Source organism: Streptomyces sp. APSN-46.1, from assembly GCF_022815725.1.
In the GTDB taxonomy this organism is placed as follows: domain Bacteria; phylum Actinomycetota; class Actinomycetes; order Streptomycetales; family Streptomycetaceae; genus Streptomyces.
This window is the reverse complement of record NZ_JALGRF010000013.1, coordinates 1-57,671: the sequence shown is the minus strand read 5'-3', so window position 1 is coordinate 57,671 and position 57,671 is coordinate 1. Positions and strand designations below refer to the sequence as shown.

Sequence of the window (57,671 nt, the reverse complement as noted above, 5' to 3'; positions counted from 1 at the left end):
CCGTCTTCTGGCCCTCGATGCGCACCGGGTTGACGGAATTGACCAGCGCCACCGGGTAGTTGTCGGACAGCGCGCGGGCGAGGTCGAGGCAGTCGTCGAAGTTGCCGTCCACCTGAAGGATCTTGGCACCGTGGATGAGCGCCTGGCCCATCTTGCCGAGCGCGATCTTGCCGCGGGGCACGAGCACGGCGGAGACCATCCCGGCACGCACCGCGTAAGCGGCGGCGGAGGCCGAGGTGTTGCCCGTGGAGGCGCAGATGACGGCCTTGGCGCCGTCCTCCTTGGCCTTGGTGATGGCCATGGTCATGCCGCGGTCCTTGAAGGACCCGGTGGGGTTCGCGCCTTCGACCTTGAGGTGGACCTCGCAGCCGGTGCGCTCGGAGAGCACCTGCGCGGGAACGAGGGGAGTGCCGCCCTCACGGAGCGTGACCACGGGAGTGGTGTCCGTCACCGGCAGGCGGTCCCGGTACTCCTCGATGATGCCGCGCCACTGGTGGGTGCGATTGCTGCTCATGGGCCCTTACTCCCCTTCAACACGCATGATGCTGGCGACACCGCGGACGGTGTCCAGCTTCCGCAGCGCCTCGACGGTCCCGGAGAGGGCGGCGTCGGGTGCGCGGTGAGTGACGACGACGAGGGAGGCCTCGCCGTCCTTTCCCTGCTGGCGGACGGTGTCGATCGAGACACCGTGCTCCGCGAAGGTGGTCGCCACCTGGGCGAGGACGCCCGGCTTGTCCGCCACATCGAGGCTGATGTGGTAGCGGGTGACGACATCCCCCATGGGGCTGACCGGCAGCTGGGTGTACGCCGACTCGCCCGGCCCCGTTGCCTCGGCGAGCTTGTTGCGGCAGACGGCGACGAGGTCGCCCAGGACCGCCGAGGCGGTCGGAGAACCGCCCGCGCCGGGCCCGTAGAACATGAGCCGCCCGGCGGCCTCCGCCTCGACGAACACGGCGTTGTACGCCTCGCGGACGGAGGCGAGCGGGTGCGCGAGCGGAATCATCGCGGGATGCACGCGCGCCGTCACCGACTGCCCGTCGGCGGCGCGCTCCAGGATCGCGAGGAGCTTGATGGTGCAGCCCATCCGCTTCGCGGAGGCGAAGTCCGCGGCGCTGACCTCGGTCATGCCCTCGCGGTACACGTCGTCGAGGCGGACCCGGGTGTGGAAGGCGATGCCGGCCAGGATCGCGGCCTTGGCGGCGGCGTCGTAGCCCTCGACATCGGCGGTCGGGTCGGCCTCGGCGTACCCGAGGGCGGTGGCCTCGTCGAGCGCCTCCTGGTAGCCGGCGCCGGTCGAGTCCATCTTGTCGAGGATGAAGTTCGTCGTGCCGTTGACGATGCCCATCACCCGGTTGATCTTGTCGCCCGCGAGGGACTCGCGCATCGGGCGGACCAGCGGGATGGCGCCGGCGACGGCGGCCTCGTAGTACAGGTCCAGCCCGTTCGCGTCGGCGGCGGCGTGCAGCGCGGCGCCGTCCTGGGCGAGCAGCGCCTTGTTCGCCGAGACGACGGAGATGCCGTTCTCGAACGCGGTGGTGATCAGGGTGCGGGCCGGCTCGATGCCGCCGATGACCTCGATGGCGATGTCGATGTCGCCGCGTTTGAGGAGGGCGGTCGCATCGGTGGTGATGAGCGCGGGGTCGATGCCCTCGCGCACCTTGGAGGGACGGCGCACGGCCACGCCGGCGAGCTCGACGGGCGCGCCGATCCTGGCCGTCAGGTCGTCGGCGTGCGTCGTCATGATGCGCGCCACCTCGGAGCCGACCACTCCACAGCCCAGCAGCGCCACCTTCAGCGGACGCGTACGCATCATTCGACCTACGCCTTTCGATCTTCCATCGCTCCCGGTGCACGGGTTGCGCACCAGGTGTAACCCAGTCTCACTCAATGGACGGCGCTTTCCACCCTCGGTCCATTGAGTGAGACACCTATTTTGGGGGTCTGGGGGGTTCCCCCAGAAATATGCACATCATCCCAGGTCGAGACGCAGGAGATCTTCCTCCGTCTCGCGCCGGACGATCACCCGCCCCCGCCCCTCGCGCACGGCGACGACGGGCGGGCGGAGCGCGTGGTTGTAGTTGCTGGCCATCGAGCGGCAGTACGCGCCGGTGGCGGGCACCGCCAGGAGGTCCCCGGGCGCCAGGTCCGCGGGGAGGAACGCGTCCTTCACGACGATGTCGCCGCTCTCGCAGTGCTTGCCGACGACGCGGACGAGCATGGGCTCGGCGTCGGAGGTGCGGGAGACGAGGGTGACCCCGTACTCGGCGTCGTAGAGGGCCGTACGGATGTTGTCGGACATGCCGCCATCAACGCTGACGTACGTACGGAGGCCTGCGAGCGGCTTGATCGTCCCGACCTCGTACAGGGTGAAGGCGGTCGGCCCGACGATGGCCCGGCCGGGCTCGACGGAGATCCGCGGCGCGCGCAGGCCGGCCGACTCGCACTCCCGCGCGACGATCTCGTGCAGGGACTTGGCGATCTCGTGGGGCTCGCGCGGGTCGTCGGCGGAGGTGTAGGCGATGCCGAGGCCGCCGCCGAGGTCGATCTCGGGCAGCTCGACGCCGTGCTCGTCGCGGACGGCGGCCAGCAGCCCGACGACCCGCTTCGCGGAGACCTCGAAGCCGGCCATGTCGAAGATCTGCGAGCCGATGTGGGAGTGGACGCCGAGCAGCTCCAGGCTGTCGTGCCCGAGGGCACGGCGTACGGCCTCCGCCGCGGAGCCGTCCGCCACGGCGATCCCGAACTTCTGGTCCTCGTGCGCCGTGGCGATGAACTCGTGGGTGTGCGCCTCGACGCCCACCGTCACGCGGATCTGGACGGGCTGGCGTACGCCCAGCTCGCGGGCGATGTGCGCGACGCGGGCGATCTCCTGGAAGGAGTCCAGGACGATGCGGCCGACCCCGGCCTCGATGGCCCGGCGGATCTCGCTCTCCGACTTGTTGTTGCCGTGGAAGGCGATCCGCTCGGCGGGCATCTCGGCGGCGAGCGCCGTCGTGAGCTCCCCGCCGGAACAGACGTCGAGATTCAGCCCTTCTTCCTTGAGCCACTTCACGATGGCCTTGGAGAGGAAGGCCTTCCCGGCGTAGAAGACGTCGGCATCCGGTCCGAAGGCGTGCGCCCAGGCCCGGCAGCGCGCCCGGAAGTCCTCTTCGTCGAGGAAGTAGGCGGGCGTCCCGAACTCCTCGGCGAGCCGGGTGACCTCCACGCCGCCGACGCTCACGACACCGTCGGCGTTGCGGCTGACGGTCCGGGCCCAGACCTTCTCGTCGAGCGCGTTCAGGTCGGCGGGCGGCGGGGCGTAGTGCCCCTCGGGCAGGACATCGGCGTGGCGGGGCCCGGCGGGGTGCGCGGAACGGCTCATCGGAATCTCTCTTCGCAGATCACAGGCAGTCAGGAGCGTCTATGCCGAGGAGGGCCAGGCCGCCGGCCAGCACCGTGCCGGCGGCTTCGGCGAGAGCCAGCCGGCAGCGGTGGGCGGCCGAGGGTTTCTCGTCGCCCTGGGGCAGGACGCGGTACTGGAAGTCGAGCAGCGCGTCGGCCAGCTCGACGAGATGCCTGACGAGCCGCTCGGGCGCACGGTGGTGCGCGGCGGCTTCGAGTACGAGGGGGTGGTCGGCGAGGGCGCGCAGCAGCTCGGGCGCATCGGACACGTCCCCGGCGGCGGGCCCGAACCCGAGCTGGTCGGCGTTCCTCAGCAGCGCCCGGCTCCGCGCGTGGGCGTACCGCACCCGGAAGAACTCGCTGGCCTCGCCCTGCACCAGCAGCACGTCGGAGAACACGGGGGTCTCCCGGGCGGGGACGGCGAGCATCCCCCACCGCGCGGCGTGGGCCCCGTACCGCGCGACGACATCGGAGTCCCGCTTGGCGAGGGGGGCGACGGGCAGGGCGTCGGGCAGGTCGCGCTCGCTGCCGCCCTGGGCGCGCACGAGCCGCAGGACGCTCTGGCGTACGACCCGCTCACGCAGCCCGAGGCCGGTTCCGGCGTCGGCGTCTATATGGATAGCCCCTCCCCGCACGTCCCGGATCACGATGTCCCAGACGATCGCCTCCCGGACGAGGGAGGGGGCGGAAGGCGGCGGCAGCACGAAGTTGAGGAACCCGGCCCCGGTGACCTCGACGTGCTCGATCCCCGGCTCCGCGCCGAGCCGACGGGCCAGCACGGCCGCGACATCGGCGGGCGCCCGCCGCACCGTCTTGGCGACCTGAAAGGCGACGGGGGTGGCGTAATCGCCCACTCCCCCGGGCCTGGTCCGGTCGACGACCACCCGCTCGGGAACGGCCGCCTCCGCCGGCAGCTCTCCGTCCTCGACGGCGCAGCGCACGGCGCGCACGACGGAACGGGAGAGGTCAGCGGGGGTCACGGGACCAGCCTAGGGGAGAAGCCCCGCTGTCACGCCAAGGGTTTCGCCATGTGAACAGCGTCGTGAACAGCCACGCCACTCACGACGGCGGAGTCACCCTCTCCCCCTCCCGGCGGGAGCCCCTTTCCGCTCCCTCCGGTCCCTGCGCTCGACCAGCCGCCTGACCACGCGCACCAGCTCGGCGGGTTCGAAGGGCTTGGCGAGAAACGCATCCACCCCGGCCGCGATCCCGGCCTCCACCTCGTGCTGCGTACAGGCGCTGACGATGGCGAGCGGCAGATGCCGCGTCCGCGGATCGGCCCGCAACCGCGCGGCCGCCCCGAACCCGTCGAGCCGGGGCATGACCACATCAAGGGTGATCACATCCGGACACACGTGGTGCACGACGTCCAGGCACTCGGCACCATCGTTCGCGGTCACGACCTCGAAGCCCTCCAGCTCGAGATTGACCTTGATCAGCTGCCGGATGACCTTGTTGTCGTCGACAACAAGCACCCGGCCCGAGACGCCTGGCACAACTCGAGAGTAGGTCCGCCTAAGCCCCCGCGTCCGGGTTTTTGCCACTTCCACCCCCTCCGGGCGACCCACCCCCACTGCCCCGCAAAACCGGTTCCTGATCACCCCACGGAAGCTGGTAGTGTTCAACCCGTCGCAGCAACACCAGCGACGCGCCCCCGTAGCTCAGGGGATAGAGCAACGGCCTCCGGAGCCGTGTGCGCAGGTTCGAATCCTGCCGGGGGCACTTCGCAAGAAGTGCCTAAGACCCTCCAACCAGTGTTTACGCTGCTTGGAGGGTCTCTTTGCGTTCCGCATCAGGCACACCCGTGCAGATCAGATTTGGGGGGAACCAAACACTGTGGATGACCGGCTCCGCGACTTCGCACAGGCATCACCGAACTTCGGACTCCTCTACCGGCATCACCCCTTGCTCGCTCTGTACGGGGCATCGGCCGAGGCGACGGTGTTCACCCACCCCAACTCGTCCCTGGTTCAGTCGGGTCAGTTCGGTGAGGTCCTGGCTGAAGAGCTGGTCACCCGGATCGGTCTGCGGGTCGAGGGGGACCGCCAGATCGACCGGCTCGCTGCCCTGACCCGCGCCGGCGTCCTGGTTCCCGAGATCCGTAACGACTTCGACCAGCTGCGCCGCGACCGCAACAAGGCGGCTCACAGCCATCTCTTCGACACCTCGCGCGCCCTCGCGGCCGTACGCATCAGCTACAAGCTCGGCCTCTGGTTCCACGACGCCATCGAGGGCCGTCGTACGGTCGCCGAGTTCGTACCGCCCACCGACCCGGGTGAGACGGCACAGGTCACCGATCCGGCCGAGCTGGCCGAGCTGCGCGAAGCCCTGGCGGGCCACCGCGATGCCCTGACCCAGGCCCGGATCCGGCTCACCGAGTCGAGCAGCGCCCTGGAGGCCGAGCGCAAGGCGCGGGCCGAGGCCGAGCGTCTCATCGCCAGCGCCGATGCCAACAAGGCGGCCGTGCTGGCCGCCCGTGTCGACGAGCTCACCGCCCAGATCGAGGAACTGCGCGGCGCACAGCGGGAGAAGTACGAGACCGCCCGCCTCCAGCCGCGACAGGTCGACATCAAGCGCCGCGAGGCGATCATCCATCGCGCGCAGCGCCCCGCCCCTCTCAACGAGGTCCAGGCCCGCGAAGCCATCGACGCGATGCTGCGCGCTTCGGGGTGGACGATCCAGGACCGCGACCAGATCAATCCCGGCGAGGACCGAGGTGTGGCAGTCCGCGAGTTCACCCTCGCCACCGGCCGCGCCGACTATGTGCTGTACATCGACGGCCGCATCGTGGGTGTCATCGAGGCCAAGCGCGAGGGCGATCACCTGTCCAGCGCGGTCGAGCAGAACGACCGGTACGCGGCCGGTGTCCTCAAGGAAAACCGCCTCGCCGTGTGGCGCGAGGCCGAGCCCTTCGCCTTCCGGTACGCGACGACCGGCACCGAGACGTACTTCATCAACCGGCTCGACCCCGACGCCCGCTCCCGTGAGGTCTTCTCCTTCCACCGCCCGGAGACGGTCGCGGGCTGGATGCGGCGCGGCGACGAGAACCGGGCCGCGCCGACGTTCCGGGCCGCCCTGCGCCGACTGCCCGTGCTGGAGCCGAACGGCCTGCGGCTGGCCCAGCTCGACGCGATCACCGGCCTGGAGAAGTCCCTCAGCGAGGACCGCGCGCGGGCGCTGATCCAGATGGCGACGGGCGCGGGCAAGACCTTCACAGCCGTAGCCCAGACGTACCGGCTGCTCAAGCACGCGAAGGCGCGCCGTGTCCTGTTCCTTGTCGACCGCAACAACCTGGGCCGACAGGCGTACGACGAGTTCCGGAAGTTCACGACGCCGGACGACGGCCGTAAGTTCTCCGACATCTACAACGTCGACCGGCTCGGCGCGGCCGGTCTCCAGGACACCTCGTCGGTGACGATCTGCACGATCCAGAAGATGTACTCCCTGCTGCGCGGGGAGGCTCTCGCCGACGACGACCAGGCGGAGGAGGCGTCGGATGACACGGCGTACGAGGACACGTACGCAACCGACCGGCCGATCGAGGTCTCGTACAACCCGGCGGTGCCTATCGAGTCCTTCGACCTGATCATCGTGGACGAGTGCCACCGCTCGATCTACGGGCTGTGGCGGGGCGTACTGGAGTACTTCGACGCCCATCTGGTGGGTCTCACCGCCACGCCCACGCTCCAGACCCTCGGCTTCTTCGGCCGCAACCTGGTCTCGGAATACACCTACCCGCAGGCCGTGGCCGACGGCGTGAACGTCGACTTCGACGTCGTGCGCGTCAAGACCGACCTGCGCGAGAACGGCGGCGCGACGATCGAGTCGGGCACGACCGTCAAGGTCAAGGACCGCAAGACCCGGCAGCAGCGCTACCAGGAGCTGGACGACGACTTCACGTACACGACCGGGCAGATCGGCCGGTCGGTTGTGACGGTGGACGAGATCCGGGCGGTACTGACCCTCTACCGGGACAACTGGCAGCGCTGGTTTCCCGGCCGGAAGGACCTGCCGAAGACCCTGATCTTCGCGGTGGGCGAGGACCACGCCGAGGACGTCCTGGCGCAGGTGAAGGAGATCTTCGGGCGGGGCGACGACTTCGCGAAGAAGATCACGTACAAGAGCCGTCAGGCCGGCGAGGACCCGAACGAGCTGATCCGCTCGATGCGGACCTCGCCGCGGCTGCGGGTGGCCGTCACGGTCGACATGATCGCGACGGGGACGGACATCAAGGCCCTGGAGTGCGTGATCTTCCTTCGGGAGGTGCGCAGTGCCGTGCTCTTCGAGCAGATGAAGGGGCGTGGCGCGCGGACCATCGACGCGACGGAGCTCCAGGAGGTCACCCCGGACTCCGACTCCACGGTCCGCAAGGACCGCTTCGTGCTGGTGGACGCGGTCGGCGTGACGGACTCCCCGCTGGTGGACGCGAAGCCGCTGGTGCCGGCGGGCCCGAAGCAGGTCTCGCTGGCGAAGCTGCTGGACAAGGCGGGCACGAAGTCCATCAGCGCGCAGGAAGCGGAGACCCTCGCAGGCCGACTTGCCCGACTCAACCAGCAGCTGACGTCGGACGAGCGGGAACAGCTGACGCAGGCGGCCGGCGGAGTCACCCTCTCGGAGATCGCAGGCGCCATCGTCAAGGCGGTGGACCCGGACCGGCAGGAGCGGGCACGGGAGGAAGGCGGCCCGAAGGCAGCCCGCGCGCTGATCGAGAACGCGATCGCACCGCTGACGGAGCGGCCGGAGCTGCGACGGCACATCATCGAGATCCGCCGGGACAAGGACTACGTCTTCGACGAGTTCACGGCGGTCAAGGTGACTGATGTGAACGAGGTCCCGCGAGAGGTACGGGCCCGCGAGGAGGTCGGCCGGTGGAGCCGCCTGCTGAAGGAGGAGGCCGACCGCATCGCGGCGATCAGCATCGCCCTGACGAGCCCGCGGTCGGTCTCGCCAGGCGAGGCGTACGCCGCCCTGCGCGAGCTGGCCACGGAGATCCACCGCCCCCACTACGCGTGGACCCCCAAGATGCTCTGGACGTACTACGAGGACCTTGGCGCGGCGGTCCACTCCCCCGGCCGCGAGGCCGGCGTCCCGGACCTGATCTCGCTGATCCGGTACGAGCTGGGAGTGGACGAGGAGCTACGGCCGTACCGTGAGACGGTGGAGGAGCGCTTCGAGGCGTGGCTGCTGAAGCAGCACCAGGCGGGGGCGGAGTTTTCGGGGGCCCAGATGTGGTGGCTACGGTCGATACGGGATGTCGTTGCGAGTGATGTGGGCATCAGCCCGGCCGAATTCAACGCCGAACCCTTCAAGGGCGAAGGCGGCGGCCGCGGCTTCCAGCACGCGTTCCCGGGGCGGGATGTGCGGGCGTTGTTGAGTGAGTTGAATCGAGAGCTGGCGTGAGCAAGTCGAGTGGTATGAAGTTGCCGACTGGCTGGATCCGAACCAGCCTGGCAAACGTCGGGGACGTGGTATCAGGAGCAACCCCGAAGACAAGCGTCACGGAATACTGGGACGGCGACATCCCATGGATCACGCCTGACGATCTGTCCAAGAACCCTGCCAAGAGGACTCGGGCAGGGCGTCGGTCCCTCACCCAGGTGGGCTACGACTCCTGCTCGACACGCATGGTTGAGCGGGGGTCGGTCCTGTTTAGCTCACGCGCCCCTATTGGCTATGTGACCATCGCGGACAACGCCCTATGCACCAATCAGGGGTTCAAAACGGTTGTCCCCACATCCGCAGTCTCCTCCGACTACCTCTATTGGTATCTCCAGTACAAGACATCCGATATCACCGCAGAGGCAAGCGGAACCACCTTCAAGGAGATCTCGGGCAGGAAGTTCGCGGAGACCGAACTCCTGCTCCCCCCGGTCGCAGAGCAGCACCGCATCGTCGATGCCCTCGAAGACCACCTCTCCCGCCTCGACGCGGCCTGCGCGGCATTGCAGCGCTCGCTTAGCCGGACAAGTTCCCTACGGCAGGCAGCTATCAGTCGAATCCTCCGGGGGGAGCGAGTCCCGCTGCGCCTTGATGAGGGAACAGCGGAAGACCTCAACCCGCAGACGCGACTCCCGCGCCAAGACCACCCCTGGAATATTCCAGACGGATGGATCTGGACCACAATTGGCGGATTGTTCTCCGTTCGTGTCGGCACCACCCCCAGCCGCAAGAACCCTGATCTCTGGTCGGGCTGCATCCCTTGGGTGTCAAGCGGCGAGGTCAACTTCAGGAGAATCGCGAACACTCGGGAGCACATCACCGAAGAGGCGGTCGGAAACAAAAGGACTCGCCTACACCCTGCGGGCACAGTGATGATCGCCATGATCGGGGAGGGAAAAACAAGAGGGCAGGTTGCAATCCTTGATATCGAGGCGACCCATAACCAAAATTGCGCCTCGATCCGAGTATCGGAAACGCAAATTCTCCCCGAGTACATCTATCTCGTGCTTGAGCAGCGGTACTTGGAGTCACGCCGAGCAAGCTCCGGTGGAAACCAGCCAGCGTTGAACAAAGCGAAGGTCGAGGCCATTCCCGTGCCGCTACCGCCCCTCGCGACACAACGACGGATCGTCGCTGAGGCCGATGAGTTCGGTGAGGTAATCAAGCATCTTCGTGCGGAACTTGAGACTACGCTGAAAAGGGCAGCCAACTTGCGACAGTCAGTGCTCTCCCATGCTTTCAGCGGCAAGCTCGCCGCCCAGGACCGAGCCGACGAGCCCGCCTCCGCGTTGCTTGAGCGGATCAGGGCCGAGCGCGAGGCTCAAGGCGGCGGGAAGGCTAAGCGGGCCACCCGGCGGCCTCGTAAGCAGGCGGTCAACGTAGCAGCACCGCCACCCCCCACGACCACAACCCCCGTCCCCACCACCGCCGTTCAGCAGGAGCTTCCGCTGTGACCCCCGCAACCCCCGCCCAGGCACACGCCCAGACCAACACCCTGGTCGCCAAGCTCTGGAACTACTGCAACGTCCTCCGGGACAACGGCCTGTCCACCATCGAGTACGTCGAGCAGCTCTCGTACCTGCTCTTCCTCAAGATGGCCGACGAGATCGCCTCCGACCCCTTCACCGAGCACGAGGCCCGAACCGTCGTACCGTCCGAGTACGACTGGCAGTCCCTCGTCTCTAAGAAGGGCATCGAGCTCGAAGTCCACTACCGCAACGTCCTGGCCGAACTCGCCAAGAACCCCGGCACCACCCTCGGCACGATCTTCGCCAAGGCCCAGAACCGCATCACCGAGCCCGCCCTCCTCGAAAAGCTGGTCGTCGACCTCATCGGCAAGGAGGACTGGACGATCCAGGGCACCGACCTCAAGGGCGATGCCTACGAGGGTCTCCTCGCCAAGGGCGCCGAAGACACCAAGACCGGTGCCGGCCAGTACTTCACCCCCCGCGCGCTCATCGACGCCATGGTCGACGTCGTGCAGCCGCGCCCCGAGGACACCATCACCGACCCCGCCTGCGGCACCGCCGGCTTCCTGATCGCCGCGCACTCCCACATCCGCAAGCACCACATGCAGAACCTCTCCCGTGAGGAGCGGCTCGCGCTCGGCGACGGCAAGATCTGGGGCAACGAACTGGTGACCGGCACCGCCCGGCTCGCCGCCATGAACATGCTGCTGCACGGCATCGGTGACGCCGACGGGGATACTCTCATCACCGACGGCGACGCTCTCGCCGACAAGCCCGAGCGCCACGCCTCCCTCGTCCTCGCCAACCCGCCCTTCGGCAAGAAGTCAGCGATCACCGTCATCGGTACCGACGGCAAGGCCGACAAGGAGGACATCTCCTACGAGCGGGAGGACTTCCGCGCCACCACCACCAACAAGCAGCTCAACTTCCTCCAGCACATCATGTCGCTGATGGAGATGAACGGTCGTGCGGCCGTCGTCCTCCCCGACAACGTCCTCTTCGAGGGCGGCGCGGGCGAGAAGGTGCGCCGCCGCCTGCTCGAAGAGTTCGACCTGCACACCATCCTGCGGCTGCCTACCGGCATCTTCTACGCGGGCGGGGTAAAGGCGAATGTCCTCTTCTTCGAGAAGAAGCCGCCCCGTACCGGAGGCGCGCACAACACCTCCAAGGTCTGGGTCTACGACTTCCGCACCGGCAAGCACTTCACTCTCAAGCAGCACCCGCTGACCCGTGCCGCCCTGGAGGAGTTCGTCGAGGCCTACCTCCCGGACAAGGCGCGCAGCGAGCGCGTCGAGACCGAGCGGTTCAAGTGCTTCGACTACGACGAGCTGATCGCCCGAGACAAGGTCAACCTCGACATCACGTGGATGAAGGACCCGGCCCTCGATGACGCCGACAGCCTCCTTCCGCCCGAGGTGATCGCCCAGGAGATCGTGGAGGATCTGCAGGCGGCTCTCAGCGAGTTCGCCGCCATCGCGGAGGCCTTGGGTGGTGAGATCTCGGCCGATACGGACGAGATCCAGCCAGGCGAGGCAGACTGATCGTCAATCGGATTGACCTGCCCCCGTTCTCGCCGGAACTCTTGATCCCGATCAACCAGCGAGACGGGGGCACCCCATGGCAGTTCCATATCCGCAGACCCGCGAGTTCCAGGCGTTCCGGACCAACATCGAGTACGCCCGGAAGATGGTCGTGGCCGGCCAGAGTCTGGCCGCTTTCCAGTCCCCCGTGTTCGACATCGGCGACTTCTACCGCGCCGCGTGGGTGCAGGCCGTCAGCGCCATCGACCACTGGTTCCACGAGGAGCTGTTCCGCAGGGTGGCGGAGCTCGCGGCACAGGACAGCCCCGACATGCCGTACCAGCTGCGTCAGTTCGAGCTGCCGCTGGTGAAGATCGAGGAGGTCCAGCGGGGAACGACGACGCTGGCGGACGCCGTCCTTGAGGGCGTGAAGGCCAAGTGGGGCAGCGCGTCCCTCCAGAACCCCCGCAAGATCAGCGAGGCGCTGAAACTGGTGACGGAGGAGAACCTCTGGGCCAAGGCCGCGGTCCAGCTCAACGAGTGGAACCACGGCCGAACAGGGATGACCGAGCAGACCCTGAAGAAGCAGTACATCTCCATCACCGAGCGTCGTAACAAGATCGCGCACTACTCGGACCTCGTGGACGGGTCCTTGAAGCAGCGCAGGCCCATTTCCGACGCCGACGTCACCGACGCGATCGACTGGGTCGAGCGGATCGCGCTCGCGATCGCCAAGGTCCTGGGCTGAGCCCACCCCTTCCGAGGGCTACGGCAGCCCCCGCACGGCCAGCGGCTCAGCGGCGGGCACACGAAGGGGCGGTCCTCCGTCCAGGCCGAGGAGTACCGCCAGGCCGCCCGTTGCGTGCCGGACGGTCGACACGCTGCGCACCGCGCGCCAGGCACCCCAGGCCCGGACCTCCTGCCCCGGCCGGACCGCGATCGCCGCGAGTTCCCTCGTGCGGGGTGCGGGCAGGAGGTCCGGGGCCTTCAGCTCGCACCAGACGGTCTTCCCGATGCCGCCGGCGCGCGGGCTGACGCCCCAGCGGTGGCTCAGCGCCTCCACGAGCCACAGCCCCCGGCCTTCTGTCTCGTCCGCCTCGGGGTGACGGACCTCCGGTCGGCCGGACCCGGCGTCGCTCACCTCCAGGCGGAGCAGGCCGTCGGCTGAGGAGTATGCGATCCGTACGCCGACCTGACGGTCACTGGGCACGCGTACGCGCAGGGCGTTGGTGACCAGCTCGGACAGGACCAGCGCGGCCGTGCCCAGAAGCTCCTCCCCTGCACCCCAGTCCGCGAGTACGGCATGCGCTGCCGCCCGGGCTCTTCCGACACTGCGGGGCCGACGGGACAAGCGGAACGAGACGTCGTAGTACGTGGTCACGGCAGCCCCTAGGAGTCGATAGCCGTCGGGCAGGTCCCTTTGCGTGCCGAGACATCTGCCCCGGCAGGCATGAGCCTGCCGCCTCCGACTCCCTTCGTGCAATATTGAATGCCGCAGAAATGCCACATTCACTCATTCGATGATGGTGCAGCGCCAACCTGGTGCATCTGGTAGGGAGTTGTCATGCCGAACGTGAAGCCTTCCACTGTGCTCGGTCGCCAGCTCGGCGACGAACTCCGGCGCCTACGCGAGGCTGCCGGCCTCACCACGGCGGCAGCGGCCAGGGCCATCGACTGCACCGGCGGCAAGATCAGCCGGATCGAGCACGGTCACGTCCCTGTCCGGACGCCGGATCTCGATGCCCTCGTGGAGGCGTACGGCGTCTCGGACCCGGAGACCCGGGAGCGGCTGGGCGCCCTTGCCCGGAGGGCCAACCGACGCCGCCGTGAGGGCTGGTGGCATGAGTACAGCTCCGTACTCGGTGACACCTACCGCGACTACATCGAGATGGAAGACATCTGCGACAGCATCAGGACCTTCCAGGCGCAACTCGTACCTGGCCTCCTCCAGACAGCGGAGTACGGTCGCGCGATCACCGTCGCCTCACGCGCATGGCGCACCGGCGAGGAGATTGAGCAGTTCGTCCAGGTGCGGCTCGCTCGCCAGGAACGACTCAAGGGCGACGGCAAGCTCGAACTCTGGGCGATCCTCGCAGAGGGTGTGCTCCGTCAGCAGGTGGGTGGTCCCACAGTCATGTGTGATCAGCTTGAGCACCTTGCGGACATGGCCGAGCAGTCGAACGTCACCGTCCAGGTGCTGCCATTCTCGCGCGGGGCCCACTCAGGTATGTTCGGCCCGTACCTACTGATGAGCTTTCCGCAGGTGTCGGCACAGGACCTCGTCCTGACAGAGACGCCGACAGGCAACATCTGGACGGAAGGGGAATCCGAGGTCGCCCAGTACCGGGCGCTCTTCGACGATGCCCGAACGGCCGCGTTGCCGCCGACGGAATCACTCGGGCTGATCCGCCGCATCGCCAAGGAGCACAGACCATGAACCAGGACCACTCCGCGCCGGATCTCAGCCGCGCAACGTGGCGGGTCAGCAGCTACAGCGGCGGGCAGGGCGAGTGCGTCGAAGTCGCCGACAACATCCCCGGTGTCGTCCCGGTCCGGGACAGCAAGCAGCCGGCCGGGCCTGTGGTCGGGTTCGGGGCGCAGGCCTGGCAGAGGTTCGTCTCCCAACTGGGCTGATCCGGGCCGATCTCGGCGGGAAGTGATCTACCGGGCGGGGCGCACGAGCCGCCTATTCTGGGCGCGACCTGCCCGTCCGGCCCTCGGAGTCCCGCCTCATGCCCACCCGCCAGGCCCGCACCACGCCCCGTACGCGCCGGTCCATGGAAATTCTGGCCGAGCAGTCCGACGAGCTGCACCACGCTGAGCTGTGGAAGCGGGTCAAGGGCGAGCTTCCGCCGGCTCCCGAGGACGCCGAGACGTACGACAACGGGCAGGAGAAGGGCGAGAACGCCTGGCGTTGGCAGACCTCCGACCTCGTCATGGCGGGCTGGCTGCGCAAGAACAACGGGCTGTGGCGGATCACGAACCTGGGGCGGGAGGCTCTGCGCGAGTACCCGGAGCCGGACGTCTTCTACGACACCGCCCGGGCCACGCTCACCTACTGGAACCGCAACAAGCACGGCTTCGAGTACGCGATCCGCCTGGTCGGCGCGATTCCCTCCGGGCGGTGGCTGGCTTTGGACGACCTGGCCGCGGCCACAGGACTCGGCCGCGACGCGCTCAGCCGGTGGCTCTGGGGGGTTCGCCCGGCCGGCGCACACCGGGTGCTGGACTCCGACGGCCGCCCCGCTCCCGAGGTGCAGGCCGACGCGCCCGAGACCAAGGTTGCGCTGAGTGCCGTAGCCGAGGAGCAGGGACGTCCGGTCGGCGCGGCGGCCGGAGAGCATCTCCGTATCGGCGTGGACGGGCTCCAGCCCTACCTCGTCTCCGAGGACGCCCGCGGGCCGCACTCCGCCAGCGCCTGGCTGGTGCGGGGCTCCAGCACCCAGGGCAGGACCCTCGTGTCCCAGTGGTTGTCGGAGGGTTTCTGCTCGCTGCCCGCCTCCCGGCTCGACTCGGTGACCACTCCCATCACACGGGAGGAACTGCGACTGCGGGTCGAGGACCGCTACGCCCACCTCTCGTACAACAAGCGCGGGGAACTCGCAGCCGAGTTCGACCTCTTCCTGAACCGGATGCACACGGACGATCTCGTGTGCGCCACCAGCGGCGGGACGTTCTTCCTCGGACGGATCACCAGTGGGCCGGAGTGGGTGCCAAGCCTGGACGACCGCTCCAATCTGCGCCGCGCGGTCGAGTGGAGCGGCATGGAGATCGCCTTCGAGGAGCTGCCGGAGGAACTGCGCGGCCGCTTGTCGAGCCAGCACGATGTCGTGGACCTGACCGGAGCGATCGACCTGCTCAGGGAACTCTCCGGCGCGCGCCGCACTCCCGGGGTCCCCGAGGACGAGTCCGCCCTGATCCCTTTGGCCGCGGGCGCGGAAACGGCCCGCCCGGGCACCGAACTCCGAGTGCCGGCGCCCGAGCTGGCCAGCAAGCTGCTGGTCGGCGAGGACTGGCTGGGCGAGGTGCGCGATCTCCTCCAGGACCGGAAGCAGTTGATCTTCTACGGGCCGCCCGGCACGGGCAAGACCTACTTGGCGCAGCACATCGCCGAGCACCTCGCCGGTGATCCGCGCGCGGTCAAGCTGGTGCAGTTCCATCCCTCGTACGCCTACGAGGACTTCTTCGAGGGCTTCCGACCCGCCGTGCAGGAGGGCAGCGGCGCCGGCGCGCTGAGCTTCGCGCTGCGGCCGGGCCCGTTCAGGCAGCTCGTCGATCTCGCGGACGAGGATCCGGACACCCCGTACTTCCTGATCATCGACGAGATCAACCGGGCCAATCTCGCCAAGGTGTTCGGTGAGCTGTACTTCGTCCTGGAGTACCGCGACCGCACGGTCAGCCTCCAGTACTCGGGGGAGTTCCGGCTGCCGCAGAACGTCTTCGTCATCGGCACCATGAACACCGCCGACCGTTCGATCGCGCTCGTCGATGCGGCCATGCGTCGACGCTTCGCGTTCCTCTCCCTGCATCCCGACGACGAGCCCACCCGCGACCTGCTCTCCCGCTGGGTCGAGGAGAAGGAGGCGGCAGGGGTGATCAGTCCGAACGAGGACGTCCCCGCGCTGCATCGCGAACTCAACCGGCGGATCGAGGACAAGGACTTCAAGATCGGCCCGTCGTATCTGATGCGACCCTCGGCCTACGACGAGGGTGGCCTGGAGCGGGTGTGGAAGACGGCGATCCTGCCCCTGCTCGAAGAACACCACTACGGAGACGACCGCGTGGACGTCCGGGCCAGGTACGGGCTCCCGGCCCTCCGGCGGGCGGTCCTGGATGACACCTGGGTCGCCTGATGAGCGCCGAAGCCGTACTCCGGATCGACCTAGTGGAGCACGGTGCTTGGCAGCCCGTCCGTCTTGAGCCCGACGCGGGCCGCGCCCTGGCCGCATCCGGAGTCGTCGACGCCCGCCCCGATCCGGCCCGCCCTGGAGCCGGGGACCACTGGCAGGTGCGCGGACTGGGCAAGGTCGGCGCCGTCCGGCTGGGCGGGGTGGAGGTGCACATCGCTCCCAAGCTCCCCGTCCGGCGGCTGTTCTTCCTCCTCGGCTACGCGGCGGACCCGGCGAAGCACTGGCAGGACGACCCCGAGGGCGTGGAGGTCGGCGACCAGCGGGAGCTGCTCCCCGCGCTGGCCTCCGCCTTCGTACGCCAGGCCGAACGCGCCCTGCGCCAGGGGCTGCTGCAGGGCTACCGCACCACCGACAGCGCGCTGACCGTCGTACGGGGACGGATCCGCGAGGGCGAGCAGATACGGCGCCGCTTCGGTGTGCCCCTGCCCGTGGAGGTCACGTACGACGAGTACACGACGGACATCGCCGAGAACCAGCTGCTGCTCGCGGCGACCGCCCGGCTGCTCCGGCTTCCCGGCGTGCCCCGGACGGTCCGCCTCGGACTGTCCCGGCTGCGCACCCGGCTGGCGGACGTCTCCCCCTTGCCGCCCGGGCACCGGTTGCCGGTGTGGCGCCCTTCCCGGCTGAACAGCCGCTACCAGTCCGCGCTGCGGCTGGCCGAGCTGATCCTGACGGACTTCTCGGCCGAGCGCCATGGCACGGGCACCCAGCTGGACGGCTTCGTCCTCGACTTGGCGTCGGTCTTCGAGGACTTCGTCTGTACCGCACTGTCCCGGGCTCTGCTCCCGTACGGGGGCCACTCGGTCTCCCAGGCTCGCCACCACCTGGACGAGGCTGACGAGGTACTGATGAAGCCCGATCTCGTCTGGTACGACGTAGCGGGGCGGCCCCTGGGGGTCGCGGACGCCAAGTACAAGGCGGAGAAGCGGGACGGGTTTCCCGGCTCGGATCTCTACCAGATGCTGGCCTACTGCACCGTGCTCGGGCTCTCCCACGGCCATCTCGTCTACGCCAAGGGCAACGAACCGCGGCAGCAACACGTCGTCCGCGGGGCGGGTACGGTGCTGATCCAGCACGCACTCGACCTGGACCAAGACCCTGACTCCTTGCTTCGAGCCACGTCCGTGGTCGCCGCGGCCATCGTCGGCTGTAGGCGGGCCTGCCGGAAGCGTTCCGCGCACAGCGCCTCCGTGTACGCCGCTTCGCCGAGCGGCCCGTCTGCCAAGGCCAAGGGCAGGGCGAAGCCGCGCGCCGTGTGGCGCTCGGCGTACGGGCGCGCGGCGAACCAATCGCGCACCGCCCGGGCGACGGCCGCATCCACCCCGTCGGCGCGCAGCAGGTTCCCGTACAGCCGCGGCCAGGTGACGCGCCGGGGGCTGGTCGTCGCCTGGACGAAGCCCTCGGCCAGCTCGTGCACCCGGGCCACCAACAGTTTCGCGTGCCGCTTGGGGTTGAGGCGTCCGGCCTCGTGGGTGTGGTCGGCCAGCGCGATCAGCGCGGCCACGAAGCCCGGCAACTCGTCCGCGGCCGCGCTCACGTACAGCGGAAGCAGGGTGGGCAGCAGTTACTCGGCCAGCTCCTCGGTGGGTTCCGGCAAGCCGGTCCGGCGGCGGGTCCGGCTCAGCGCGGGCAGCCGAGGACGGCGTCGGCCGCCCGCGCGTCCAGCGGGGCGCCGCGCTCTTCGGCCCGGGCGAGAAACGAGTCCAGATCGAGGAGAAGCGGCGTGGCGGCGTTCATCCCGGCAGCCTCGCGGCGCGCACTGCGCCCCTGTTCCCGTCGGCGAAACTCGGGACGCTCGTCCGCTCATCGCCGCCGCACATCTGACCGAACCAGCCACAGGTTGGGGCGTCGGTCTGCGGGATTCACCGGCCACCACGGTGTGCGCCTGCGTTTCCGGCCGCCGGCCCGATCCGCGAGCACAGCACGTGCAGCCGACAGGGAGCATAAAAGGTAGGATGGATAGCATGAGCGAGCCTACCGGCAAGTATTCGATCACCATGCCGCGCGACATCGCAGAGGCGGCCCGCGCCCGCAGCGGCCCCTCCGGCTTCTCTGCTTATGTCGCCGCCGCCGTCGCCCGCCAGATCGAACGCGACAACCTCAACGAGATCATCCAGGTCGCAGAAGCCGAACACGGGCCCATCGCCGACGAAGAGCTCCAGGCCCTGCGTGACCAGCTCCACCAAGCCCGGCATCAGCAGAATCGCAGCGGGGCGGACGCGGCGTGACGCGCTCCCCCAGCATCCCCGGCGGCACCCTCGTCCTCGACAGCGAGGGGCTGGCCAAGGCCGTCCTGCGCGACCGCACCGTCACCGCCTGGCTCACACTCGCCCGGGCCGATGACCTGCGGGTCATCACGTCTGCGGCCACCCTCGTGGAAGTGGTGCACCGCAGAATCAACCGCCCGGCCCTGGAGTGGACCCTCTCCCGCCTCGTCGTCGAACCGGTCACCGAGCCGATCGCCCGCCACGCCGCGGCTTTGCTCGCCGACGCCGGCCTTCACGGCCACAAGTACGCCATCGACGCCATGCTCAGCGCTACCGCCCTCGCCTCACCCGGCCCCGTCACCGTGCTCACGTCCGACCCTGAAGACCTCACCGCACTATGCGGCGGTCAGGTCACCGTCATCAAGATCTGACACTTCGCATTCCGGTACATCCGGCATATTTCCAAGTCGTGGGGCATGCGTGGTCAGCCGTTATGAGGGCGCTGCGGGAGGTGGGTGGTGAACCAGTCGCGGGCCAGGGAGGAGACCTCGGTCAGGGCGCCCGGTTCCTCGAAGAGGTGGGTGGCGCCCTCGACGATCTCCAGGCTGGATTCGCAGCGCAGTTGGGCCTGGGCCTCGCGGTTGAGGGTGACGACCAGGGTGTCGTCGCCGCCGACGATGAGCAGCGTGGGGGCGCGGACGGCGGCGAGGTGGGGGCCGGCCAGGTCGGGGCGGCCGCCGCGGGAGACGACCGCGAAGACGTCCGCGTCGGGGGCGGCCGCGGCGGTGAGGGCGGCCGCGGCGCCGGTGCTCGCGCCGAAGTAGCCGATCGGGGCGGACGTTCGGGTGCGGAGCCAGGTGGTGGCGTGGGTCAGGCGGTCGGCCAGCGTGTCGATGTCGAACACCTTCGCCCGGCTCGACTCCTCGGCCGGGGTGAGCAGGTCGAAGAGGAGGGTGCCCAGGCCGGCCCGGTTCAGGGCGGACGCCACCGAGCGGTTGCGGGGGCTGTGGCGGCTGCTGCCCGAGCCGTGGGCGAACATCACCACCGCCTGTGCGTCCGGGGGGAGGGTGAGGTCTCCGGAGAGGGAGAGGCCCGGTGCGGTGACCACGACCTCCTCCGCCACCGGATCGGAGCGGGCCGCCTGGGACAGGAGGGACACGACTTCCTCGTCCGAGGTCTGGGAGAAGTCCTCGTACCACTGGCCGACCGCGGAGAACCCGCGCGGCGTGGAGAGGCAGACCACCTCGTCGGTCACGCCGGCGAGCAGCTCGACCGCGTCCGGCGGGGCGACGGGGACGGCCATCACCACGCGGGCCGCGCCCTGCGCCCGTACGACCTCGCACGCGGCGGCCGCCGTGGCGCCGGTCGCGATGCCGTCGTCCACCACGATCGCCGTCCGCCCCGTGAGGTCCTGGCGCGGGCGGTCGGCGCGGAACCGGCGCGCCAGCCGTTCGAGGTCGGCCTCCGCCGCGTGCTCCACGGATGCGATGTCCTCCGGACTGAGGCGGCCGCGCTGGACGATCTCCTCGCTGATCACCCGTACGCCGCCCTCGCCGAGGGCGCCGAAGGCCAGCTCGCGCTGGTACGGGACGCCGAGTTTGCGGACGACGATCACGTCGAGGGGGGCGCCGAGCGCCTGGGCCACGTGGAAGGCCACCGGGACTCCGCCGCGGGGCAGGCCCAGGACCACGGGGTGCTCGTCCCCGTACTTCTCCAGCGCCACGGCGAGTCGTCGCCCGGCGTCGTCACGATCGGTGAACAGCATTTTGGTTCACCCCACATCACTGCCGCCCTACTTCGACGCAACCCCATGGGCCGGGGTCCCGCAACTCGGGGCGGGACCCCGGCCCGACGGGTCCGGTGGTCCGTACGAGGGAGGACGGTTCCGGTGGTCCGTACGAGGGAGGTGGTGCGGGGTCTGTGGGTTTTGGGGGGTGGAGCGGGACGGAGGGCGTGCGTAGGTTGGCGGTGAGGCCATGTCGCGCCGTTGACCAGGCGCTTTGTGGCGGGCTCTGACGACGAGGATGGGGCATCGCGATGCGGGAGCTGGCGGAGACGGCGCGGCAGTGGGCGGCCGAGGGGCGCGGCGGGTTCTTGGCCCGGCCTGTGACCGAGCAGGGGTTCGGGCCGCGGGACCCGGCCGGGGCGGTGTTGATCGATCCGCGCGGGGAGTGTGTCCGCGCGCTGTACCGGGGCGTGTTCGACGCGGAACTCGTCGCCGAGGCGGGGGCGATGGCCGCCGGGGAGACCGCGCGGGTGTGTGAGGTATCGGTCGGGGCGGGCGAGGCGGCGGAAGCCCGGCTGACCTGCGGAGGGCAGGCGGAGATCCTGCTCCAGCCGCTGGAGTCGGTCCCGGCCGCGTGGTGGGAACTGCTCGCCGAGGGCGTCGGGGTGGCGCTGGTGACCCGGCTGAACGAGCGGGCCGACCGGGCCGTGAGCGAGGTGGTACGGGCCACCGACGAGCCCGGTTCGGACGCCGAGCGGCGGGCGGGCGAGCTGCTGGCCACCCGGCGGCCCGGGCGGGACGCGCTGTACGGCGGGTCGGGGCTGGTGCTCGTGGAGGCGTACCCGTCGGCGCCGTACGTGGTGATCGGCGGGGGCGGCGAGCTCGCGGAGGTCATCGCCCGTCAGGCCGGGCTGCTGGGGTGGGAGGCGGTCGTCGTGGAGGAGACGGCGCGGGCCGAGAAGGTGCTTGCGGCGCGGCGGGACGCCGCGTGCCTGGCGATGCTCAGTCACGATCCGGAGTTCGACGTGCCGACGCTGCGCGCCGCGCTCGCGCTCGGGATTCCGTACGTCGGCGCGCTCGGCTCCCGGCGGACCACGGCGCGGCGCCGGGAGGGGCTGCTCGCGGAAGGGGTGACCGAGGCGCGGCTGGCGACCGTGCGGGGCCCGATCGGTCTGGACCTCGGGGCCCGGACGCCCGCGGAGACGGCCCTGGCGATCTGCGCCGAGATCCTGGCGGTGCTCGGGGGGCGGGACGCGCGCGGCGTACGTGATTCCGACGGGCCGCTGCGGGGGTAGCTCCGGTTAAGTTCCGGGTTAGCACCGGTTAGTGCCGGGGTCCTGGGACCGCCAGGATCTCGGCGCCATGCATATCAGTGGATATTTGTGCTTTCCGAGTGAAATCTACGAAGTGCGGGAAAATGGTGTGTATGGACATGATCCTGACCACCATCGCGCTGGACGAGACCCTGACCGACATCGCGTGGTTCTTCCTCGTCGGAGTCGTCGTGGTCGGTTTCCTGCTCGGCGCCTTCAAGCTGGGCCAGCGGGTGAGGGCGAAGGAGCCCCCACCCCCGACCGCCGAGAGTCAGCCGCACCTCCCCGACGGCGGGGCGGTCCACGAGGTCCGCGAGGAGCGCGACCCCGTGGAGATCCCCGAGGGCGGACTGAGGCCGCACGAGATGCAGGGCTACGGAAACTTCGGCTCCACCACCTCCAGCCATCCGGAAGAGGTCAGGAGCGAACGGGAGTCGGGCTACAAGCACGTGCAGGGACCGCATCCCCACGTGCAGCCCGGGGCTCCTCCCGACGCCGGACGGGGCGCACACGCCTGAATCCCCCGCCCCTTTGACCGGACCCCGACCCCTGGCACGAGCCAGGGGCCGGGGTCCGGGGGCCAGGGTCGGGGTCCGGTCACAGGTCCGTCCGCAGCCGCAGCACCTCCGGCGGCGGATGCCGCGCCGACGTGTACCGGACCTCCGCCGTCAGCGGCGGGTCGAGCGGCTGGAACGGGACCTCGCCGACCCCGATCGCGGTGGCCGTCACACCCGCACCCGCCACACCGCCCGCGCCACCCTCACCACCCGCACCACCCGCACCACCCGCACCGTCCGCACCAGTCCCACCCGCCCGCTCCTCCCGGCCCGCCACGGCCGCCGCCACCTCCGCGCGCAGCGCCGCCGTCAGCGGGCTCGACACCACCGGTGTCTCGTCCCCCACCGGCAGGACGAGGACCAACGCCACCGGCCGACGCCGCGGCCCCGTGTACCCGACCACCGCCGCGTCCCGCACGTTCGTGTGCCGCAGCTTCTGCCAGCCGCGCCGTCCGGCCGGGTAGGACTGGTCCAGCCGTTTGATGACCAGGCCCTCGACACCGCTCTCCCGCAGCGTCTCGTACCAGGTCTCGGCCAGTTCCGGGTCCGTGGTCATGGGCACCGGCTGCAGCGGCGGGCCGAGCGGAAGCAGCAGGTCCACCAGGAGGGCGCGCCGCCGCTCGTACGGCCGGGCACGCAGGTCGAGCCCGGCCAGCTCCAGTACGTCGAAGGCCGCGTACGAGGCCGGCAGGCTCTGCGCGAGTACGGCGGCCCGCGCGGCCGTCGCGGCGGCGCGGCGCTGGACCAGTACGAAGTCCGTCCGGCCGGCGTGCCAGACCACCACCTCCCCGTCGAGGACGGTCGCGGCCGGCAACTGAAGGGCGGCCACGGCCAGATCGGGGAAGGCGGCGGTCACGATCCGGCCGGAGCGTGCCTGGAGCACCACCTCCTCCGGGGTACGCACCACCACCAGCCGGTGGCCGTCGAACTTCGGCTCGTATGCCAGTCCGGGCCCGCGCGGGAGCGTGGTCACGGCGGTGGCGAGCGCGACGGTGATCATGGCCTGCCCTTCCGCTTCCGGGACGCTCCGGGGAGCTTCCCCGCGCGGTCCGGGTCGGTCAGCGGACCGAAGAGGTCGCCGTCACGCGCCAGCCTCGGCGGGATGTCGTCGGCGAGGAAGACCAGGTCCGAGGCAGTACGGCAGTCCTCGACCTCCTGCCACGACACGGGCGCGGAGACAGTGGGCCGGGCGCGGGCGCGCAGCGTGTAGGGCGCGGCGGTGGTCTTGGCGGCGGCGTTCTGGCTGTGGTCGACGAAGACCTTGCCGGGGCGCAGGGCCTTGGCCATCCGGTGCACGACGAGGTCGGGGAGCTCGCGCTCGGCCTCCTGGGCGAGCGTCTTCGCGTACTCCGACACCCGCTCGGACGGGGTGGGCTCCACGGCCACGGCCAGGTGCAGGCCCTTGGAGCCGGAGGTCTTGGCGTACGCGCGCAGGCCGTCGGCGGCGAGCCGGTCGCGGAGCCAGAGCGCGGCGGCGCAGCACTCGACGACGGTGGCGGGCGGGCCGGGGTCGAGGTCGAAGACCATGCGGTCGGCGATGGCCGGACTGTCGCTGGGCCATTGGTGGGTGTGGAACTCGACGACGAGGTTCGCGGCCCACATGAGGGAGGGCAGGTCGGCGATGACCACTTGCTCGGCGGAGGGGTCGTCGGAGCGGGGCACGGGGGCGGTTTCGACCCACGCGGGGGTGCCGGGCGGCGGGTTCTTGGTGAAGAACCGCTGACCGTCCGGGCCGTCGGGATAGCGCAGGAACGACACCGGCCGGTTGTGGATGTGGGCCAGCAGCGACTGCGCGACGGTGGCGTAGTAGTGCAGCACCTCGCCCTTGGTGAAGCCGGTCTCGGGGTACAGGACCTTGTCGAGATTGCTGAGCGAGATGCGGCGCCCTTCCACCATGGTGATCGGCGCCATACGACGAGACTGTCACGAATCGGTGTAAATCGCGTGGACGTGGCGGACCTTTCGCATCGCCCTGCGGTGCCGCTCGTGGTGTGATGAAACAGGGGTCCGAGAAGGAGAGAGTGATGGCCTCACCGGCAGCGGAGCGGAAGACCGTCGCGGGCCGGGTGTCGGTCCGCCCCCTGGCCGAGGCGGACCTGGATCAGGCCGACGAGATCTTCCGGGTCGCCTTCGGGACGTTCCTCGGGCTCCCCGAGCCGAAGACGTTCTTCGGGACCGCCGATTACGTCCGCACACGCTGGGCGGCCGATCCGCACGCGGCCTTCGCGGCGACGGTCGAGGGTGAACTCGCCGGATCGAACTTCGCCGCCAGCTGGGGCAGCGTCGGGTACTTCGGACCGCTGACCGTACGTCCGGACCTATGGGACCAGGGCGTCGGCAAGCGCCTCATGGATCCGGTCATGGACTGCTTCGACACCTGGGGGAACCGCCACCTGGGCCTGTTCACCTTCTCGCACAGTCCCAAGCACCTTGAGCTCTACCGCAAGTACGGTTTCTGGCCCCGATTCCTCACGGCCATCATGAAGAAGACGGCCATCATGAAGAAGCACGCCGCGGGCACCTCCGCGGTCCCCGGCCGGGTGTTGTACAGCGAGCTGCCCGCCGCCGAGCAGCCCGCCTGCCTCAGTGCCTGTCGCGCACTGACCGGGGCCGTGTACGAGGGCCTGGACCTGGAGCGCGAGATCGTCGCCGTGCACGCGCAGGGACTCGGCGACACCATCCTGCTCCAGGGCGCCGGCTCCGAGCTCGATGGCCTGGCCGTCTGCCACTGCGGAGCCGGATCGGAGGCCGGCGAGGATGTGTGCTTCGTCAAATTCGGCACCGTACGCCCTGGCCCGGGGGTCGCCGACCGCTTCGAGCGACTGCTCGACGCATGTGAGCGACTGGCGGCCGAGCGCGGGCTGAGTCAGCTGGACGCCGGGATGAACCTGGGCCGCCCGGACGCCTATCGGCGCATGATCGACCGCGGTTTCCGCACTTGGTTGCAGGGCGTCACGATGCACCGGCCCAACGAGCCCGGTTACAGCCGCCCCGACGCCTATGTGATCGACGACTGGCGCTGAGACCACCCGTGTGGCCACCGGGCTCCAGCTTCTGGTGGGCTGCGCCCTCGCCTGGCCCGACCTCGCCGTCGCCCGGCCCGACCGGCCGGACAGCCTCGCGGTGTCGCCGAGTGTCGCGGCGTCTGACCTCGGCTTAGCCTGAGGGTCCCAGGGAAGGAGCGCCGGTATGAGAGCGACCTGGAAGGGGGCCATTTCGTTCGGGCTGGTCACGATCCCGGTCCAGCTCTTCACGGCCACGGAGGAGCACGACATCCCGCTTCGCCAGGTGCACGAGAAGGACGGCTCCAGGGTGCGGCTGCGGCGCGTATGCGAAGCCGAGGACGTCGAGATTCCGTACCAAGAGATCACCAAGGGCTATGAAACCCCGGATGGCAGCATGATCATGCTGTCGGACGAGGACCTCGCCGATCTCCCCCTCCCCAGCAAGAAGCTCATCGACGTGCTGGCCTTCGTCGATGCCGAGACCATCGATCCGCTGATGTTCTCCAAGGCCTACTACGTCGGCACTTCCGATCGCGCGGCAGACAAGCCCTATGCCCTGCTCAAAGAGGCCCTGACCGAATCCGGAAAGATCGCTGTCACGAAGATCGCCATCCGGTCGAGGGAGTCGCTCGCCGTGCTCCGGGTGCACGAGGACACGCTCGTGCTGCAGACCTGTCTCTGGCCCGACGAGGTCCGGCCTGCCGCCGGTGTCGCGCCGGAGGGAGAGGTCAAGATCCGCCCACAGGAACTGCAGATGGCCAGGTCCCTCATGGACATGCTGTCCCAGGACTTCGACCTGTCCACGCTCCACGACGAGTACCAGGAAACCCTCCAGCAGGTGATCGAAGCCCGGCTCCAGGGTGTTGAGCCACCGCGCGAAGAGGAGGCCGCCCCGACGGGCGGCAAGGTCATCGACCTCATGGCCGCCCTGGAGAACAGCGTCCGCGCGGCCAAGGAGTCGCGCGGGAAGCGGGGTGCTGCGCAGGAGACGGAGGCCGAGGTTCGGACCCTGCCCGTCCGCAAGACCGCGAAGAAGCCCCCGGCGAAGAAGGCGGCGCCGGCCAGGAAGGCGACGGGCTCCGCGGCGAAGAAGGCCACCGCATCACCGAAGGAAGCCGACGGGAAGAAGACCACCGCCGCTACGAAGAGCACGGCCAAGGCCACCGCGAAGAAGACCGCGGCCAAGAAGACCACCAAGCGGGCCTCCGCCTGAACCCGGCCCCACTCCCGCGCCACACGCTCCTCCGTGGCCGTGAAGAGCTGGACCGGGATCGTGGCCGGCCCGAACGAAATCGCCCCCTTCCAGGCCTTCCAGGTGGTCTCATCCCGTCCAGGTGCGGCGGTCGCGGGCGAGCGTGAACAGGGCGTCGACGTCCGGGGGTTTGAGGGTCGTGGGGGCATCGACGAGGTACGGAAGGGCCGTGGCCGGCTGGAGGACGCGGATGTCGCGGACCGTGGGGGCCACCTCGACGCGGGAGGCGTCGACCACGGCCAGCGCGGGAGTCACCGGGGCCGCCAGGGCCCGGCTCGCGCGGGTGGCCGCCCGGCGGATCCAGCGGGGGTCCTGGCGGGGTTCGGCGCGGCCCACCGTGAGCAGGAGGTCCCCGACGGCCGCGCGCTGGCGGCGGCCCGGGACGGTGCGGACGCAGAGGATCCCGGTCGGCCCGATCACGAGGTGGTCGATCAACCCGGCCCCGGCCAAGGGGACGGCGTGCAGGACCCGGCAGTCCGCCGACTCCAGCGCGTCCAGCTCCTCGCCCATCCGCTGCTGGGCCAGCAGCTCCTGGCGCAGCCGGTGCCGGACCCTCGCGCCCGCCGAGCCGTGGGCCAGCTCGCCCAGCAGGGCCTCGCCCGGGCGGTTCGGGGCCAGGTCCTCGTCCGGCGGGAGGGCGAGGCGGCGCAGGTCCGCCGCCGTGGGGACGGCGGGCGGGCCGACCGTGTAGCCCCGGTGCAGGTACGGGCGCAGCACCACCAGGATCGCCTCGCGGTGCCGCTCCGCGATGACGCTGATCCGGTTGGTCTCCCGGTCGTACCAGGCCACCGCCTGGCCGTCGGGCAGATTCACGTACAGCCGGCCGCGACCGGGCCGGCCGCTCGGCAGAACTCTGAGCCCCCGCATCGCCCTCACCCCCGCCGTCCATGGGAGCAGCCCGGGCGGCGCACGGCAATCCCCCGGGTGAGTACGGAAGGATCGCCGTGAGTGCCCTCAGCCGCGCCGTCAGCCGCCGCACCCTCGCACGCGCCGCCGCCGTGACCGCATGCGCCGGAAGTCTGCTGGTGCTGCCCACCGCCGCGGCCCTCGCCGAAGGACTGCCGGCGGGCTCCGCCTCGTCCGCATCGTCCGCCTCCACCGCCGTCGCGGCGCCGCAGCGGGCCCTGGTCAAGCGCCTCGCCCTCGCGGACGGCGTGTCCACGGCGCAGGTCTACCGGGTCGCGGGGAACGCGTACCAGGCGGTCATCCTGCGCGACGGCGCCACGGTCGCCACCCTCACCAGCCGCGGCGGTGTGCCCGCCCGGGGTGGCGCGGGCGAGCTGCACGCCGCGCTCCAGCCCGACGGGCGGCTGTCCTCCTGGGTCGGCGACACCCGTCCCGCGGCCGGTACGCACGCCCTCGCCGGGGGCGGTCACAAGACCGGAATCCGTCTAAGACGGCGTCGGCTTGGTCCACGGCCAGCGCGGCTTCGGCTTCCGGCCCGACGGGGCGTAGGCGTACTTCCACCCCTTCTGGAGGTGCAGCCGCTTCGAGTAGCCCGACGGCACCCGCTCGTAGAGCAGGACCGTGGGCGGGCCGCCGTCCGGGTCCGGGACCGGGATCTCGTACCACTTCGGCGGGTGCCCGGTCGGGCCGAGGAGGATCGGGAGGACCCGCCCGTCCATCGGGCCGCCCTCGAACGGGGTGTCTTGGCTTCTCACCCACCCAGTGTCACAGCAGGTGGGCCGCCTCGGAGACCACCGGGATCACCCGCCGGGCCAGGACCCCGACCGGGCCGTCCGCCGATTCCAGCGCCAACGCGGCCCGCGCGGCGGCCGCCGTCTCCGGGTCGGTGGCCGCCGTCGCCGTGAGCAGGGCGATGAACTGGTCCAGCAGCCAGTCCCGCAGCTGATCGACGGCCGGCTGCTTGCCCTCGTCGATCCAGATCAGGGACGCCGCCTCGACCGCCGTGATCCAGGTACGGACCATCATGCGCAGGCGGGGGCCGGGCGCGGGCACGGAGAGGTGGAGGAGGATCGCGTCGGCCGCGGCCCGGCGGATGCCGTCCACCGTCGCCGTCGTCCGGGAGGTCTCGACCACGCTGCCGCCCTGGAGCAGGGCCGCGAAGCCCGCGTCGTGTTCGTCGACGAAGGCCAGGTAGCGGTCCAGGGCCCGGGAGAGCCGCTGGGTGAGCGGGCCCGCCTGGGGTTCGGCGAAGCAGAGTTCCAGGACGTCGGCGGCCGAGCGCAGGGCCGCCTCGTAGAGCTGCTGTTTGCCGCCGGGGAAGTAGCGGTAGACCAGCGGGCGCGAGACGCCGGCGGCCTCGGCGACATCGTCGAGCGAGACCTCCTCCGGCGCCCGGTGCGCGAACAACGACAGGGCGGAGTCGAGGAGTTGGGCTCGCCGCTCCTCGACGCTCAGCCTGCGGTAGGCGCGTACGCGTACGGTCATGTCCGCAGGGTAGCCCCACCTCATGTGGTTCAGGCGAGGAGTCCCGAGCTCTGCCAGAGCTTGCGGCCGACACCGCGCAGGACGCCGATGTCGTCGAGGAAGTCGGTGAGGCGCTTGGCGCCCGTCTGCATGACCTCGCGCCGGTGGCCGCTCGCCCTCACCTGGGCCACGGCTTCGCGCCGGTCGAGGCCGATGTTCTCGTAGACCTGGGGGTGGACGAAGGCCAGGGAGAACACGCGGGCCGCCTCGCCGCAGCTGATCCGGGTGAGCTCCTGCTCCCAGCGCGGGGCGGTGAGCATCTGGCGGCGCAGCTCCTCGCGGGCGTACCGGACGTGCCGGGCCTCCTCGATCACGTGGATCCGGGTGACGCCGCGGACCAGCGGCTGGATGCGCTCGTCCGGGAAGGTCAGGCGCTGCATCCAGTCGAGGATCTCCTCGCCGAGGAGGGTGCACGCGAAGGAACCCGGGGTGGTGGAGACGGTCTTGAGGACGCGGGCGAGGTTGTGGTGGGTCCGGGAGACCGGGTACGCGGGGGCGCCGGCCTTCTGGATCATGCGGGCGAACATCATCGAGTGGCGGCACTCGTCGGCGATCTCGGTGAGCGCGTAGCGGACGTGGTTGCTGGTCAGGGACTTGTCGTAGATGTGCCGTACGAGCAGCTGCATCAGGATGATCTCGAACCAGATGCCGAGGGAGCCGAGGGCGGCCGCTTCGTGGCGGGAGAGGTCGATGCGCTGCTCCTCCCCCATCCTCTTCCACAGCGGGGTGCCGTAGAGCGAGAGCAGCTCGGGCGGCCAGTAGTACGCGCCGTCGACCATAGGGGCGTCCCAGTCGAGTTCCTTGTCCGGGTCGAAGGAGTGCTTGGCCGAGGATTCGAGCAGTCGCTCGGCGACGTGTTCGCGGTCCTTGAGGGGGCCGAGCGCGTCTTGCGGGACCCGGCGATCCGTGCGGTCCGTGCCATCTGTGTTGCGGTCGGTCGTGGTCGTCATGGCGGGGGCACCTCGCCCTTGTTTCCGGGGTCACCAGCGGTCGCCGCTGCGGTCCCTGGTTATGAGACTGCTTGTCAGCAAGGTCGTCAATCCCCCGCGCACGACTTGTTGACCCGCTGTCTACCAACGTGTGACCCTGCCAACTGTCCAGTCCTGTACCGGAGTACGTGAGACGAGGGGGCGTCAGTGTCGACGCACGATCTCTACACCAACAGCCCGGGCGAGGGCGTCTGGCAGGTCCCGGCCTCCGGCGCGGCCCGTTTCAGCTGGGAGTACGCCGACGGACGCGAGCGGCTCCTCGCCCTGTACCAGAAGGGCAAGGACAAGCAGTGGGACGGCGCCAAGCGCATCGACTGGGACATGGAAGTGGACCCGTACAACCCGCTCGGCACCCCGGACGAGTCCCTGACCCTCTACGGCACGCGGCACTGGTCCAAACTCACCGAGAAGGACAAAGGGGACCTGCGCCGGCACTACACGGCATGGAACTTCAGCCAGTTCCTGCACGGTGAGCAGGGCGCGATGGTGTGCGCGGCGCGCATCGTGGAGTCGGTGCCGGACCTGGACGCGAAGTTCTACTCCGCCACCCAGACCATGGACGAGGCCCGGCACGCCGAGATCTTCGGGCGCTTCCTGCACGAGAAGGTCGGGATGCTCTACCCGATCAACGACAGCCTGCGGGGACTGCTCGGCGACACCCTGCGCGACTCCCGCTGGGACATGCCGTACCTGGGCATGCAGGTGCTCATCGAGGGCCTGGCGCTGGCCGCGTTCGGGATGATCCGCGATACGACCGACAAGCCGCTGCCGAAGCAGATCCTCGCGTACGTGATGCAGGACGAGGCCCGGCACGTGGCGTTCGGGCGGATGGCGCTGCGCGACTACTACCGGCAGCTGACGGACGCCGAGCGGCGTGAGCGCGAGGAGTTCGTGATCGAGGGCTGCTACCTGATGCGGGACCGGCTCCAAGGGATCGAGGTACTGGAGAACTTCGGCGTTTCGAGGAAGGAGGCGCGGGAGTTCACCGAGCGGAACGAGTTCCTGCAGCTGTTCCGGAAGCTGCTGTTCAGCCGGATCGTGCCGTGCGTGAAGGACATCGGGCTGTGGGGCGAGCGGCTGCAGAAGGCGTACGTGGAGATGGGCGTCTTCGAGATGGGCGACTCCAACCTGGACCGGCTGATGCGCCAGGACGAGGAGATCGCCGAGGCCCTGGACCGCGAGCGGTTCGCGGCCGAGGAGCGGGACCGGGTCGCCGAGGTCCGCGCCGCGATCGCGGACGGCGCCGAGGGGTAACGCGTGTCCGGCTCCGGCGGGCACGCCTGCGCGGGGGCCGGGCCGTGGCAACTCCAGCCTCGCCGGCGTTTGAGGCGCGGGGTCAGGGGCGGAGCCCCTGGGGGCACCTCCCAGCGGTAGCTGGGGGAGAACCCGGCTCCGCCGGGCACCGGGCTCCGCCCGGACCCTCCCCCAGACTCCGTCCGGGGGGACCCCCACTCAAACGCCGGCGAGGCTGAAAGTGCACGGGCCGCGGCTAGCGGTCTCGGCCGCGGGCCGGGGGGCCGGTGCCGCGCGCGGACAGGGCGGCTTGCATCACCGCCCGGGCGATCGGCGCGGCCGCGCTGTTGCCGCTGATGTCCCCGCGGTGCGCCGCCGCGTCCTCGACCACCACCGCCACCGCGATCGCCGGCAGCGGCGCGCCCTTCGCCTTCGCCCAGGAGATGAACCAGGCGTACGGGGTGCCCGCGTTGCCGACGCCGTGCTGAGCGGTACCCGTCTTGCCGCCGACCACCGCGCCCGGGATCGCCGCGTTCTTCCCGGTGCCCTTCTCCACCACCTTCACCATCAGCCCCTGCAGCCGCAGCGCCGTGCCCGGGGACATGGCCCGGCCCAGGCTGCGCCGGTCGCCGCGCCGGACCGGGGACCCGTCGTCCTGGGTGGTCCGCTCCACCAGGTGGGGTGACGCGATCTCCCCGCCGTTGGCCACCGCCGCCGCCACCATCGCCATCTGGAGCGGCGTCGCCCTCGTGTTGAACTGACCGATCGCGGACAGCGCCAGCTGGTCCGGGCTCATGTCGGTGTCGAAGTTCGAGCGCGACACCCAGGCGGGCACGTACAGCCCGTCGTCGTCGTTGAACCCGAACCGCCGCGCCGCCTCCACCATCCCGCGCAGCCCGACCTGGACTCCGATCTTGGCCATCACGGTGTTGCAGGACCACTGCACCGCCTCCGCCATCGAGGCGTCCACGCAGCCGGTGCTCACGTTCGGCAGCAGCGTGCTGGTCCCGGGCAGCGGGTACGGGTCGGGGGTCCGGGTGGGCGCGTCCACATCGGAGACCACGCCGGAGTCGAGGGCGGCCGCCGCCGTCACGATCTTGAAGGTGGAGCCCGGCGGATACGTCTCGCGCAGCGCCCGGTTGAGCATCGGCCTGGCGGGGTCCGCGTTGAGCCGGGCCCAGGCCTCCTGGACCCGCACGCCCGTACCGGAGAGCAGGGCGGGATCGTAGGAGGGGCTGCTGACCAGCGCGAGGATCCTGCCGGTGGCCGGTTCGACCGCCGCCACCGCGCCGCGTTTGCCCGCGAGGCCCGTGTACGCCGCGAGCTGCGCGCCGGCCCGGATGGTGGTCGCCGCGTCGCCGCCGGGCGGACGGCCGCGGGAAAGCTCGTACCAGAGCGGGAAGACGGAGAGCCCCGGGTCCGTGCCCGACAGGATGGCGTCCTCGGCGCGCTCGATGAAGCTGGTCCCGTACGTCTGGGAGGAGAATCCGGTGACGGGCGCGTAGAGCGGGCCGTTGCGGTACGTCCGCTCGTAGCGCAGCAGTTGGCCGCTGTCGCGGGAGCCGGTGACGGGCCGCCCGTCGACCAGGATGTCCCCGCGCGGCTGCGCGTACCGCGCGATGGCGGGGCGTTTGTTGGCCGGGTTCGCGGCGTAGCCGGCGGATTCCCGGATCTGTACGCGGGCGAGGTTGACCAGCAGGGCGACGAGCAGCAGGGCGCAGAAGTACGCGCACCAGCGGATGTAGCGGATCAAAGCGCGGGCTCCGCTTCGCCCGGCCGGGGTCTGCGGGCGCTGTCGCTGAGCCGGACCAGCAGCGCGACGATGATCCAGTTGGTGACGACGGAGGAGCCGCCCTGGGCGAGGAAGGGCATGGCCATGCCGGTGAGCGGGATCAGTCCGGTGACGCCGCCCGCGATGACGAACACCTGGAGCGCGATGATCGAGGCGAGCCCGGTGGCGAGGAGGCGGCCGAAGGGGTCGCGGAGGGCGAGCCCGGCGCGGAAGCCCCGGGAGACGAGGAGTCCGTAGAGGAGCAGGAGCGCGGTCAGGCCGACGAGGCCGAGCTCCTCGCCGGCGGTGGCGAGGATGAAGTCCGACTTGGCGGCGAAGCCGATGAGGAAGGACTGGCCGTGGCCGAGTCCGGCGCCGAGGAGCCCGCCGGCGCCGAAGGCGAAGAGGGACTGGGCGAGCTGGTCGGGGCCCTCGCCGCGCTCGATGGAGGCGAAAGGATTCAGCCAGTCGTCGACGCGGCTGTTCACGTGCGGCTCGAAGGTCCCGACGGCGTAGGCGCCGAGGGCGGCGAGGAGCAGCCCGATGGCGATCCAGCCGATCCGGCCGGTGGCGGTGAACAGCATGATGACGAACAGGCCGAAGAAGAGGAGCGAGGTCCCGAGGTCCCGTTCCAGGACGAGGACGCCGACGCTGAGCAGCCAGATGGCGAGGATCGGGCCGAGGACTCGGCCCGGCAGGAGTTTCAGCCTCCAGAACAGCCGGCGGCCGTTCAGGGCGAGGGCGGTGCGGTTGGCGGCCAGGTAGGCGGCGAAGAAGACGGCGAGCAGGATCTTGGCGAACTCCCCCGGCTGGAAGGAGAACCCGGCGAACCGGATCCAGATGTGGGCCCCGTTGACGGCCGGGAAGAACACCGGGACGAGCATCAGCGCGAGGGCGGCGGCGACGGAGAGGTACGCGTAGCGCTGGAGCGCGCGGTGGTCGCGGAGCAGGGCGACGACGAGGACGAACAGCGCGAGCCCGAGTCCGGACCAGCGCAGCTGATCGCCGGCGGTGAGGTGGCCGGGGGTGGTGACGTCGAGGCGCTGGATGAGGACGAGGCCGAGGCCGTTGAGGAGGAAGGCGATCGGGAGCACGAGCGGGTCGGCGGACGGGGCGCGGAGGCGGACGGCGAGGTGCGCGAGCAGCGCGGCGGCGGCGAGGCCGCCGGCGTAGCGGGCGGCTGGGCGGGGGATGTGGCCGGTGGCCGCGATGCCGACGGAGAGGTAGCCGAGGACGGAGATGAGGACCGCGCCCGCGAGCAGCGTCAGTTCGACGCCGTGGCGCCGCGCGGGGGCGCGGGCGTCGGGGGGTGGGGGCGGGGGCGGGGCGGGCTCCGCCGCCTTTGCCGTCAGAGCGGTCATACGGGGAAACGTAGCAAGCGGGCGGGCCGTATGTCCGCTTATGTCATAGTGTGCCGAAGAGTCGTCATAAGTGTGGGCCGAAGTGTTGTCCGAAGTGGTCGGAACGGTCAGGAGTGGGGTGCCGCGGCACATGGGACCTGTGGAATTCATCGTCCTCGCCTTCCCGGAGGAGCAGCTGCGGGTGCCGGCGGTGGAGGCCGTGATGGGGCTCCGCAAGGCCGGGGTGGTACGGCTGATCGACGGGCTGGTGACGACGAAGACGGCGGCGGGTGAGGTGCTGGCGGCGGAGTTCGACGAGTTCATGGAGCTACGGGGCCTGCTGGCGCACCGGGAGGCCGCGCGGCTGATCGGGCCGGAGGATGTGCAGGAGGCGGCGGATCTGCTGAACCGGGGCAGTTGCGCGCTGCTGCTGCTGGTGGAGCACGTGTGGGCGGAAGACGCGGCGATCGCCGTCCGGGCGGCGGGCGGGCGGATCGTCGGCTCGGTCCGGATCCCGGCGGAGCGGGTGGGGGTGGCCTGATGTTCATCCGGCCGGTGGGTACGACGGTGTCGCCGGCGGTAAGGCCGGCGGGGCGCCCGCTGCTGCGGGGGCTGCTGGCACGGGCCGCCGGTGCGCTCGCCGCCGATGCGCTGGCCGCGGGGGACGGGGCGGCGGTGGTGCCGCCGAGCGCGTGGGGCGAACCACCGTGGCCTCCGGCGGCGGACGGGACGGAGCCGGTGCCGGTGCCTCCGGCGGCGGAGTGGACGGAGGCGGGGCCGGTGCCTCCGGCGGCGGACTGGGAGGAGGCGGCGGAGACGGGGGCTGCGGGGCCCGATTGGGCGGAGTCGGCCGACTGGGCGGAGCCCGAGGAGGCCGCCTACGAGGAACCGGACCTGGCGGAGGCCGAACCTCCGGGGGAGCCGGTTCCCTACGAGGAGCCGGACCTGGCCGAGTCCGAACCTCCGGAGGAGCCGGTGCCGTACGGCGAACCGGAGTTGGCTGAGGCCGCCGCACCGGCGGTGCACGGTGGCCTGGCGGCGGAACTGGCCCTCCTGGCCACCCTCGCCAGGGAGGGCGCGCTGACCCCGGAGGAGTTCACAGCGGCCAAGTACCTACTGCTCCACCCCTGACGCACCCGAGCCCATCCCCGGCCCAACCGCCCGACGCGCCCGACTCCCCCGCGCGAGACGATGCGGGCCGTGATGGGATCTCCCCGCCCGGGGCCGGACCGGTGCCCCGTTGGGGGGTGGGGGCGTGGGCCGGGTGGGGGGTGTGGGGGGCCGGATGGGGGGGGTGGGGGGTGGCGGTGGGGGGTTTGTCATATCGGGGGTGGCAGCATCGGCGGTCCCGATCGGGAGGTGATCCCATGTCAAAACGGCTGCTCCGGGCCGCCTGCATCGCCGCCGCGCTCGTCGCCATCGGACCGCCGCACCAGGCGCGGGCCGAGCCCGTCGGGGTGCTGCTCACCCGGCTGCAAGGGCTGTACCAGAAGGCGGAGGAGGCCGCCGAGGCCTACAACGCCACCGAGGCCGCCCTCAAGGCCCGCCGGGACGAGGAGCACCGGCTCACCGCCGAGCTCGGCAGGGCCCGCCGCGCCCTCGGCACCGAGAGGGCCGCCGCCGGCAGGCTGGCCCGGCAGCAGTACCAGGGAGCCCGGGGACTGTCCCCGTACGCCCGGATGCTGCTCAGCGGGGACCCCCAGGCCGTGCTGGACGAGCGCCGGCTGCTCGCCCGCGAGGGCGCCCGGCAGGCCGCCCTACTGGCCCGGGTGACCAAGGGCGCCCGGCAGGCCGACCGGCTCGCCGGCGCCGCCCGCAAGGCCCTGGACACCGAGGCGGAACTGGCCGGCCGGATGAAGGAGCGCAAGGAGGAGGTCGCCCGGCAGCTCAAGGAGGTCGAGCGGATGCTCGCCTCGCTCACCCCCGACCAGCTCACGCGGCTCGACGCGCAAGAGGCCGCGAACACCGCCGACGCGCAGCGCGAGCTGCTCGCCTCCGGGAGGCTCGGCAGCGCCCGTACCCCGACGGCCGCCGGGGGCGCGGCGCTGACGTACGCCACCGCCCAGATCGGCAAACCGTACGTCTGGGGCGCCGAGGGGCCGGGGTCGTTCGACTGCTCCGGGCTCACCTCGCAGGCCTGGGCGCACGCCGGGCGGTCGATCCCCCGGACCAGCCAGGAGCAGTGGGAGCGGCTCCCCAAGGTGCCGCTCGACCAGGTGCGGCCCGGGGACCTGGTCGTCTACTTCCCCAAGGCCACGCACGTCGCCCTGTACGTCGGGGAGGGCAAGGTGATCCAGGCTCCCCGGCCTGGAACGAAGGTCAAGGTCTCGCCGATCGCCGCGAACCCGCTCCTCGGGGTCGTGCGCCCCGATGCCGGCGCCGCCCCGCTGAAGGAGTTCACCCCACCGCCGCTGCCGGAGCCCGACAAGGCCGAAGAGGCCGCGGCGGGCGACGAGGCTGCGGCGGAGGGCGACGACACCGGCTATTCGGCCGAGGAGGCCCCCGCCGAAACCTCGGCCGAAACCCCCGCCGAAACCTCCGCGAGGTAGTCCGCCGTGTCCTCGGGATCGTAGAAGTACGCGTCGAAATCGGCCGGGTTGTCGAAGCCGTTGGCGAATCGATCCGCCACCGGCTGCAACTGCCCGGCCGCACCGATCAGGCCCAGCACGTGCTCCGGCGGAACGCCCAGCATCGCGTTCGTCCACTGGGTCGTCGGCTTGCCCGTCGTGAACCAGTACTTGTCGAACGTCGCCTTCATCCACGACTCGTCGAACGGGTTGTCCCCGTGCATCAGGATCGACGAGAGGTACGACGCCGCGCACTTGGCGGCCGAGTTCGCGCCCTGGCCGGTGATCGGGTCGTTCGCCACGACCACGTCGCCGACACCCAGCACCAGCCCACCGCCCGGCAGGCGGCCGACCGGGTTGCGGACGATCGGCGTGTAGCGGCCGGCGAGCGTGGCCCCCGCGTCCGTGAGCTCCGCCTTCGTCGCCCGCGCGTACTCCCAGGGCGTGAACTTCTCCATGAGTTCCAGCGTCAGGGCCAGGTGCTCGGCAGGGTCCTTGATCCCGTTGAAGACGTCCAGCGGGCCGCCCGGAATGCCCTCCCAGAACAGGATGTCCGCCCGCCCCGACAGGGTCAGGGTCGGCATGACGAACAGCTCGCCGACGCCCGGCACCAGGTTGCAGCGCACGGCCTCCGTCTCCGGGTGCTCGGGACGCGGTTCGAGCCCATGCACGTACGAGACCGCGAGCGCGCGCTGCGGCGCGTCGTACGGGGAGCGCGCCGCGTCCCGCCCGAACATCGACACCAGCTCGCCCTTGCCGGCGGCGACGAGCACCAGGTCGTACGCACGGGAGAAGTAGTCCAGGTCGGCGACCGACGCCCCGTGGACGACCAGCTGCCCGCCGCGCTGCACGAAGGCGTCGAGCCAGCCGGCCATCTTCACGCGCTGGTCGACGGACTGGGCGTAGCCCTTCAGCCGGCCGAGCCAGTCGATGGCGCGGGAGGTGTCGGGGGAGGTGTCGGGGGCGGCGACCGAGACGCCGAGGCCCTGGATCCTGGGCGCCTGCCGCTCCCAGAAGTTCAGCCGGAGGTCGCGCTCGTACTGGAGCGCGGTGTCGAACATAACCTGCGTGGACATGACCCGGCCGGTGCGTATCTCGTCCGCCGTCCGATTGGACATGAGGGTGACCTCGTACCCCTTGGCCTGGAGTCCGAGGGCGATCTGGAGACCGGACTGGCCGGCTCCGACGACGAGTATCTTGCGCATCTCACGTTCTCGATTCGGGTCTGTTCGGCTCTTCGGGCGTGCTGTCGAGGGCGTGCGTGACGAGCGTCAGCAGCGATTCGACGACCGTGGCCCGGCTCCGCGCGTCCATGATCACGACGGGCACCCGCGGCGGGACGCTGAGCGCCTCGCGCACGTCCTGCGGCTCGTACGAGCGGGACCCCTCGAAGTGGTTGACGGCGACGGCGTACGGGAGGCCGCAGCTCTCGAAGTAGTCGAGCGCCGGGAAGCAGTCGCGCAGCCGGCGGGTGTCGGCCAGCACGAGCCCGCCGATGGCGCCGCGCACGAGGTCGTCCCACATGAACCAGAACCGCTCCTGGCCCGGGGTCCCGTACACGTAGAGGACGAGGTCGTCGTCGAGGGTGACGCGGCCGAAGTCCATGGCGACGGTGGTGGTGCGCTTGTCCGGGGTCCCGGACAGGTCGTCGGTCGGGATGCCGGCCCGCGTCATCACCGCCTCGGTACGCAGGGGGGTGATCTCGGAGACGGACGAGACGAAGGTGGTCTTGCCGACCCCGAATCCGCCCGCGACCAGCACCTTGACGGCGACGGGCGCGCGCGAGCGGTCGTACTGCCAGGGCTGGACGGGCTCGTCGTCGAGGAGGGCGGTGGCGGTACCGGTATCCGTATCGGTATCAGAGACGGCGAAGGCCACTGAGCACCCTTTCGAGCAGCGCGCGTTCGGGCCGGCCGGAGCCGTGCCCCGTCCCGTAGACGCGGATCCTTCCCTGGTCGGCGAGGTCGCTGACGAGTACGCGGACCACGCCGAGGGGCAGCTTCAGCAGCGCGGATATCTCGGCGATGGTGCGCATGCGGCGGCAGACCTCGACGATGGCGGGCATCTCGGGCATGCGGTCGCGGTCGTGGTCGCGGTCGCCGCTCTTCGGCGTTGCCTCGCCGGTCTGCGGCGCGGAGGCCTTCGGCTCCAGGGCGGCGACGAAGGTCTCGACGTGCAGGACCTGCGCGAAGCGGGTGCGGCCGCCGGTGAGGGAGTACGGGCGGACGCGGGCGGGGCGGCGGTCGGCGCCGCGTATCGGCAGCCGGTCGGAGGACGGACTCCTCACGGGGTTTTCTCCATCGACTGGCGCAGCTCGCTGCGGACTTCGGGGGTCAGGACGTGGCCGGCGCGGCCGACGAACAGGGCCATGTGGTAGGCGACGACGCTCATGTCGCAGTCCGGGGTGGCGTGCACGCCGAGCAGTGAGCCGTCGCTGATGGCCATGACGAAGACGGAGCCGCGCTCCATCGCCACCATGGTCTGCTTGACCCCGCCGCCGTCCATGAGGGCGGCGGCGCCGGTGGTGAGGCTGCCGAGGCCGGAGACGATGGTGGCGAGGTCGGCGGATGCGCCGCGCGGACCCTTGGGGCGGGTGCCCTCGGGAGCCGGCGCGGGGGCGGTCGGCTCCTCGGAGGAGAGCAGGAGCAGTCCGTCCGAGGACACGACAGTGACGGAGTTGACCCCCGGCACCTCCTCGACCAGGTCGGTCAGCAGCCACTGCAGGTTGCGGGCCTGGGTGCTCAGTTCGTACGTACTGGACGCGGTCATGTGCGTGCCTCCTGTGCGCTGTCCCCCTGGTCGGTGCCTTGCTCGTGTGCCTGCTCGTGCACCTGCTCCTGCTCCTGCTCCTGGGCGAGTTCGGCGGCGACGACGCGCCGGCCGTCCTGGGCCCCCCGGTAGAACCCGCCGAGCCGGCGGCGCAGCTCGTCCGCGTCGACGCGGCGCGGGGGTTCGGGCTCGGGATGTACGGCGTCCGCGCGCGGGGCGGGCACGGCGCGGGGGGTGCGCTTGGGCAGGCCCTTGTCGGTGACACCCTCGTCGGGGTGACTCCCCTGGCGGGGCAGCCAGCTCCCGTGCGCGTCGGCGGCCCGCCCGTGCCCCTCCGGGGAGGATCCGGGTTCGGCCGGCGCCTGCGGCTGCCGCTGCCGCTGGGGCTGCGGGGTCTCGTCCGGTACGGCGACCAGCGGCCCCGCCTCGTGCAGCGGAACGGGCCGCCGGGTGCCCTCCGGCGCCTGCCCGGCAATCCCCCGCCCGGCCGGCGCGGCCGGGGCGGTAACCGCTTCCTCTGCCGAGCCCGCCCCCGCGTCCGCGGACACCGCATCGGCCGCCGTAGCCGCACCGGGGACGGTGAACGCCTCGTCCCCCGGAGGCAGCTCCGCACCATCAGCGGGGGCCGCACCCGTGACCACCGGAGCCGACAGTTCCGCCCCAGAAGCCGGGGCCCCAGCGGTGAACACCGCATCCGCCGAAGGCAGCTCCGCATCCCGGGCGGGGGCGGTGAGCACCTGGTCCGCCGAGGGCAGCTCCGCGCCCCGGGCAGCGACCATGAAGCCCGCATCCGCCGGAGGCAGCTCCGCGTCCACGGCGGGAACCGTGAATTCCACGCCCGCCGAAGTCCGGTCCGCGTACCGGGCGGGGACCGTGAACACCTGGTCCGCCGAAGGCAGCTCCACATCCACCGCCGGAACCGTGAAGCCCGCATCCGCCGGGGGCAGCTCCGCGTCCACGGCGGGAACCGTGAATTCCACGCCCGCCGAAGGCCGCTCCGCATCCCGGGCAGGGACCGTGAACACCGCGCCCGCCGGAGGCAGGTCCGCGGGGGTCGTGGAGCCCGCGTTCGTCGGCGGCGGCTCCGGGGTCGGGACCACGCGGGCCAGCAGCTGCTCGTCGGCCGAAGGCGACCCCGCGTCAGCAAGGGCGGCCGAGGGCGACCCCGCGTCGGCGAGCCGGCCCCACGGGAGCGTGTTCTCGTTCGCCTCCGCGATCACACCCGGCAGCACCAGCGCCGGCGCGCCCGGCGTCGCCAGGGTGTGGACCGGCGACACCGGCGGAGCAGCCGGCAGCAGCGCCGCCGGGACGACCACCAGGGCCTCCGTCCCGCCGTGCCGCCCCCCGCGCAGCTCCGCCGTGACACCGTGCCGCGCCGCGAGCCGCCCGGCCACGTACAGGCCGAGTCCCAGACCGTGTTCCGACTCGGGTTCCTCGTCGTACGCCTCCGGCGTGGACAGCCGGGAGTTCAGCGAGGCCAGCCGTTCCGCCGTGACCCCGATGCCCTCGTCCGCCACGGACAGCACCGCGTCGCCGGAGTCCATCAGCCACCCGGACACCTTCACCCTGGCTTCCGGGGGCGAGAAGGTCGTGGCGTTCTCCAGCAGCTCCGCCAGCACGTGCGAGATGTCGTCGGCGGCGTGCCCCGCGACCTGGGTGATCGACGGCAGCGCCACCAGCTCGACCCGCTCGTAGCGCTCGATCTCGCTGACCGCCGCCCGCATGACGTCCACCAGCGGCACCGGCCCACCCGCGCCGGGACCGTGCTCCTGCCCGGCCAGGACCAGCAAGTTCTCGTTGTGGCGGCGCATCACCGTCGCCAGGTGGTCCAGCCTGAACAGCGTCGCCAGCCGGTCCGGGTCCTGCTCCTTGGACTCCAGCTCCTCGATGACCGTGAGCTGCCGCTCCACCAGGCCCAGCGTGCGCAGCGACAGCGACACCGACGTGGACGACATGATGCGGCGGTGCTCTTCCAGCCCCGCCCGCAGCTGCTTCAGTTCCGCTTCCAGCGCCTCCCGGCCCGAGGCCAGCGCCTCGTTGCGGCCGATGAGGCGCCGCCGGTCCGCGTCGAGCCCGGCGATCCGGGTGTGCAGGGACACCGTCTGGTCCCGCACCGCGTTCAGGTGGCGCACGACCTCGGCGAACTCGTCGTTGCGGCCCGTGAACCGCACCGGCTCCACCGAGCCCTCCGGCGTCGCCAGCCGCGCCGCGCCGCGTCTGAGGACCGACAGCGGCCGCGTCAGCGAGCGCGCGACGGCCGTCGAGACGCCGACGGCGATCAGGAACAGCACGCCCAGCGCCGCGATCAGCGCTTCCAGTGCCGTCACGTCGTCGTCCCGCAGGGCGGCGAGCGCGGTGGCCCGCTGTCCGGCGAGGGTGGACTCCACCGACCGCATGCGGTCGATGCGGGCGGTGAGCGCCGAGCCGACCGCGGCGCCGTCGAGCTTGCGGTCGGCCGCGCTCAGGGTGGGCCGGTCGGTGAGACGGCTCAGGTAGTCGTCGGCCGTCTTGACCTCGGGCCCGGTGACCGTGGCGGCGAGGGTCTGCCGTACCTCGGGCCGCGAGGCCCGGTTGAATTCGTCGAGGGCGGCCTGCTCCCGTACGCGCGAGCGCTGGGCGGCCGTGGTCAGCTCGTCCACCACCGCCGAGTTGGGGAGCTGCTCGCCGCGGGGGACGGCCAACGCGGCGAGCAGCAGTCCACGGGTGGCCGAGGCCTGTTCCACGGCCTGGCCCAGCGGGGCCAGCGGGCGGGTGGTGGCGAGGGCGGTCCCGGCGCGCGGCGGGGTCAGCTCGGCGAGCCGGTCGCCCGGCGCGAGGAGTTCCGCGATCACGCCGGCGTACGCCTGGTGCGCGGCGAGGGCGCCGCCCTTGCCGTCGACGGCCTCGGCGCGGACGGCCTGGACGCGGCCGAGGGCCCGTGCGAGCTCCTCGTCCGCCTCGGCCCGGACCTCGGCGAGTTGCCGGTCGGTACGCGAAATCCGCTCCTGGACCGCCGCCTTGCCCGCGCCGGGGCGGCCCTTGGCCGCGTACTCGACGACGGCGTCGCGCTCGTCGCCGAGGAGGTGCGCGAGGGTGAGGGTCTGCCCGGTCTGCTCCGCGAGGGTGACCAGGCGCTGGGAGTCGTTGAGTTCCGTCATGGCGGAGACGACAGCGGGGCTGCCTGCCGCGAGGACGGTGAGACCGGCGACGGCTACGCCGACGACCAGCCTGCTGCGCACGCGGACACGACGTCCTGCGGGAGCGGGGGCGGGTCCGTCGGTGGCGGTGCCGTTCTTCCGAGACCGCTTCTTCTGCACCGGTGCTCGCAATCCTGTACGTGTGCTCTAGCTCGTCTACTCGTGTGGCCGAGGTAACGGCCGGTCAACAAGTAAACGCCCCCTGCCCCCTCGTACCGCCTCAGACCTTCGCAGTGTGTTGGGGAGAGAGCCGCACATCGCCTACCCGGCCACCTGAACGAGTGAACAGTACGGATGAGTTGGCAACCAACTCGGCATCCGTGTGTCAGGGCGCCTCCGTGGACAGCCGGTTGAAAGATGGACGGGCCCTTTGGCAGTATGCCCGCCCACATCCCGGGGTGCGGTCGGACGGGCCGCCTTCCCCCTCGCCTATTTGGTACGGACCATCCTTCGGGTCTCTTCCCCCTGTGAACGGCCCGCCGGGCAGAATGTCCGCATGCGCATCGACCTCGCTTCCGCCGCCGGCAGCCCGGAACGCCCCAACGAGGACTGGGTGTCGGCCGCCGTCCCGGCCTCGGGCGGCGGAGTCCTGGTGGTCCTGGACGGTGTCACCCCACCGCGCGGCGAGGTCGGCTGCGCGCACGGCGTGCCGTGGTTCGCGGCCCGGCTCGGCGGCCGATTGACCGAACTGTCCGGATCGCGGCGGGACATGCCACTGGACCGGATTCTGGCGGAGTCCATCCGGGACACCGCCGACGCCCACCGGGGCACCTGTGACCTTTCTCACGTCCGCACCCCGCAGGCGACGGTGGTCGTGGTCCGCTGGGACGAGGCGTACGTGGAGCACCTGGTGCTCTCGGACTCCGTCCTGCTGCTCCAGGCGCCCGGGGGCGAGGTGACGGCGGTGCTGGACGACCGGCTGGACCGGGTCCCGCGCGAGGTCCTGGTCTCGGTGGCCGCGACGGACGCGCTGCGCAACGCGGAGGGCGGCTTCTTCACGGCGGCCGCAGACCCGGCGGTGGCCTCCCGGGCGGTGACCGGGCGCACCCCGCGCGGGGAGGTCGTGGCGGTGGCCGCGCTCACGGACGGGGCGAGCCGGTGGACGGACACGTTCCGGGAGGGTGACTGGGCGCAGTGCCTGACCGTGCTCCGCAAGGAGGGCGCGGAGTCCCTGATCGGGCGGGTCCGGGCCATCGAGTCCGACCCGGAGCGGCCGTCGGCCCCGTACAAAAGGCACGACGACGCCTCGGCGGTGTTCGCGGAGCTGTAGGCCAGAGCCGCCCGCGGGGCCGGCCGTCGGGCCTACTCCGCGCCCTGGTTCAACTGGTGCAGCAGCCTCGCCAGTTCCGCCACCTCGCCGCGGTCCCAGTCCGCGAGCTTGCGCATGTACTGCTCGCGCCGGGCGCCGCGTACCCGCAGGAAGCGGGACCGGCCCTCCTCCGTGAGTCCGACGAGGAAGGCCCGGCCGTCCGCCGGGTCCGGCTCCCGGGCGACCAGGCCCAGTTCCTCCAGGGCCCGCAGCTGCCTGCTCATGGTGGCCTTGCCGACCCCGAAGTACGCGGCGAGTTCGGTGGCCCGCTGGCGGCCGGCGGCCTCCAGGCGGACGAGGAGCCCGTACGCGGCCGGCTCCAGCTCGGGGTGGAGGGCGCGGGCCATCTCGCCGGAGGAGGCGCGGGCGCGCCGGAGGAAGACGGACAGCTCCCGCTCCAAGGCAAGGAACTCCTGGTCTTCGCTCCCGTGCACGTCCTGCTCCCATCGGTGGGTGTGTGGTGTGTGGCACCTCGGTCCTGTGGAGTACCCAGTATTTCCCAGCGGGCGCGCCGACGGCCCGGGGCCCCGCCGGAGTGGGGGTCCCCCCGGACGGAGTCTGGGGGAGGGTCCCGGGCCGCATGCCGGTCGGGTGCAGGTCGCGTCGCGGGCCGTGCACCGGTCGTCGTGCCTCGCGGGCGCCGTGGATCAGGCGGCGGTGGTGAAGGCGGCCTCCGCCCCCGCCCCCGCCGGTGCGAGGGCGAGTTCCAGGACCTGGCGGACATCCGTCACCGGGTGCACCTCCAGCCCCTCCAGCACCTCGGCCGGAACATCGTCCAGGTCGGCCTCGTTGCGCTTCGGGATGATCACGGTGGTCAGCCCGGCCCGGTGCGCGGCGAGCAGCTTCTGCTTGACGCCGCCGATCGGCAGCACCCGTCCGGTCAGCGAGACCTCGCCGGTCATCGCGACGTCGGTGCGCACCTGCCTCCCGGACAGCAGCGAGGCCAGCGCCGTCGTCATGGTGATGCCCGCGCTCGGGCCGTCCTTCGGCACCGCGCCGGCCGGGAAGTGGATGTGGACGCCCCGGTCCTTCAGGTCGGCGACCGGCAGCTCCAGCTCCGCGCCGTGCGAGCGGAGGAAGCTGAGCGCGATCTGTGCGGACTCCTTCATCACGTCGCCGAGCTGGCCGGTGAGCGTGAGCCCCGCGGCCCCCGTCTCCGGATCGGCCAGCGAGGCCTCGACGAACAGCACGTCGCCGCCGGCTCCGGTCACGGCGAGGCCGGTGGCCACGCCCGGGACGGCCGTGCGCCGCTCGGCCGGGTCCTGCGCGGACTCCGGGACGTGGTGCGGCCGCCCGATGAGCCCTCGTAGATCGTCGGCGCCGATCCGGAAGGGCAGCTCCCGCTCGCCCAGTTCGTGCTGCGAGGCCACCTTGCGCAGCAGCCGCGCGATGGACCGCTCCAGGGTGCGCACGCCGGCCTCGCGGGTGTACTCCCCGGCCAGCCGGCGCAGGGCGTCCTCCTCCAGGACCACCTCGTCGGCGCCGAGTCCGGCGCGCTCCAGCTGCCGGGGCAGCAAGTGGTCGCGCGCGATGACGACCTTCTCGTCCTCGGTGTACCCGTCGAGGCGGACGAGTTCCATCCGGTCGGCCAGCGCCTCCGGAATGGCCTCCAGCACGTTGGCGGTGGCCAGGAACACCACGTCGCTCAGGTCCAGCTCCACCTCCAGGTAGTGGTCCCGGAAGGTGTGGTTCTGCGCGGGGTCCAGGACCTCCAGCAGGGCCGCCGCCGGGTCGCCCCGGAAGTCGGAGCCGACCTTGTCGATCTCGTCGAGCAGCACGACCGGGTTCATGGACCCGGCCTCCTTGATCGCCCGTACGATCCGCCCGGGCAGCGCCCCGACGTACGTGCGGCGGTGGCCGCGGATCTCGGCCTCGTCCCGGACGCCGCCGAGGGCGACCCGTACGAACTTCCGGCCCATCGCGTGGGCCACACTCTCGCCGAGGGAGGTTTTTCCGACCCCGGGGGGTCCGACGAGCGCCAGCACGGCCCCGCCGCGGCGGCCGCCGATGACGCCCATGCCCCGCTCGGAACGGCGCTTGCGCACGGCGAGGTACTCGGTGATGCGGTCCTTCACGTCGCTCAGCCCGGCGTGCTCGGCGTCGAGGACGGCGCGGGCCCCGCGGATGTCGTACGCGTCCTCGGTCCGCTCGTTCCACGGCAGCTCCAGCACCGTGTCGAGCCAGGTCCGGATCCAGGATCCCTCGGGGGACTGGTCGCTGGACCGCTCCAGCTTGTCGACCTCCTTGAGCGCGGCCTCCCGTACCTTCTCGGGCAGGTCGGCGGCCTCGACGCGGGCCCGGTAGTCGTCGGACTCCTCGCCGTCCTTCTCCCCGTTCAGATCGCGCAGTTCCTTGCGGACGGCGTCGAGCTGCCGCCGCAGCAGGAACTCCCGCTGCTGTTTGTCCACGCCGTCCTGGACGTCCTTGGCGATGGACTCGGCGACGTCCTGCTCGGCCAGGTGGTCGCTGAGCGCCTTGATGGCCAGCCGCAGCCGCGCGACCGGGTCCGCGGTCTCCAGCAGCTCCACCTTCTGAGCCACGGTCAGGAACGGCGAGTACCCGGAGTTGTCGGCGAGCGCCGAGACCCCTTCGATCTGCTGGACCCGGTCCACGACCTGCCAGGCCCCGCGCTTCTTGAGCCAGCTGGTGGCGAGCGCCTTGTACTCGGTGACCAGCTCGGCGACGGCCCCGGGCAGCGGATCGGGGACGTTCTCCTCCACGGTGTCGCCCTCGACCCAGAGCGCGGCGCCGGGCCCGGTGGTCCCGGCCCCGATCCGGACGCGGCCGCGTCCGCGGATGAGCGCCCCGGGGTCCCCGTCGGAGAGCCGACCCACCTGCTCGACGGTCCCCAGCACCCCGGTGCCCGTGTACTTCCCGTCGACCCGCGGCACGAGCAGCACCCGGGGCTTCCCACTGGCCGCGGCCGCCTGCGCGGCCTCCACGGCCGCCCGCACCTCGGCATCGGACAGGTCCAGCGGAACGACCATCCCTGGCAGCACGACCTCGTCGTCGAGCGGCAACACGGGCAGAGTGAGTGTGACGGACGTCGAAGCCATGATCTTCCCTCCGGCAGCCAAGTTGAGCTATGCCGACTCAATGCATGTGCGCCGCCCATTGTTCCCCAACCCCCGTTCGCCTCCGGCGAACACGTGCCGACCGTGTGATGAGCCGGCGGCCGCAGCGACCTCGGCGTCGGCCGTGGCGGTCTCCCGGTCGCCGTCGCTGAACGAGCAGCCGGTGAGGAGGCGCCGACGGCCGGGGGGACGCGGTGAACTGACGGGATGTGAGAGGTCATACCGCGAGGGCGTCCGCCGGGGACGGGTCCGGCCGTCTTCAGCCTCGCCGGCGTTTGAGGCGCGGGTCCGGGCGGAGCCCGGTACCCGGCGGAGCCGGGTTCCTCCCCCAGACCCCGCCCCTCAAACGCCGGCGAGGCTGGGTGCGGTGCATCGCAAGGCGGAGGATCGCAGTTCGTACGTGGCCGTACTCGCGCGATGCGACAACCCGGCGAGGTGCCGTGCCAGGCGCGGCGGGCCCGCGAAGGTCGCCCGGACAGGGCGTAAGCGCCCCGGCCCCCTACGCCCCGGTCACCACGGGGCGGTCCGAGGGCAGGCCCCACTCGCTCCAGGAGCCGTCGTACACCGCCAGCTCCTTGTACCCGGCGAGGGTGGCGCCCAGCGCGAGGACGCAGGCCGTGACACCGGACCCGCAGCTGAAGTAGAGCCGCTCCCGCTCCCCGGCCGCCGCCGCGAAGGCCTGCCGGAGTTCGGCGGCGGGCCGCATCAGGCCGGCCGGGTCCTGGAGCTCCCCGAACGGCAGGTTCACCGCTCCCGGCATGTGGCCGCCGCGCAGCCCGGGCCGGGGTTCGGGGGCCGTGCCGGCGAAGCGCTCGCGGGTGCGGGCGTCGAGCACGGCCGCGGCCGGGTCGGTCAGGGCGGCCCCGACGGTGGCGGCGTCCACGAGCAGCCCCGCGCGGGGGCGGGCGGTGAACGAGCCGCGCGGGCCCTCGTACGCCGGGCCGGTGGCCTCGACGGGCAGCCCGGCGGCGATCCAGGCGGGCAGTCCGCCGTCCAGTACGGCGACCCGGTCGAAGCCCATCGCGCGCAGCATCCACCAGGCGCGGGCGCTGGAGTAGACGCCGGCGGCGTCGTAGACGACCACGGTGCTGGTGTCGTCGACGCCGAGCTGCCGCAGCGCCTCGGTGAACGCGGAGGCTCCGGGCATGGTGTGCGGGGCGGCGGCCTCGTGGTCGGACAGCGCGCCGTCCAGGTCGAACGGCCGGGCACCCGGAATCCGCCGGCCCGCGCCGCGATGCGCCCCGACGGAGGCGTCGAACACGACCACCCCGCCCCCGCCAAGCCGCCCGGCCAACCACTCCACCCCAACCAACACCCCACCCAGCGGCTCGGGCAGCGCCCCGACCAGCGGTTCGACCAGCGGCCCGGCCGACAATCCAGGCAGCGCCTCCGCCCGCGGCCCGGCCAGCGGTTCAGGCACCGGCCCGGCCACTGCCCCCGCCAGCGGCTCGGGCGGCGGGCCGCCGGGCGGGGTGGTGCCGGGGGGCGGGTTCTGGTGCGTGGCGGGGTTTTGGGGCGGGTTCATTCGGCACCTCCGTGGTACGCGGCGGGCGGGCCGCCGGCTGTGCGACGCGGGTCGGGTCGGGTCGGGTCGGGTCGGGTCGGGTCGGGTCGGGTCGGGTCGGGTCGGGTCATCCTCGCCCACCGCCCGGGCGCCGCCGTAGCCGGCCTCGGCGCGCCGCAGGCTCAGCCGCAGGCTCCCGGACGCGCGTACACCGCGACCCTGGCCCCCCGTACCTCGCTCACCGCGCACAGCTCGAACTCCGAGGCCAGCGTCCGCCGTTTCACCGCCTCCGCCGGGTAGGGGTCCAGCGGCTGCCCGGCCGGGTCCAGCAGGGCCAGCACCCGCGGCGCCGCCCTCAGCCGGGCCCGGATCTCCGCCGGGGCCGACTCGCCGCCCCAGAGGCTGTGCGAGGCCGCCGGGGAGCGGTCGAGGGCGAGATCGCGCAGGGTCGCGTACACCTCCGGCGAGGACAGCAGCCACTCGCGCCGCCGCGCCGGCATGAAGAGCACCGCGTCCCCCGGCCGGGCCCGCTCCCGTACGGCGGCGGCCACCGCGAGCACGTCGTCCTTGCGGCTCTCGGGGGTACGCAGCCACGCCGACCAGAACCCGAGCGGCGGCACCAGCAGGGCCGCCACCAGCGCCCACTGCCACCCCGCCCGCACCCGTACCAGTCGCACCCGCGCCGCCCGCGCCCCCGCCAGCAGCGCGAGCCCCGCGAGGGCGTACAGCACGTACCGGTCGACGTACCAGGGGTGCACCAGCGAGATCACCATCAGCAGCCCGGGCGGCAGCAGCACCAGCGGCAGGGCCACCCGCACGAGTTCCCGCGACGGCGCCGGGGCCCCCCGCGCGAGCAGCAGCGCCAGGGCCGCGACCACCCCGTACGCCGCCCAGTCCTGCCAGCTCGGCCGCCCGAGCCAGCCCAGCTGCCGCTCCGCCTGCCGCGCGCTCACCAGGGCCAGCGGCAGCAGCAGTGCCACGACCGCCCCGGCGCTCCACCGCCAGCCGCGCGACCGCCAGGCGGTGAAGGCGTGCGCGAGCAGCGCCAGTACAGCGAACTCGTGCAGCCAGCAGCCCAGCAGCAGCACCACGGCGTACGGAACCCAGCGCTCGCGCAGCATCAGGTACGTCGCCCACACCACGGCCGCCGCGACCAGGGCGTACGAGCGCCCCTCCTGGGCGTACATCTGTACGGGCGGCAGCACCGCGTACACCGCCCCGGCGAGCAGAGCGGCCCGTCCCCCCGCCAGCCGGTGTCCGACCGCGGCGACTCCGGCGGCGGCCAGGGCGGTGGCGGCGACGGAGGGCAGGCGCAGCGCCCACAGGCCGCCGTCCCACAGGCCGAACACGCCGTGCATCAGCAGGTAGTACAGCCCGTGCACGGCGTCGACCTGGCCGAGGAGCTCCCACAGCGCGCCGAGCGGGCGGTGCGCCACCTGCCAGGTGACGGACTCGTCGCGCCACATGCTGCCGCCGCCACCGCTGCCGCCGCGCTCCAGGCCCCAGAGGCCGAGGAGGACGGCGAGCAGCGGCGGGAGCCAGCGCCAGGGGGCGGCCAGGGCCATGCGGCTTATCGCTGCCTCCGCGTGCTGTCCGTGGGGTGGTGGGGACTCCATACTCGGGGGTACGTCCGATGACCCGCGGAGGTGGGGTGTGCGAGCGTTCAGAGCAGTGACCGCGATGGCCGCGATGGCCGCGGTGCTGCTGAGTGCGGCGGTCCTGTGCGGGTGCGATTCCGGCGGGTCGGACAAACCCGGCGCGAGCCCGTCCGCCCCGGCGGCAACGGCCACGGCGACAACGACTCCGGCGGCAACGACCCCCACCGCGTCGGCCCCCGGTCCGACGACGCCCGGCCCGACGGCCCCCGGCCCGACGGCCCCGCCGTCCCCCGGCGCGAGTACGGGGGCGACCGCCTCGTCCATGCCCACTTCCGCGACCGAGAGGCTCGTCACGGTCACCCGGAGCGGCGGTTTCGCCGGGAAGACGAACAGCCTGCTGATCAAGGGCGACGGCTCGTGGACCCGGCTGGACGCCAAGGCGAAGCCGGTGGGCAGCGGGAAGCTCTCCCCCGACGAGCTCGGCCGGCTGCGTGACGCGCTCCGGGCGGCGGACTTCGCCCACCTGCCCCGGGTCTCGATGAGCGGAACGGTCTACGACGGGTTCACGTACGCCTTCGTCCACGGCGGCTTCGAGGTGGTCACCGCCGACGGGTCGATTCCGCCCGGTCTGCAGGACGTACTGGCCGCGCTCCCCTCCTTCGACGGTTAGACCCCGGCTGGACCCCGGCAGCCCCCGGCCGGCCCCGCCCCGGCAGGGTGAAGCTCAGATTCCGTTTCCTGCGGGCCAGTTGGCGGCCCGGCATATGCCGGGCGCCCGAGACCCTCACTCTCCGCAGCCATCCCTGTCCGAACCCCGCATAGCCGCAGGCCGGTGGCTCCTCTACGCTGCACCCCATCACGCGGGATCTTCAGGGGCGGGACATGGAACAGACACACACCACCCACACCGGCGCCGCGGCCACCCCAGGCGCGCAGCGGCGCGTACTCGTGGTCGAGGACGACCACACCATCGCCGACGCCATCTCGGCCCGGCTGCGCGCCGAGGGCTTCCAGGTGGAGACGGCGTACGACGGCCCGGCCGCCGTGGCGGCGGCCGAGAGCTGGCTGCCGGAGCTGCTGGTACTGGACGTCATGCTGCCGGGGTTCGACGGACTGGAGGTCTGCCGCCGGGTCCAGGCCCAGCGGCCGGTCCCGGTACTGATGCTCACCGCACGGGACGACGAGACCGACATGCTGGTCGGGCTCGGGGTCGGCGCGGACGACTACATGACCAAGCCCTTCTCGATGCGCGAGCTGGCCGCGCGGGTCCACGTGCTCCTGCGGCGGGTGGAGCGGGCGACGCTCGCCGCGACCGCCCCGCGCGGGGCCACCCTGCGCCTGGGCGACCTGGAGATCGACCACGCGCAGCGCCGGGTCCGGGTGCAGACGGAGGACGTGCACCTGACGCCGACCGAGTTCGACCTGCTGGTGTGCCTGGCGGGGACTCCGCGCGCCGTGCTCTCGCGGGAGCAGCTGCTCGCCGAGGTGTGGGACTGGGCCGACGCGTCCGGGACCCGTACGGTCGACAGCCACATCAAGGCCCTGCGCCGGAAGATCGGCGCGGAGCGGATCCGTACGGTCCACGGCGTCGGGTACGCCCTGGAGACTCCGGCCCAGGCGTGAGCGGCCGCCCCGGTGGAGAGCGCGGCGTCAGCCGCCCCTGTGGGGAGCGCGGCGTCGGCCGCCCCGGTGGAGCCGGTGCCCGCACCGGGGGGCTGCGGCCCTTCTCGCCGTTCTCGATCAAGACCAAGCTGGGCACGCTCGTCGTGGTCTCGGTCTTCATCACCACGGGCCTGCTGCTGGTGGCCCTGCGGACCGACACCGAGCTGCGCTTCATCACCGTCTTCTCGGTGATCGCCTCGATGCTGATCACCCAGTTCGTGGCGCACAGCCTGACCGCGCCGCTGGACGACATGACGACCGTCGCCCGGGCGATATCCCGCGGGGACTACACGCGCCGGGTGCGCGGGGCGGGCCGCCGCGACGAGCTGGGCGACCTGGCCTCCACCATCAACCTGATGGCCGACGACCTGGAGGCGGTGGACCGGCATCGCAAGGAGCTGGTCGCCAACGTCTCCCACGAGCTGCGCACCCCGATCGCGGCCCTGCGGGCGGTGCTGGAGAACGTCGTGGACGGGGTTTCGGCCGCCGATCCGGAGACCATGCGGACCATGCTGAAGCAGACCGAGCGGCTCGGCCGGCTGGTGGGGACCCTGCTGGACCTGTCCCGGGTGGACAACGGGGTGGTGCCGCTGCGGGCCCGCCGCTTCGAGGTGTGGCCGTACCTGTCGGGGGTGCTGAAGGAGTCGGGCCTGGCGGCCGCGGGGCGCCCGGGGCTCTTGTCCGGCTCGGGCGGGCACACCCGTAACGACGTCCACCTCCACCTGGACGTGTTCCCGCCCGACCTGACCGCGTACGCGGACGCGGAGCGACTGCACCAGGTGGTGGCCAACCTGATCGACAACGCGGTCAAGCACAGCCCCACGCACGGCCGGGTCACCGTCCGCGCCCGCGCCGGTGACGCGCCCGGGAGTCTGATCGTGGAGGTACGGGACGAAGGCCCCGGGATCCCGGAGGACGAGCGGCACCGGGTCTTCGAGCGGTTCAACCGCGGCAGCGCCCACAGCGGCGACGGCGGCACCGGGCTGGGGCTGGCCATCGCCCGCTGGGCCGTGGAGCTGCACGGCGGGCACATCGGTGTGGCCGAATCGTCACGGGGCTGCCGAATCCTTGTCACCCTTCCGGGCAGCTCCCAGGCGTCTCCTTGACGTAGGGTTCGAGTGGGAAGGACATGATCTCGGCCACATGCGCCGGGGTCCGTCAGGGGTGCGAAGCCAAGGGGGCCGCAACCTCGGTGCCCCCTACCCGAACCACGCTTGTTTCCCGCCATTCCAGGCGGCGAAACCCGCCGTTAGATGTGACCTACGCGACGGAAGTCCCGCCCGGTCTGCATCTCACGGTCCGGGAGGCGTAGCCTTTATTCCCGCTGTCCATACCTTGTGAAGCGGAAGAGGGCGGTTGCCGCCGTGTCGCCACAGTCCCCCAGTAACCCGAGCACCACGACCGAAGCAGTAGGGGGCGGGAAGAACCCCGCCTCGGGCTTCGGCGCGAATGAGTGGCTCGTCGACGAGATTTATCAGCAGTACCTCCAGGACCCGAACTCGGTCGACCGGGCCTGGTGGGACTTCTTCGCCGACTACAAGCCGGGGGGCACCGCCGCTCCGGTCAAGGCGGATGAGCCCAAGAAGTCCCCGACGACGACGGACGGCGCCTCCGCACAGGCCGCCGGAACCGCCGCCGCCGTGACCCCGAAGGCCGCCGCCGTCGTGTCCCCGAAGGCCGCCGACGCCGCCGCCACGGGGGCGGCGCGCGCCGCAGCCCCCTCGACAGTCGCGCCCACGCCTGTGTCAGCTCCTGCCCCTGCTCCTGCCACCCCCTCTGGTGCCCCTGCTGTGACTGTCACCTCCCAGGCCCCGGCCGCCGCACCGGCCGCGCCTGCCCCTAAGGCCCCGGCTCCGGCTCCGGCCGCCGCCGCTCCCGCCGCCAAGGCCGCGCCCGCCACCGAGGCCCCCGCGGGCCCCGAGCTGGTGACGCTCCGCGGCCCGGCTGCCGCCGTCGCCAAGAACATGAACGCCTCCCTCGACGTCCCGACGGCCACGTCCGTCCGCGCCGTCCCGGTGAAGCTGCTGTTCGACAACCGCATCGTCATCAACAACCACCTGAAGCGCGCCCGGGGCGGGAAGATCTCCTTCACCCACCTCATCGGCTACGCGATGGTGCAGGCCATCAAGGCCATGCCGACCATGAACCACTCCTTCGCGGAGAAGGACGGCAAGCCGACCCTGGTCAAGCCGGAGCACATCAACTTCGGCCTCGCGATCGACCTGGTGAAGCCGAACGGCGACCGCCAGCTCGTCGTCGCCGGCATCAAGAAGGCCGAGACCCTCAACTTCTTCGAGTTCTGGCAGGCGTACGAGGACATCGTCCGCCGCGCCCGCGTCGGCAAGCTGACGATGGACGACTTCACCGGCGTCACCGTCTCGCTGACCAACCCCGGCGGCCTGGGCACCGTCCACTCCGTGCCCCGCCTGATGCCCGGACAGTCGGTCATCATGGGCGTCGGCTCGATGGACTACCCCGCCGAGTTCCAGGGCACCTCGCAGGACACCCTGAACAAGCTGGGCATCTCCAAGGTCATGACCCTGACCTCGACCTACGACCACCGGGTCATCCAGGGCGCGGCCTCCGGCGAGTTCCTGCGCATCGTCGCGAACCTGCTGCTCGGCGAGAACGGCTTCTACGACGACGTCTTCGAGGCGCTGCGCATCCCGTACGAGCCGGTCCGCTGGAACCGGGACATCGACGCCTCGCACGACGACGACGTCACGAAGGCCGCCCGCGTCTTCGAGCTGATCCACTCCTACCGGGTCCGCGGCCACGTCATGGCCGACACCGACCCGCTGGAGTACAAGCAGCGCAAGCACCCCGACCTCGACATCACCGAGCACGGCCTCACCCTGTGGGACCTGGAGCGCGAGTTCGCGGTCGGCGGCTTCTCCGGCAAGTCGATGATGAAGCTCCGCGACATCCTCGGCGTGCTGCGCGACTCGTACTGCCGCACCACCGGCGTCGAGTTCATGCACATCCAGGACCCCAAGCAGCGCCGCTGGATCCAGGACCGCATCGAGCGCCCGCACTCCAAGCCGGAGCGCGAGGAGCAGCTGCGCATCCTGCGCCGCCTGAACGCGGCGGAGGCCTTCGAGACCTTCCTCCAGACGAAGTACGTCGGCCAGAAGCGGTTCTCCCTGGAGGGCGGCGAGTCGGTCATCCCGCTGCTCGACGCGGTCATCGACTCCGCGGCCGAGGCCCGCCTCGACGAGGTCGTCATCGGCATGGCCCACCGCGGCCGCCTGAACGTCCTCGCGAACATCGTCGGCAAGTCGTACGCGCAGATCTTCCGCGAGTTCGAGGGCAACCTCGACCCGAAGTCGATGCACGGCTCCGGCGACGTGAAGTACCACCTGGGCGCCGAGGGCACCTTCACCGGCCTGGACGGCGAGCAGATCAAGGTCTCGCTGGTCGCCAACCCCTCGCACCTGGAGGCGGTGGACCCGGTCCTGGAAGGTGTCGCCCGCGCCAAGCAGGACGTCATCAACAAGGGCGGCACGGACTTCACCGTCCTGCCGCTGGCCCTGCACGGTGACGCGGCCTTCGCCGGCCAGGGTGTCGTCGCCGAGACGCTGAACATGTCGCAGCTGCGCGGCTACCGCACCGGCGGCACCGTCCACGTCGTGATCAACAACCAGGTCGGCTTCACCGCCGCCCCGGAGTCCTCGCGTTCCTCGATGTACGCGACCGACGTGGCCCGCATGATCGAGGCGCCGATCTTCCACGTGAACGGTGACGACCCGGAGGCCGTGGTCCGCGTCGCGCGGCTGGCCTTCGAGTTCCGCCAGGCGTTCAACAAGGACGTGGTCATCGACCTCATCTGCTACCGCCGCCGCGGTCACAACGAGTCGGACAACCCGGCGTTCACGCAGCCGCTGATGTACGACCTGATCGACAAGAAGCGCTCGGTGCGCAAGCTGTACACCGAGTCCCTCATCGGTCGCGGCGACATCACCCTGGAAGAGGCGGAGCAGGCGCTCCAGGACTTCCAGGGCCAGCTGGAGAAGGTCTTCGCGGAGGTCCGCGAGGCCGCCACGCAGCCCGCGGTCGCCCCGCCGGTCACCCTGGCCGCCCGGGCCGACTTCCCGGTCCAGGTGACCACCGCGGTCTCCCAGGACGTCGTCAAGCGGATCGCCGAGTCCCAGGTCAACATCCCCGACCACGTCACCGTGCACCCGCGTCTGCTGCCGCAGCTGCAGCGCCGCGCGGCGATGATCGACGAGGGCACCATCGACTGGGGCATGGGCGAGACCCTGGCCTTCGGTTCGCTGCTCATGGAGGGCACCCCGGTCCGGCTGTCCGGCCAGGACTCCCGCCGCGGCACCTTCGGCCAGCGTCACGCGGTCCTCATCGACCGTGTGACGGGCGAGGACTACACCCCGCTGCAGTACCTCTCGGACGACCAGGCCCGCTTCAACGTCTACGACTCGCTGCTCTCCGAGTACGCGGCCATGGGCTTCGAGTACGGCTACTCGCTGGCCCGCCCGGACGCGCTGGTCCTCTGGGAGGCCCAGTTCGGTGACTTCGTCAACGGCGCGCAGACGGTCGTCGACGAGTTCATCTCCTCGGCCGAGCAGAAGTGGGGCCAGACCTCCGGCGTCACGCTGCTCCTGCCGCACGGCTACGAGGGCCAGGGCCCGGACCACTCGTCCGCGCGTCCCGAGCGCTTCCTCCAGATGTGCGCGCAGGACAACATGACGGTCGCGATGCCGACCCTGCCGTCGAACTACTTCCACCTGCTGCGCTGGCAGGTCCACAACCCGCACCACAAGCCGCTCATCGTCTTCACCCCGAAGTCGATGCTGCGCCTGAAGGCCGCGGCGTCGAAGGCCGAGGAGTTCACGAACGGCGCGTTCCGCCCGGTCATCGGCGACACGGCGGTGGACCCGAACGCGGTCCGCAAGGTCGTCTTCTGCGCGGGCAAGTTCTACTACGACCTGGAAGCCGAGCGGGAGAAGCGCGGCATCACCGACACCGCGATCGTCCGCATCGAGCGGCTGTACCCGCTGGCCGGTGCGGAGCTCCAGGCGGAGATCGCCAAGTTCCCGAACGCGGCGAAGTACATCTGGACGCAGGAGGAGCCGGCGAACCAGGGTGCGTGGCCGTTCATCGCGCTGAACCTGATCGACCACCTCGACCTGGCGGTCGGCGCCGAGGTCCCGGCGGGCGAGCGTCTGCGCCGGATCTCGCGTGCGCACGGGTCTTCGCCGGCGGTGGGCTCGGCGAAGCGCCACCAGGCGGAGCAGCAGAACCTGCTCAACGAGGTCTTCGAGGCCTAGTCGCTCCCGCGACCTGCAACCCGGAAGGCCCGGCTCCTCCGAGCCGGGCCTTCCGGCCTTCCCGGCGGTGCCCCCGCTGACCCGCACGCCGCGGTGCGGCATCAGCCGAAATCCAGCCTCGCCGGCGTTTGAGGCGCGGGTCCGGGCGGAGCCCGGTGCCCGGCGGAGCCGGGGTTCGGGGGGGG

General features: G+C 71.5%; 47 protein-coding genes, 1 tRNA gene and 1 pseudogene (1 of these 49 running past the window's edge). 25 read left to right on the top strand and 24 right to left on the bottom strand.

From position 1 onward, the window contains the following. The 5 genes from thrC to MTF65_RS26230 form a co-directional block, all read right to left on the bottom strand. A protein-coding gene (gene thrC / locus MTF65_RS26250; RefSeq protein ID WP_243631435.1) for a threonine synthase crosses the window boundary here: on the bottom strand, positions 1-514 show its 5' portion. Its footprint begins 557 nt before the window's first position; 514 of the gene's 1,071 nt are visible here — the first part of the coding sequence; its start codon is at positions 512-514; its stop codon lies beyond the left edge, outside the window. Between the two features lie 6 nt (positions 515-520). Then, the gene (locus MTF65_RS26245) at positions 521-1,810 is read right to left on the bottom strand and encodes a homoserine dehydrogenase (RefSeq protein WP_243631534.1); all 1,290 of its coding nucleotides are present in this window, start codon (positions 1,808-1,810) and stop codon (positions 521-523) included. 159 nt (positions 1,811-1,969) lie between these two features. Continuing rightward, positions 1,970-3,361, bottom strand: coding sequence for a diaminopimelate decarboxylase (gene lysA / locus MTF65_RS26240; protein ID WP_243631434.1), 1,392 nt, complete (start codon positions 3,359-3,361; stop codon positions 1,970-1,972). Positions 3,362-3,380: 19 nt separating this feature from the next. After that, positions 3,381-4,361: an ArgS-related anticodon-binding protein NrtL gene (gene nrtL, locus MTF65_RS26235; RefSeq protein WP_243631433.1), complete on the bottom strand. Its 981-nt coding sequence runs from the start codon at positions 4,359-4,361 to the stop codon at positions 3,381-3,383. A 93-nt stretch (positions 4,362-4,454) separates the two neighbouring features. Continuing rightward, positions 4,455-4,949 carry a response regulator gene (locus MTF65_RS26230; RefSeq protein WP_243631533.1) on the bottom strand — a complete coding sequence of 165 codons (495 nt, stop codon included), beginning with the start codon at positions 4,947-4,949 and terminating at the stop codon, positions 4,455-4,457. 82 nt (positions 4,950-5,031) lie between these two features. On the opposite strand from MTF65_RS26230, the gene MTF65_RS26225 reads away from it, so the two are divergent. From MTF65_RS26225 to MTF65_RS26205, 5 genes are all read left to right on the top strand, one after another. After that, a tRNA-Arg gene (locus tag MTF65_RS26225) sits at positions 5,032-5,103 on the top strand. Positions 5,104-5,217: 114 nt separating this feature from the next. Further along, positions 5,218-8,781, top strand: coding sequence for a DEAD/DEAH box helicase family protein (locus tag MTF65_RS26220; RefSeq protein ID WP_243631432.1), 3,564 nt, complete (start codon positions 5,218-5,220; stop codon positions 8,779-8,781). Further along, positions 8,778-10,274, top strand: a complete 1,497-nt coding sequence (locus MTF65_RS26215; RefSeq protein WP_243631431.1) for a restriction endonuclease subunit S — start codon at positions 8,778-8,780, stop codon at positions 10,272-10,274. Before MTF65_RS26220 ends, MTF65_RS26215 begins: the two co-directional genes overlap by 4 nt. Continuing rightward, the gene (locus tag MTF65_RS26210) at positions 10,271-11,830 is read left to right on the top strand and encodes a class I SAM-dependent DNA methyltransferase (RefSeq protein WP_243631430.1); all 1,560 of its coding nucleotides are present in this window, start codon (positions 10,271-10,273) and stop codon (positions 11,828-11,830) included. The genes MTF65_RS26215 and MTF65_RS26210 overlap by 4 nt, the downstream gene beginning before the upstream one ends. Positions 11,831-11,906: 76 nt before the next feature. Further along, positions 11,907-12,557, top strand: a complete 651-nt coding sequence (locus tag MTF65_RS26205) for a hypothetical protein (protein WP_243631429.1) — start codon at positions 11,907-11,909, stop codon at positions 12,555-12,557. A gap of 18 nt (positions 12,558-12,575) precedes the next feature. On the opposite strand, the gene MTF65_RS26200 is transcribed toward MTF65_RS26205, so the two are convergent. Next, positions 12,576-13,190 (bottom strand): ATP-binding protein, encoded by a 615-nt coding sequence (locus MTF65_RS26200; protein ID WP_243631428.1) that lies wholly within the window; start codon positions 13,188-13,190, stop codon positions 12,576-12,578. A 183-nt stretch (positions 13,191-13,373) separates the two neighbouring features. On the opposite strand from MTF65_RS26200, the gene MTF65_RS26195 reads away from it, so the two are divergent. The 6 genes and pseudogenes from MTF65_RS26195 (at position 13,374) to MTF65_RS26170 (ending at position 19,357) form a co-directional block, all read left to right on the top strand. Then, entirely contained in the window at positions 13,374-14,246 is an 873-nt protein-coding gene (locus tag MTF65_RS26195; protein ID WP_243631427.1) for a helix-turn-helix transcriptional regulator, read from the top strand. Continuing rightward, positions 14,243-14,443, top strand: coding sequence for a DUF397 domain-containing protein (locus tag MTF65_RS26190; protein WP_243631426.1), 201 nt, complete (start codon positions 14,243-14,245; stop codon positions 14,441-14,443). The genes MTF65_RS26195 and MTF65_RS26190 overlap by 4 nt, the downstream gene beginning before the upstream one ends. A 98-nt stretch (positions 14,444-14,541) precedes the next feature. Then, on the top strand, positions 14,542-16,662 hold the full coding sequence (locus MTF65_RS26185; protein ID WP_243631425.1) for an AAA family ATPase: 2,121 nt from the start codon (positions 14,542-14,544) through the stop codon (positions 16,660-16,662). Then, a pseudogene (locus MTF65_RS26180) lies at positions 16,662-17,720 on the top strand (McrC family protein); the annotation flags it as partial. The gene MTF65_RS26185 and the pseudogene MTF65_RS26180, both read left to right, overlap by 1 nt. Before the next feature lie 963 nt (positions 17,721-18,683). Further along, positions 18,684-18,947: a CopG family transcriptional regulator gene (locus tag MTF65_RS26175; RefSeq protein WP_243631532.1), complete on the top strand. Its 264-nt coding sequence runs from the start codon at positions 18,684-18,686 to the stop codon at positions 18,945-18,947. Then, on the top strand, positions 18,944-19,357 hold the full coding sequence (locus tag MTF65_RS26170) for a PIN domain-containing protein (RefSeq protein ID WP_243631424.1): 414 nt from the start codon (positions 18,944-18,946) through the stop codon (positions 19,355-19,357). Before MTF65_RS26175 ends, MTF65_RS26170 begins: the two co-directional genes overlap by 4 nt. Before the next feature lie 53 nt (positions 19,358-19,410). Here MTF65_RS26170 and MTF65_RS26165 read toward each other — a convergent pair whose 3' ends face one another. Further along, a complete protein-coding gene (locus MTF65_RS26165) occupies positions 19,411-20,691 on the bottom strand; it encodes a phosphoribosyltransferase (RefSeq protein WP_243631423.1) in 1,281 nt (426 codons plus the stop codon). A 272-nt stretch (positions 20,692-20,963) separates the two neighbouring features. Here MTF65_RS26165 and MTF65_RS26160 point away from each other — a divergent pair, with 272 nt between their 5' ends. Together MTF65_RS26160 and MTF65_RS26155 are read left to right on the top strand one after the other, a co-directional pair. Continuing rightward, complete coding sequence (locus tag MTF65_RS26160; protein ID WP_243631422.1) at positions 20,964-21,947, top strand: XdhC family protein; 984 nt, start codon at positions 20,964-20,966, stop codon at positions 21,945-21,947. Between the two features lie 131 nt (positions 21,948-22,078). Continuing rightward, positions 22,079-22,483: a DUF6479 family protein gene (locus tag MTF65_RS26155; protein ID WP_243631421.1), complete on the top strand. Its 405-nt coding sequence runs from the start codon at positions 22,079-22,081 to the stop codon at positions 22,481-22,483. 79 nt (positions 22,484-22,562) lie between these two features. On the opposite strand, the gene MTF65_RS26150 is transcribed toward MTF65_RS26155, so the two are convergent. Both MTF65_RS26150 and ligD read right to left on the bottom strand, forming a co-directional pair. Next, positions 22,563-23,522 (bottom strand): ATP-dependent DNA ligase, encoded by a 960-nt coding sequence (locus MTF65_RS26150; protein ID WP_243631420.1) that lies wholly within the window; start codon positions 23,520-23,522, stop codon positions 22,563-22,565. Continuing rightward, positions 23,519-24,433: a non-homologous end-joining DNA ligase gene (gene ligD, locus MTF65_RS26145; RefSeq protein ID WP_243631419.1), complete on the bottom strand. Its 915-nt coding sequence runs from the start codon at positions 24,431-24,433 to the stop codon at positions 23,519-23,521. Before ligD ends, MTF65_RS26150 begins: the two co-directional genes overlap by 4 nt. A 113-nt stretch (positions 24,434-24,546) precedes the next feature. On the opposite strand from ligD, the gene MTF65_RS26140 reads away from it, so the two are divergent. The 3 genes from MTF65_RS26140 to MTF65_RS26135 are packed head-to-tail and all read left to right on the top strand — an operon-like array spanning position 24,547 to position 26,740. Next, entirely contained in the window at positions 24,547-25,545 is a 999-nt protein-coding gene (locus MTF65_RS26140) for a GNAT family N-acetyltransferase (protein WP_243631418.1), read from the top strand. A gap of 10 nt (positions 25,546-25,555) precedes the next feature. After that, the gene (locus tag MTF65_RS30370) at positions 25,556-25,687 is read left to right on the top strand and encodes a hypothetical protein (protein WP_279399547.1); all 132 of its coding nucleotides are present in this window, start codon (positions 25,556-25,558) and stop codon (positions 25,685-25,687) included. Between the two features lie 24 nt (positions 25,688-25,711). Next, positions 25,712-26,740: a Ku protein gene (locus tag MTF65_RS26135; protein WP_243631417.1), complete on the top strand. Its 1,029-nt coding sequence runs from the start codon at positions 25,712-25,714 to the stop codon at positions 26,738-26,740. 108 nt (positions 26,741-26,848) lie between these two features. Here the strand turns inward: MTF65_RS26135 and MTF65_RS26130 are convergent, their stop codons facing one another. The 4 genes from MTF65_RS26130 to MTF65_RS26115 form a co-directional block, all read right to left on the bottom strand. Then, positions 26,849-27,646: a nuclease-related domain-containing protein gene (locus MTF65_RS26130; RefSeq protein WP_243631416.1), complete on the bottom strand. Its 798-nt coding sequence runs from the start codon at positions 27,644-27,646 to the stop codon at positions 26,849-26,851. Positions 27,647-28,170: 524 nt separating this feature from the next. Continuing rightward, entirely contained in the window at positions 28,171-28,440 is a 270-nt protein-coding gene (locus tag MTF65_RS26125) for a hypothetical protein (RefSeq protein ID WP_243631415.1), read from the bottom strand. Between the two features lie 10 nt (positions 28,441-28,450). Continuing rightward, a complete protein-coding gene (locus MTF65_RS26120) occupies positions 28,451-29,170 on the bottom strand; it encodes a TetR/AcrR family transcriptional regulator (RefSeq protein ID WP_243631414.1) in 720 nt (239 codons plus the stop codon). 29 nt (positions 29,171-29,199) lie between these two features. Further along, positions 29,200-30,159, bottom strand: coding sequence for a diiron oxygenase (locus tag MTF65_RS26115; protein ID WP_243631413.1), 960 nt, complete (start codon positions 30,157-30,159; stop codon positions 29,200-29,202). Between the two features lie 186 nt (positions 30,160-30,345). Between MTF65_RS26115 and MTF65_RS26110 the strand changes: the two genes are divergently transcribed. Further along, a complete protein-coding gene (locus tag MTF65_RS26110) occupies positions 30,346-31,452 on the top strand; it encodes a ferritin-like domain-containing protein (protein ID WP_243631412.1) in 1,107 nt (368 codons plus the stop codon). A gap of 235 nt (positions 31,453-31,687) precedes the next feature. On the opposite strand, the gene MTF65_RS26105 is transcribed toward MTF65_RS26110, so the two are convergent. Further along, a complete protein-coding gene (locus MTF65_RS26105) occupies positions 31,688-33,184 on the bottom strand; it encodes a penicillin-binding transpeptidase domain-containing protein (RefSeq protein ID WP_243631411.1) in 1,497 nt (498 codons plus the stop codon). After that, positions 33,181-34,563, bottom strand: a complete 1,383-nt coding sequence (locus MTF65_RS26100; RefSeq protein ID WP_243631410.1) for an FtsW/RodA/SpoVE family cell cycle protein — start codon at positions 34,561-34,563, stop codon at positions 33,181-33,183. Before MTF65_RS26100 ends, MTF65_RS26105 begins: the two co-directional genes overlap by 4 nt. Positions 34,564-34,693: 130 nt before the next feature. On the opposite strand from MTF65_RS26100, the gene MTF65_RS26095 reads away from it, so the two are divergent. The 3 genes from MTF65_RS26095 to MTF65_RS26085 all read left to right on the top strand — a co-directional run bounded on the left by MTF65_RS26095 (position 34,694) and on the right by MTF65_RS26085 (position 37,091). Further along, positions 34,694-35,083 (top strand): DUF6325 family protein, encoded by a 390-nt coding sequence (locus MTF65_RS26095; RefSeq protein WP_243631409.1) that lies wholly within the window; start codon positions 34,694-34,696, stop codon positions 35,081-35,083. Next, positions 35,083-35,673 (top strand): hypothetical protein, encoded by a 591-nt coding sequence (locus MTF65_RS26090; RefSeq protein ID WP_243631408.1) that lies wholly within the window; start codon positions 35,083-35,085, stop codon positions 35,671-35,673. The genes MTF65_RS26095 and MTF65_RS26090 overlap by 1 nt, the downstream gene beginning before the upstream one ends. 236 nt (positions 35,674-35,909) lie before the next feature. After that, positions 35,910-37,091 carry a C40 family peptidase gene (locus MTF65_RS26085; RefSeq protein ID WP_243631407.1) on the top strand — a complete coding sequence of 394 codons (1,182 nt, stop codon included), beginning with the start codon at positions 35,910-35,912 and terminating at the stop codon, positions 37,089-37,091. On the opposite strand, the gene MTF65_RS26080 is transcribed toward MTF65_RS26085, so the two are convergent. From MTF65_RS26080 to MTF65_RS26060, 5 genes are read right to left on the bottom strand one after another with little or no spacing between them, the layout of a single operon-like run. After that, a complete protein-coding gene (locus tag MTF65_RS26080; protein WP_243631406.1) occupies positions 37,025-38,314 on the bottom strand; it encodes a styrene monooxygenase/indole monooxygenase family protein in 1,290 nt (429 codons plus the stop codon). The genes MTF65_RS26085 and MTF65_RS26080 overlap by 67 nt on opposite strands. 1 nt (position 38,315) lies before the next feature. Continuing rightward, the gene (locus tag MTF65_RS26075; protein WP_243631405.1) at positions 38,316-38,987 is read right to left on the bottom strand and encodes an ATP/GTP-binding protein; all 672 of its coding nucleotides are present in this window, start codon (positions 38,985-38,987) and stop codon (positions 38,316-38,318) included. Further along, entirely contained in the window at positions 38,968-39,396 is a 429-nt protein-coding gene (locus tag MTF65_RS26070) for a DUF742 domain-containing protein (RefSeq protein WP_243631404.1), read from the bottom strand. Before MTF65_RS26070 ends, MTF65_RS26075 begins: the two co-directional genes overlap by 20 nt. After that, positions 39,393-39,878: a roadblock/LC7 domain-containing protein gene (locus tag MTF65_RS26065; protein ID WP_243631403.1), complete on the bottom strand. Its 486-nt coding sequence runs from the start codon at positions 39,876-39,878 to the stop codon at positions 39,393-39,395. The genes MTF65_RS26070 and MTF65_RS26065 overlap by 4 nt, the downstream gene beginning before the upstream one ends. Continuing rightward, on the bottom strand, positions 39,875-43,096 hold the full coding sequence (locus tag MTF65_RS26060) for a nitrate- and nitrite sensing domain-containing protein (RefSeq protein ID WP_243631402.1): 3,222 nt from the start codon (positions 43,094-43,096) through the stop codon (positions 39,875-39,877). The genes MTF65_RS26065 and MTF65_RS26060 overlap by 4 nt, the downstream gene beginning before the upstream one ends. A gap of 454 nt (positions 43,097-43,550) precedes the next feature. On the opposite strand from MTF65_RS26060, the gene MTF65_RS26055 reads away from it, so the two are divergent. After that, positions 43,551-44,324 (top strand): protein phosphatase 2C domain-containing protein, encoded by a 774-nt coding sequence (locus MTF65_RS26055; protein ID WP_243631401.1) that lies wholly within the window; start codon positions 43,551-43,553, stop codon positions 44,322-44,324. Between the two features lie 32 nt (positions 44,325-44,356). Here the strand turns inward: MTF65_RS26055 and MTF65_RS26050 are convergent, their stop codons facing one another. The 4 genes from MTF65_RS26050 to MTF65_RS26035 all read right to left on the bottom strand — a co-directional run bounded on the left by MTF65_RS26050 (position 44,357) and on the right by MTF65_RS26035 (position 50,506). After that, complete coding sequence (locus MTF65_RS26050) at positions 44,357-44,797, bottom strand: MarR family winged helix-turn-helix transcriptional regulator (RefSeq protein WP_243631400.1); 441 nt, start codon at positions 44,795-44,797, stop codon at positions 44,357-44,359. Positions 44,798-45,010: 213 nt separating this feature from the next. After that, positions 45,011-47,419: an endopeptidase La gene (gene lon, locus MTF65_RS26045; RefSeq protein WP_243631399.1), complete on the bottom strand. Its 2,409-nt coding sequence runs from the start codon at positions 47,417-47,419 to the stop codon at positions 45,011-45,013. 517 nt (positions 47,420-47,936) lie between these two features. Continuing rightward, positions 47,937-48,962 carry a sulfurtransferase gene (locus MTF65_RS26040; protein WP_243631398.1) on the bottom strand — a complete coding sequence of 342 codons (1,026 nt, stop codon included), beginning with the start codon at positions 48,960-48,962 and terminating at the stop codon, positions 47,937-47,939. Positions 48,963-49,123: 161 nt separating this feature from the next. Next, positions 49,124-50,506, bottom strand: coding sequence for a hypothetical protein (locus MTF65_RS26035; protein ID WP_243631397.1), 1,383 nt, complete (start codon positions 50,504-50,506; stop codon positions 49,124-49,126). A gap of 355 nt (positions 50,507-50,861) precedes the next feature. On the opposite strand from MTF65_RS26035, the gene MTF65_RS26030 reads away from it, so the two are divergent. The 4 genes from MTF65_RS26030 (at position 50,862) to MTF65_RS26015 (ending at position 57,486) form a co-directional block, all read left to right on the top strand. Continuing rightward, a complete protein-coding gene (locus MTF65_RS26030; protein WP_243631396.1) occupies positions 50,862-51,209 on the top strand; it encodes a hypothetical protein in 348 nt (115 codons plus the stop codon). Positions 51,210-51,421: 212 nt separating this feature from the next. After that, on the top strand, positions 51,422-52,162 hold the full coding sequence (locus MTF65_RS26025; RefSeq protein ID WP_243631395.1) for a response regulator transcription factor: 741 nt from the start codon (positions 51,422-51,424) through the stop codon (positions 52,160-52,162). A gap of 92 nt (positions 52,163-52,254) precedes the next feature. Beyond that, the gene (locus tag MTF65_RS26020) at positions 52,255-53,307 is read left to right on the top strand and encodes a HAMP domain-containing sensor histidine kinase (RefSeq protein WP_243631531.1); all 1,053 of its coding nucleotides are present in this window, start codon (positions 52,255-52,257) and stop codon (positions 53,305-53,307) included. Between the two features lie 258 nt (positions 53,308-53,565). Then, positions 53,566-57,486: a multifunctional oxoglutarate decarboxylase/oxoglutarate dehydrogenase thiamine pyrophosphate-binding subunit/dihydrolipoyllysine-residue succinyltransferase subunit gene (locus MTF65_RS26015; protein WP_243631394.1), complete on the top strand. Its 3,921-nt coding sequence runs from the start codon at positions 53,566-53,568 to the stop codon at positions 57,484-57,486. Positions 57,487-57,671 lie beyond the last annotated feature (185 nt).

Bases quoted from the DNA above. Each gene is read 5' to 3' on its own strand.
- MTF65_RS26245 (WP_243631534.1), bottom strand. From the start codon at position 1,810: ATGCGTACGCGTCCGCTGAAGGTGGCGCTGCTGGGCTGTGGAGTGGTC.
- lysA (WP_243631434.1), bottom strand. From the start codon at position 3,361: ATGAGCCGTTCCGCGCACCCCGCCGGGCCCCGCCACGCCGATGTCCTG.
- MTF65_RS26205 (WP_243631429.1), top strand. From the start codon at position 11,907: ATGGCAGTTCCATATCCGCAGACCCGCGAGTTCCAGGCGTTCCGGACC.
- MTF65_RS26195 (WP_243631427.1), top strand. From the start codon at position 13,374: ATGCCGAACGTGAAGCCTTCCACTGTGCTCGGTCGCCAGCTCGGCGAC.
- MTF65_RS26190 (WP_243631426.1), top strand. From the start codon at position 14,243: ATGAACCAGGACCACTCCGCGCCGGATCTCAGCCGCGCAACGTGGCGG.
- MTF65_RS26185 (WP_243631425.1), top strand. From the start codon at position 14,542: ATGCCCACCCGCCAGGCCCGCACCACGCCCCGTACGCGCCGGTCCATG.
- MTF65_RS26175 (WP_243631532.1), top strand. From the start codon at position 18,684: ATGAGCGAGCCTACCGGCAAGTATTCGATCACCATGCCGCGCGACATC.
- MTF65_RS26165 (WP_243631423.1), bottom strand. From the start codon at position 20,691: ATGCTGTTCACCGATCGTGACGACGCCGGGCGACGACTCGCCGTGGCG.
- MTF65_RS26160 (WP_243631422.1), top strand. From the start codon at position 20,964: ATGCGGGAGCTGGCGGAGACGGCGCGGCAGTGGGCGGCCGAGGGGCGC.
- MTF65_RS26155 (WP_243631421.1), top strand. From the start codon at position 22,079: ATGGACATGATCCTGACCACCATCGCGCTGGACGAGACCCTGACCGAC.
- MTF65_RS26150 (WP_243631420.1), bottom strand. From the start codon at position 23,522: ATGATCACCGTCGCGCTCGCCACCGCCGTGACCACGCTCCCGCGCGGG.
- ligD (WP_243631419.1), bottom strand. From the start codon at position 24,433: ATGGCGCCGATCACCATGGTGGAAGGGCGCCGCATCTCGCTCAGCAAT.
- MTF65_RS26140 (WP_243631418.1), top strand. From the start codon at position 24,547: ATGGCCTCACCGGCAGCGGAGCGGAAGACCGTCGCGGGCCGGGTGTCG.
- MTF65_RS26135 (WP_243631417.1), top strand. From the start codon at position 25,712: ATGAGAGCGACCTGGAAGGGGGCCATTTCGTTCGGGCTGGTCACGATC.
- MTF65_RS26130 (WP_243631416.1), bottom strand. From the start codon at position 27,646: ATGCGGGGGCTCAGAGTTCTGCCGAGCGGCCGGCCCGGTCGCGGCCGG.
- MTF65_RS26120 (WP_243631414.1), bottom strand. From the start codon at position 29,170: ATGACCGTACGCGTACGCGCCTACCGCAGGCTGAGCGTCGAGGAGCGG.
- MTF65_RS26115 (WP_243631413.1), bottom strand. From the start codon at position 30,159: ATGACGACCACGACCGACCGCAACACAGATGGCACGGACCGCACGGAT.
- MTF65_RS26100 (WP_243631410.1), bottom strand. From the start codon at position 34,563: ATGACCGCTCTGACGGCAAAGGCGGCGGAGCCCGCCCCGCCCCCGCCC.
- MTF65_RS26095 (WP_243631409.1), top strand. From the start codon at position 34,694: ATGGGACCTGTGGAATTCATCGTCCTCGCCTTCCCGGAGGAGCAGCTG.
- MTF65_RS26090 (WP_243631408.1), top strand. From the start codon at position 35,083: ATGTTCATCCGGCCGGTGGGTACGACGGTGTCGCCGGCGGTAAGGCCG.
- MTF65_RS26085 (WP_243631407.1), top strand. From the start codon at position 35,910: ATGTCAAAACGGCTGCTCCGGGCCGCCTGCATCGCCGCCGCGCTCGTC.
- MTF65_RS26080 (WP_243631406.1), bottom strand. From the start codon at position 38,314: ATGCGCAAGATACTCGTCGTCGGAGCCGGCCAGTCCGGTCTCCAGATC.
- MTF65_RS26065 (WP_243631403.1), bottom strand. From the start codon at position 39,878: ATGACCGCGTCCAGTACGTACGAACTGAGCACCCAGGCCCGCAACCTG.
- MTF65_RS26055 (WP_243631401.1), top strand. From the start codon at position 43,551: ATGCGCATCGACCTCGCTTCCGCCGCCGGCAGCCCGGAACGCCCCAAC.
- lon (WP_243631399.1), bottom strand. From the start codon at position 47,419: ATGGCTTCGACGTCCGTCACACTCACTCTGCCCGTGTTGCCGCTCGAC.
- MTF65_RS26040 (WP_243631398.1), bottom strand. From the start codon at position 48,962: ATGAACCCGCCCCAAAACCCCGCCACGCACCAGAACCCGCCCCCCGGC.
- MTF65_RS26035 (WP_243631397.1), bottom strand. From the start codon at position 50,506: ATGGCCCTGGCCGCCCCCTGGCGCTGGCTCCCGCCGCTGCTCGCCGTC.
- MTF65_RS26030 (WP_243631396.1), top strand. From the start codon at position 50,862: ATGCCCACTTCCGCGACCGAGAGGCTCGTCACGGTCACCCGGAGCGGC.
- MTF65_RS26025 (WP_243631395.1), top strand. From the start codon at position 51,422: ATGGAACAGACACACACCACCCACACCGGCGCCGCGGCCACCCCAGGC.